The sequence below is a fragment of the Cellvibrio sp. OA-2007 genome (assembly GCF_000953825.1).
Taxonomy (GTDB): Bacteria; Pseudomonadota; Gammaproteobacteria; order Pseudomonadales; family Cellvibrionaceae; genus Cellvibrio.
Map to the genome: position 1 here is coordinate 230,686 of NZ_BBUL01000020.1, position 57,671 is coordinate 288,356.

The following is a 57,671-nucleotide window of genomic DNA, read 5'->3' on the forward strand; positions in this document are numbered from 1 at the left end:
CGTTTTTATCGCGCTATTGCGTGTGTGTTTGGTTATTTCTCTCGTCCAAGCCTTCTCCGATTACATCACTCAAATATGGCCTCGCCATATTTTGGCAATTCACATTAGCGCAACGCGCCGCCTAAATTTCTACTGTAGCTCAGCCGCAGTATCGAAACTATTCACAATAAATCTAAGTAGCAAAAGAGGGGAAATCCATGCATAAGAAACGTTTGTTATCGCTGTGTATTGCACTAGCGGCCGCGGGTCATTTACATGCACAAACTACGGCTTCATCCACACAAGAAATCATAGAGGAAGTTGAAGTCACCGGCGTGCGTAGTGCGGAACTCAATGCACGCGAAGAAGAGCGCTCCAAAAATATTTTCAGCTCGGTGATTTCGCAAGATGATGCGGGCAAATTTGCCGATCAAAACGTGGCGGAATCGCTGCAGCGTTTACCCGGTATTACCCTGCAAAAAACTGAGGGCGAAGGCCAGTTTGTGACTGTGCGCGGTCTCGGCCCGGGTTTTGTCAGCGTGAATATGAACGGCAATGAATTGGCCTCTTCGAGTTCTGATACACGTGCATTTGCATTGGATGCGGTTCCTGCGGATTTGCTCAGTTCAATTGAAGTATTTAAATCGCTTACGCCGGATATGGATTTAAATTCTATCGGCGGTACCGTCAACGTAAAAACCGTGAATGCGTTTGATCGCAAAAAAGATACGCTGCGTGTGAGCGGGCAAGTTGCGGAACAACTTTATAATGGTGATGCTTCACCCAAAGTGTCGGTTCAAGGGACTAATCTTTTTGCCGATAACACCATAGGTTTTGGTTACTCACTCTCTTATGAAAAGCGCGGCACCGATGGCTATTTGAATGTGCATCACGCAGAACAAGACCCAACTTATCGCCAACAAAATCATAAAGGTTTGAGTGGTCCTACCGGCGAGCGTCTATTAACACCTTGGCAATTTGAAGCGAAAGAAGAGCAGGCCGATAGAACCCGTATTGCTGGCTCGTTTGATTTAGGTTGGCGCCCGGATGACAACAGTGAATATTATTTGCGTTACAGCCGCACCTCGCTCGAGGATATGGATATAGCACTGCGCGAATATTATCGTTTTGATACAGCGCTGACCGCAGATCAAGAAGTGCCTTACATCGATGTTGCCTCATCGACCTTTGGTGTAACCGATGCTGAATTGCAGCAGCAATTTTTTATCCAAAAAGGTAAAGCCAGTACCGATGCGTTTGATCTCGGCGGAAAAAATACCTTTGCCGGTGAAGCCTGGGAACTTGATTACAGCTTGTCTCACTCTGTTGGCGAATACTCCAAACCGGATGGGCGCCGGGTGCAATTCCGCATTCAGGATTTGCCCATGCTTGGCCGTGCTGGAGAAGATTATATTGCCGCGCAAATTATTTCTCCGGCCGATATGGCACAGCTTGCTGGTACTACTACCGCCAACTTGGTAAATACCGGCGGTTACTTCTTGATGGATAAAACCCAGCGTAAACAAGGCGGCATGACCTACGATAATATTTTTATCGAAGACAGCTTCCGCACTGATACGCTCGATCAACTTAGCGCGAATTTAAAACGCAATTTTGACGGCGGAAAACTCAATTACATCAAAACCGGTTTTGTACTCAAAGAGCGTGAGCGCGACCGCAATAAAGACCGCTGGAGTATTGTGCCGGGCAATTACCCCAATGCTTGTGAAGGCGATGCAACCTGTGAAGATTTGCGCAATTCGTCGCTGGCGGATTTTGAAACTTTCACCCCGAACCACCCGGATATTCAGTACGATTTTATTACTCGCAGTGAAACCGAGCGTCTGCTTGCAGCGACTGCCCGTATTGCGAAATATACCGACCCAAATCTGACCGGGCAGGAGAGCCGCAAAGAAGATTATTTTCTGACGGAAGATTCGCAAGCGGTGTATTTAATGGCGGAATTCCAAACCAGCGAAAAATCGACCTTGATTGCCGGTGCACGCTATGAACAAACCGATTTTAGTTCCGATGGTTATCTCGCGATTCGCAATGACCGTTTTGTAGAGTTTGATAATGCGGCCAACTCCAATTTGGATATCGCAATTCCTTTGGCCGATACCAAAAACTCTTACGATGATTTATTTCCCAGCATTCACTATCGCTACGATTTGGCCGAAGACACCCTGGTGCGCGCTTCGTTGTGGACCAGTTTTACCCGTCCGTCGTTTGATCAGGCGCGCGCCTTTGGTGAAGTTGAAGGGCGTGTGGTGTTGTGTAATCCGGATACCAATGTGTGTAACGACAATCCACCGGCAAATGGCGGCGTGATTAACGGTCAGCAACAAATTACTACCTCTGGCGGCACGCTCTTCAATCTTGCCAGTGGTAATACATTGAGTATTGGCAATCCTAATTTGGAGCCTATGACGGCAACCAATTTTGATACGTCTATCTCCTGGTATGGCGATAACGGCGATTACTGGCAAGTCGCGGCTTTTTATAAAGACATAGATAATTTTATTGTCGATGTACGCGGTGCTTCGCTCAGTGCTGCGCAATTACCGCTTGAATTACCCTTTGATCAACTGACGCAGTTTAATGTGCCCAACAACTTGGTAATTGACCGGGTTAATTTTGCCACCAACGGTGAATCGGCACAGGTGTATGGTGTGGAGTTGTCTTACTCCAAATATTTTGACTCAGGTTTTTTTGTGCAAACAAATATGACCCTGATGAACAGCGATGCAAAAGTCGGCGATACATTGCGTGTGGGCAGCATCAATTTACCCGATCAAGCTGATGAAACTATCAACCTTACTTTCGGTTGGGAGCGAGACGGTTTAAGCGCGCGTTTGATTGGCAACTACCGTGGCGAAGTGTTGAAGCGTGTCGGTTCCTGTAATGCGGATGCCGCTGCTGCAGACGCCGCAGCCGGTTATGCCGAAAACTGCCGCACTTGGGGCGATGTATTTCAATCGGCCAGCCCGTCGCTGGACTTCAAAGCAACTTATCAAGTTAATAAAGCGCTGCAGTTCAGTTTGGATATGACCAACTTGACAGATGAAGTGGATAGCTTTTATTTCCGTGGCAATGAAAGTTCCGGCGGCAAGATGTTGTTTACCTCAGAAGATTATGGCCGCACCTATTTAGTCGGCGTCAGTTACAAATTTATGTAACGCAAAGGTAAATAACCAGGCTTTGTCTTCCAGAATTGATTGAGGATTTACACCATGAAAAAAATAACGTTATTAAGCGCAGTTTGTTTAAGCGCAGGTTTGGTTGCTTGCGGTGGCGGCGACCCGAAAAGTGCATCATCCAAGCCAGACAGTTTACTGCCCGAGGGCTATGTACCACCTTCATCGGCGAGCAGTTCATCGTCATCGACTTCAGCGATTGTGAATCAAACAATCCCGTATCATGAAAATTTTGATGCGGCGAATAATACCCGGCTGTTTTTTTCGGCCAATTACAAAGCCTTGAATAGCGATGCGACTCTGCCGTTTTATTTTGCGACGGGAGGATTTTTGGATGAGTTGGGTAACCCATCGCCTACGGCTACTTCCTGGATTACCGCTGATGCCAATCGCAAATTACGTATTGGTAACGGTCGTTTGAGTTTGGGTCAAACCAAGTTGGAGGTGAACACCACTACGGCGGATACCAGCATTCCTACCTGGGGTGAGTTTGATTTGAGTAAGGCTTACACCGTTTCGTTTTGTGTGGTGGAAGTGAGCTCGCCCAGTTCCAGTAATTTTGAAATCTACGTGGATAACAATACTACGGGCGGGAACAACTCCATCTATGGTGCGGGCAATGCCTCGCGCATTCTGCAGGTTGCAACCCATACATTGGTGCCGGGCGTACGCAAAAGTGTAACTGTGCCTGCGCCGGGAGCTGCTTTAATCGGTAGTAAAACGTCCTTCTTTCAATTCCGCGTCTCCAGCGGTGGCTATGCAGTCATTGATGATCTGGTGGTGGAATACGCCGATCAGCCACACAACTTCAACCTACCCGCCTGTATGGCAGAAACTTCCATTGCGCCCGCACCGGAAGTGGCACCAGCAACACCCGATGCACCTACTGTATTGGCTGGCGATGCACAAATTACCGTGACCTGGCCGAGTGTGGGCTTGGATGTAACCTATGAGCTGCTCTACAACACTATCGACTCCACCAATGGGGCCACCGCGTTTTCTGGTAATCCGCTCACCGGTACTAGCGCGACTATCGAGCAATTGACCAACGGCCAGCCGTATTACATTTTCTTGCGTGCTAAAAATGTGATTGGCACTAGCGAATACAGCGCCAGTGCCACTGCCACTCCGGCCGCGCCGACCGGCGTAGATGGCGATTACACCTGGGGTTTCAACCCGGAAGCCTACAAAGCTGTTGATGGCCTGTTCAGTTCGGCTTATTCCGATTCGGGCAACAACAATATTGCCACTTCTGAGCTGGAGCGCAGTGTGGATGGTGTGTTGGTCTTCCTCAACAACGGCACCGCCTTGCGCTTCCGTGGCAATGACAACAAGTGGAATTACAACGGCCACTCTTGGTCCGACGGCAGCAGCACCTTGACCCCTGAGGTGGGTGCACAAGCACCAGGTTTGCGCGCCTATGTTGGCTTCCCGGTTGACAGTGGTCGTGCGGTAACGCTGGAAGTGGATTTCACTCAAACTGGTAGTTCGGTTAATGGCAAAATTGTGTTGATCGGCAGTGACAACACCGTCTTGGCAAGCAAAGCCGCACCCGCTAGCAGCAGCGACACCATCAGCATCAGCTTGCCGGTCGGGCACAAGTTGAGCCATATCAAGGTGATCTATTCCCGTGAAGGCGATAGCTCCGGCGGGGTGAATATCGGCCCAGTGAGAAAAATCTACACCCCAGCGGTTGGGTTACTCAGTGAAACGTTTGATCTAGCCGATGCCGCCAACTTCTTCACTATTGCCTACAAAACCATGCCGGGCGATACAAGCTTGCCATTTTATGTTGCGACTTCAGGCGGCACTCGTATCACCTTTGCCGATGGCGCGTTGAGTATGACCAATGCGCGGTTTACGTTTGGTGATAAAGGCGGGGAAACTGCAGCAGAGGTTCAGCCAAATGGCGTGTTGGATTTATCCAAACCCTATCGCTTGAGCTTTACCGTCACAGCGGCGGCAGGAAGCGGTAATTTCCAGGTTTATGTGGATAACAATACCACCAGCGCGGGTAAATCTATCCACGCGGCGATCAGCAGCACCGCATCGCGTTTGCTGCAAACCGCGGCAGATTCGATCACTACTTTCCCCCATGAAGTGGTGATTGAGTCGGATGTGGGCACTGCTACCTCCTTCTTCCAGATCCGGGCGGATAGCAGTGTTACCAATCTGACTATCGATAACCTCAAACTCGAATATCAATAAACGGTTTGTGGCTTAGCAAGCTCGCCCGGCTAGCAATAGCCGGGCGAATTTGTTTTAAGGAGGTGAGAAGCACAGAAATTTTTAGGCGCATGAATGATTAATCATACTTGTGGCTAGCATTTGCTCAATCCTTGGGTATAGAATGCGAAAGCCTTCACAGAAAGGCGAAAAGAGGCGCCATTTACCTCTCTTGCATGCACTAATAAGTTTAAGCACCGCATGCTGATTGGTTGGCACACTCACAATAAGAGGCTCAGCCTCAATCCCTCGGCAACGTGTATTCCTCAAGATAGTTGACTCAATTCATCCTCTCGCGGGATGGGCTTCGACGTTTGTTATTGATTCATAAAGTTTTTTTACAGCCATGAGCTGTGGCCGGTAGCGGATAAATCCGCACTGGACCTAATAAGAAAGTAACGGTTGGCAGTGTGTTTTCACTAAATGGTTGATACCAGAGGCTATCGTCAGCCCTCTGGCGGTAGTTCTTTGTCTGAATTTGGCGCAGCCAAATCCAAGAATAACTACAAATAGTGAGAGCATCATGAAAAGCCATGTATTAATCGTTGTTTTACTTTCTGCTTTGCTCAGTGCGTGCGGCGGCGATTCCAAAAAAGGAAACTCGCCCGGTAGCTCAAGCCCGGTTGGCAATCAACAATCCAGCACTCCCATCGCTGCCAGCTCCGCCCCGGCGGCAAGCAGTTTGGCTGCCGCTTCATCCAAAGCCAGCATGCAGGTTGGGGTATTTGTGGATGCCTTTGTGGCAGGCATTGGCTATCGCACCCAAAGCCAAAGTGGCGTGACTAACGCGCGCGGCGAGTTTAATTATTTGCCCGGTGAAACAGTGACCTTTTTTATCGGCGATCTGGTCTTCCCGCCGATTCCGGCCAGAGGCTTGGTGACGCCGCTGGATATGGCGCAATCTTTGGATCCTTCGTCGCCGATGGTGTTGAACATCGCGCGTTTACTGCAGTCGCTGGACAGCGATGGCAACCCCAGCAACGGTATTACCATTAGCCCTGCCGCAGCCCAAGCCGCGGTGGCGGTAGATTTTAATCTGAGCCCGGTGCAGTTTGCGGCTTTACCTGCGGTGACTAATTTGGTCGCCAATTCCGGTTCAGTGACCAAATCCCTCGTGTCTGAACAGCAGGCGCTTGCGCATCTGCTGGATAGCTTTGAACTCGCCGGTGTGCCTGTGCAAGTTTCCAGCTCCAGCCAGAGCTCAGCCATTATCGTTCAGCCTGGTTCCAGCGCACCCGCGAGTGTTGGCGCGTCTAGTCAAAGCAGTTTGGTAGCGGTTTCGGTGGTTTCATCCTCTTCCAGCAGTGCTATCGGTCTGGCTTCGTCCGTGGAATCATCCATTCAGGCATCGGTGCAATCGAGTGCGATTGTGGTTCCTGCCTCGTCAGCTCCTGCCTCATCGGCGCCTGTGTCCAGTGCTGCGGCTTCCTCAGTTGCCAGTAGTCTGGTGGTGGCAACATCATCCAGTACACAATCCAGCGCCGCTTCAAGTGTGGCGCCAAGTGCGTTTGATGCCGCTAATGGTTGGGCTTCTGTGGGCACCAATAATCTGGGCGGGACGGGCACTACCGGCGGGGTATCGGCCGATGCTGCGCACACTTACACCGTCACCAATCGCAACGAACTGTTGGCGGCGCTCTACACCAATCTGGTCATCAATAACGATGGCAGCTTCACCGGTACGGTGGATAACACGCCCAAAATTATTTATATCGAGGGCACGGTTAACCTCAATATGAACAAGGCACTGGTGGAGCAGACCGAAGCAGATTATGTCTGCCCAATCGATGGTGCCAGTATCAAAGTGGCCTACAACTTTGAAGATTATAAAAATTTCTATGATCCCAACGGCAGCTGGGGCACGGCCGCACCTTCAGGCGATTGGGAAACCGCGCGCATTTGTGCTTCCAATAAGCAAAAGGCGGTAGTGCAGATCAAAGTTGGCTCTAACACCAGCATCATTGGCAAGGGCAACAATGCCAAAATTGTGCGCGGCCATGTGCGCCTGAGCCCGACTTACGACAACATCATCATCCGCAATGTGCATTTTGAAGATGCCTTCGATATGTTCCCGCAGTGGGATCCAACCGACAGCGGCGGCCGCTGGAATTCGCTGTACGACAATATCAGTGTGGATGGCGCCACCCATGTGTGGATTGATCACTGTACTTTCAGCGATGGCGACAATCACGACAAGCTTTATCCGCCGGTTTACGCTGCACCTTACAACCAGCCGGAAATGAAGGTTCAACATCATGATGGCGCGATTGACGTCACTAAAAACTCCAACTATGTGACCTTGTCGTACAACTATGTGCACGACCACGACAAGACCCATCTGATTGGTAGCTCTGACACTATCGCCGCCGATAATGGGCCTAAGTTCCTCAAAATCACCATGCATCACAACTATTTGAAAGATGTAACCCAGCGCTTGCCGCGGGTGCGCATGGGTATGGTGCATGTGTACAACAACCTGTATGACGGCCAGTTAAAGCCAACCAATGTGGACCGTCACTATGGCTTTAGTGTTGGTTTGGCCACTGGTCAATTCAGCAAAATGTACGCAGAAAACAACGTATTTGAGATAGGCGCCTCTACTGATGGTGTGCAAGCGACGGTGGATAACCTCTACAGTGTCAGCTTCAAGGCCACCACCAGTGTGATCAATGCCTGTAAAGCAGCGAGCTATACCGATGCCGATTGCTCCAGTCTGTTCTATGAAACTGGCAGCCTGTTAAATGGTGCGCCGGTGGATATGATGGCCGCCGCGGTCGCCAATGCCGCTAACCAGACAACACCGCTGGTGCTTAACTCCTCGCAGACTTACTGGTCGCCGGCCAGTTACTACAGCTATGAGTTGGATAACACCAGTGGCCTGCGCGATGCCATCATCGCCAAGGCGGGCGCAGGTCAGTGCAGTGATTGCAGCAATTTGACCAAACCAGTGCCGTCCTCCAGCAGTGCCTCATCGGTTGCCAGCGGTGCGGCTTCGTCAGGTTCAGTCGTGGTAGGTTCGTCAGCGGCGAGCAGCGGAACCTCTTCCAGCGCCTCATCGGAAGCACCTATTGCGATGAATTGCGGTGCAGATGTGTACTTCTGCGATGACTTCTCGGCAGCGACTGCCGCCTATTGGAACCTTCTGCCAGCAGCGGGTGCCAATGGTGTGTTTGACCTTTTCACGCAAAACAGCAACCAGATGCTGCGTTACACCGCAGCCAGCTCGGGTGGCGTTTTGGCGCTGGTAAAACCGGCGGCCTTTACCGGGGTAACCAGTGGCGATTACTACGTAGAAGCGCGTATTCGTCCGCGCAATAACTCCACCACAGGCAGCAAGCAGCTGTACATTATTGCCCGCGCGCAAGATGCCAATAACTGGTATGGCGCTGGTTTTAACGTGCAAAGTGCAACCACTAGCACGCGTGTGGCGATTGGCAAAATGGTGGGTGGCGTGCTCAGCGACAATATATTTGCGCGCTATAACACCGCCATTGAACAGGGCGCTACCGGCGGAACTGATGGCGTTTGGTATACCCTCCGGTTGGAAATGAAAGGCAGTGCGATAGTGGTTTACCTCAATGGTGAACCGGTGATTAGTGGCACGGATAGCAGCTTCAGCAGCGCAGGGTTGATCGGCCTTTACACCACCAACAAGTCGTTTGAAATTGACGATGTAAAAGTGGGCAATGCCGATGTGAAACCAGTGCAGTTTACGGTTGCGCCAGCGTTGACCAGTTACACTGCCGAAGCCGGTGATTTGCCGACATCCGTTACTGTGACCGCGAAAAACCCACTCGGCCAAACCGATACCTATACCGCCGTATCGAGCGACACCAATGTAGTGGCGGTCAGTATCAATGGCGCGCAAGTGAGCCTGAACCCGGTGGGTGCAGGGGTGGCAACTATCACCCTGACCAGCGCTTCAGACTCCAGTAAAACACACAGTATCAGCGCCACCATCGCGCCCCAGTTTGTGCAACCGAGCCAGACTTACAACTTGAGCGGACGTGTTGACCCGGCAGTGGCAGAAGCCAGCGCCCATGTGGATACCCGCCTGTCGATCACCTTTGACTCGGCGCCGGTATTGGGCAGCAGCGGCCGCATCCGTATCTTCAAAGTCAGCGATGACTCGATTGTAGATACCATCACCCTTAGCGATAACACCGATGCCATAGGTTACAGCGGTCAGGGCATCTACCGTATCGTCAAAACCAACCCGCTCAGTATCAGTGGCAATACGCTGACCATCGCTGTAGATAACGCCAAACTGGCCTATAACACCGCCTACTATGTGGCGATTGCCGATGGTGTGGTGACGGGCACTAGCCTCAACGGCACCAGCTTTGTAGGTCTGGGCAAAGCAGCGGGTTGGAGCTTCACCACCAAAACTGCTGCACCGGCAACGGGCGATGTGACCGTGGATGATAATGGCAGCGCGGACTTCCGCACGGTACAGGGTGCGATCAACCATGTGGTGCAAACGGTCGCCAAAGACACGGCGGCAACTATCACAGTGAAAAATGGCGATTACCGCGAACTGCTGTTCCTGCGCGGCAAAAACAACCTCACAATTCAGGGCGAAAGCCGCGCCGGCGTGGTGATTCACTACACCAATAACGAGGGTATTAACTCCGGAACTGGCGCTAGCCAAGCCGCTGGCTCACCGGCGGGTGGCCGCAGTGTGATGTTGGTAGAAACCTCAGACCTGCTGAAGTTGGATAACCTCACCTTGAAAAATGACACCTTGATTGGTTCGGGCGGCCAAGCAGAGGTTATCTACTTCAATAATGACACTGGCCGTTTAGTGGCAACAAACTCCGCCTTTATCTCGGAGCAGGACACCATTCAAGTCAAAGGCTATAGCTGGTTCTACCGCAGTTTGATCGCCGGTAACGTGGACTTTATCTGGGGTAACAACCGCGCCGCGCTATTTGAAGAGAGCGAGATTCGCACCCTGGGCGATTCGCGCGGCAATGGCAGTGGCGGCTACATCCTGCAGGCGCGCACTGTGGCGGCAGCCGACAAGGGCTTTGTGTTCCTCAACTCCAGCCTGACTCGCGGCCAGGGCCCACTTGGTCACACTGTGGCAGATGGCGTGACCTGGTTGGCGCGCTCAGGTGGCAGTGTCAGCTACTTCGATAACATTGTGTTCGTAAACACCAAAATGGACGCACATATCAACCCGGCTGGCTGGAACATCAGCCCCATGCCCAACCCTGCAACACCCACCGCTACCAGCGGCTGGCGTGAATACGGCAGCATGGATATGGGTGGCACCACGTTAAATGTGAGTCAACGTGTTAGCGCCAGTTACCAGTTGTCGTTTGGCGAGATGATCAACACTTACTGTAATCGCGCCCAGGTATTTGCGGCCTATAACTCCAGCGCTGGTTGGAACCCGCACCCGAGCGATAGCACCGACTGTTTGAACTATGGCGAGAGCAGCTCCGCAAGTCTGGCCAGTTCCAGCGCGCCCGCCTCAAGTGAATCCTCCAGTAGCAGCTCGGCCGGATCCAGCACAAGCGCTGCAGCATCAAGCGAGAGCAGTTCATCGGTAAGTTCTGCAGTGGTCAGCGAGGGCTCATCCAGTTCCTCGTCCAGTGTGGCGGCGGTCACTAAAACCTGGGGCTTTGATTCTTCTGCCTATGCAGTGGCTGGAACCAACTTGTTCGGAGCCGCTTATAACGCCACAGCGGACAACTCGATCAAGATTACTGGCGGTGATGTAGCGGTAGATGAACTGGTGTTCAATTCAACGGCCGCAGGTGTTTTACGCTACCGTCCGGCAGGCTCCACCAACAACGCAACCGCCAACGCCTTGTGGAATACCAACGGTTCGTTCTTCACCAGCAACAGCGTGATGATGCCAGCGGTTGGCGCCAGCGTTACCAATGTGCGTACCTTTGTTTCGATTCCGGTTGAAGCGGGTAAAGCCTTTACGGTAACCGCGACATTCAGACAGACAGGCTCAGGTGCAACAGCGGCCAAAGTCGCGTTTGTGGGCAGTAATGATGTAGTTCTGGCAGTTGCTGATGCGGCCTATGGGGTTGCCGGTGGCGCAGAAGGATCAAGTATTACCTTTACGGCAGATGCCAGCCATCAGTTGACTTCGGTGAAGTTTTTCTACGGGCGTGAAGGCCTGGCGACAGGTGGTGTAAACATTCTAGCAATGACTCGCCAGCAGTAATTCTGTTGATGAGTAAGTAGTTAGCACAGAGCCCCGACCTTTAGGGGCTTTGTTGCAACACAAAGGTTGTTTAATAAAAAGCCGGTCAACCGGCGCAAAAATCGTGCACTAGTAATCGGTCTTGATAAATAACCAGCGCTTTGTACCCGGTACAAAGCGCTGGCTATCCAATAACAAAAACGAAAACGGTTTATCAGGAATCAATCATGAAAATAACCCTAATTACCCCTGTATTACTCAGCCTGTTGATGGTTGGCTGTGGTGGTTCAGGCGGCAAATCATCCTCCAACAATTCTTCTACACCAATTGCCAATAACCCACCGCCAACCGCTAGTTCGGCGGCTGTGGTGGCCAGTGCGGCCGCCTCCAGCAATACCCCCGCGAGCCAGGCAACTTCAAGTGCAGCGCCGCTGTTGACCGGTGTGTTTATCGATGCCTCGGTAATGAACATTGGCTACCGCACCGCCAGCCAACGGGGTTTTACCAACGCCAACGGTGAATTCCATTATCGCCCGGGTGAGATGATCACCTTTTTCATCGGCAACCTCGAATTCCCGCCGGTGATGGCGGGCGACATTATCACCCCTCTGGATTTAGCCAATACCGATGATTTGGCGAACCACCAACTGATTAATATGTTGCGCCTGCTGCAAAGTTTGGACGCCGATGGCGACCTGACCAATGGCATAGGCATCACTGCCGCTGCGCTGGCCGCCGGTGTCACCTTGGACTTCAGCTTGCCGCCCGACGTATTTGCCCAACTGCCCGCCGTGCGGGAGTTGTTGCAGGCAGCGGGTGGGGTGAACAAACAATTAGTGTCAGCCGAGCAGGCGTTGGCGCACTTCCGCACCACACTGGAATTTATCAACGGCCCGGCGTCATCCAGCAGTTCCAGTCAGACCTCCAGCGCGCTGGTTAGCAGTTCGCTTGCGCCGAGTTCATCGGCGAGTAGCCTTGCACCTTCCAGTGCAGCGGCGAGCAGTATTACTACTGCGCCCACTCCTGTGCCACCGGCCAGTAGTGAACCCGCAGTAACGTCAAGTTCCAGCCCGAGCAGTGCGCCGGTTGTTGTGCCGCCGGTGTCGTCTGTTGCCAGTAGCTCAGCCGCAGACAGCAGTGCCACCAGTGAAGCCTCCAGTGTTGCGGCAGAATCCAGCGCGGCTACTGCTTCTAGTATCAGCAGCGTGGCAGATAGCAGTGTCTCCTCTGCGCAGGCCTCCAGCGACAGCAGCAGTGCCGCGCCCGTTGTACGCCCGGCCAAAATAGAAGGGTTTGCGGCCCATGCCGGTGTGACTGGTGGCGCAGGTGGTGCAGAAATCACCGTGACCACTGGCACCGAGTTGAACGCCGCCCTGTGCAGCCGCGCCTCTATGACCACGCCGATTGTGATCAAGGTGAACGGCACCATCAGCCACGCCAATACCACCGCGCAGGGCTGTAACACCCAGGCCGATGTGATCGAAATCAAGGCGATGAGCAACGTCTCCATCATCGGGGTGGGCAGCAATGCGCTGTTTGAGGAGATCGGCATTCATGTGCGCGATGCCTCCAACATCATCATCCAGAACGTACATGTGCGTAACGTGAAAAAGAGCGGTTCGCCCATTTCAAATGGTGGCGATGCAATCGGCATGGAAACCAATGTCAACCGCGTGTGGATCGACCACAACTGGTTGGAAGCTTCAGGCGGGGAAAAAGACGGTTACGATTCCCTGTTGGATATGAAAGCCGGTGTCACCAATGTGACGGTTTCCTACAACCTGTTTAACGATTCCAGCCGTACCGGTTTGATCGGCTCCAGCGATAGCGACAACAAAAACACCAACATCACCTTCCATCACAACTGGTACAAGAACATCGAACAGCGCACCCCGCTGATTCGCCATGCGCTGGTACATATGTACAACAACTACTGGTCAAACCCGCGTTTGGATTACATGTTCCACGGCATCAACTCGCGCTCCAGTGGCAAGGTATTGGTTGAAAGTAACTACATGTACAACGTCAACAACCCACTGCTTGCCTCGGACGATTCACCCACCGCTGGCTGCTGGCAAACCAACAACGACAACACTGTGCTGCCCGAGATTTACTACAGCCGCACAGTGGGTGCCGGTGCCTTGGTAGTGCCGGAAGTGATTGATGGCCAATTGCAATCCACCTGTGTGGTATCGGTTCCTTACGCAGTGGCTATGGATGCCGCTGCCGATGTTCCAGCCATCGTTATGGCCAACGTCGGTGTGGGCAAAATTGATGGCAGTTCAGGCACCGGTGGCAATTCCAGTGCGGGTGCTTCGTCTGTCGCTAACAGCAACAGCTCAGCTCTGAACAGCTCAGTGGCCAGCAGCGCACTAACCACCAGTTCGGCAGCGGCCAGCTCGGTCGCCGCAGGCGCAAATCTGGCGATCAACGAAGCCTTTAATGTGGATAAAACCACCCTGTTCAGCGCAGCCTATCAAGCCATTTCAACCGATAGCAGCGCTGCGCTTTACTACATTACCGGCGGCGGCACGGGTATCGCCATTGCCAATAATGAGCTGACTTTGGCGGGCGGCCGCTTGTCCATTGGTCATCGTCCACCGCGCGCCAACACCACCGCAGGTGATGTGAGCGCCAACGGTGATTTTGATCTGAGCCGCCCTTATCGCATCAGCTTCAACGTGATTGCCGGTTCGGGTTCAGGCAAGTTCCAGGTCTATGTGGATAACAACACCACCAGTTCCGGCAACTCGCTTCACGGCGCCAATTCCAAGGTGTTCGAAGCTGTTGCCAGCAGTTTTGGTGCTAATCAGCAGGTGGTGATTACGCCAGCGGTGGGCACCAGCACCTCGTTTATCGCCCTGCGCGCCGAAAGCTCGGCCACCGTGACTATCGATAATCTGGTAATTGAATATCTAGATGCAGTTGGTGCTTCATCTTCAAGTGCCGCTGCCAGCAGTGAAGCGGCTGTATCCAGTGCTCCAGCATCCAGCGCTGAAAGCAGCTCAAGCCTCGCGGCCAGCTCTGCCCCGGCGTCATCGGTTGAAGCATCAAGTTCTGTCGCTGCCAGTGTGGAAGCTTCCAGCTCGGTGCAATCCAGTTCAGTGCAATCCAGCTCAGTGCAATCCAGCTCAGTGCAATCAAGTGAAGCCCAGTCCAGTGCGCCTGCATCTAGCGCCATCAGTTCATCGGCATCATCGGTGAATGGTGTATTTATCAACGAGAGCTTTAGCGTAGATAAAGACACCTTGTTCAGCGCTTTCTATCACTCTATCTCCACCGATAGCAGCGCTGCGCTCTACTACATTACCGGCGGCGGTAGTGGCACCACCATTAGCAATAACCAGCTGACCCTGGCGGGCGCTCGTCTCACCATTGGTCATCGCCCACCGCGCACCAACACCACCTCTGGCGATGTCAGTGCCAATGGCGACTTTGACCTGAGCCGCCCTTACCGCATCAGCTTCAAAGTGGTGGCGGGATCAGGTTCAGGCAAGTTCCAGGTTTATGTGGATAACAACACCACCAGTACCGGCAACTCACTTCACGGCGCCAATTCCAAGGTGTTCGAAGCTGTTGCAAGCAGTTTTGGTGCAAATCAGCAGGTGGTGATTACCCCAAGTGTAGGCACCCGCACCTCGTTTATCGCCCTGCGTACCGAAAGTTCGGCCACCGTCACGATTGATGATCTGGTCATCGAATATACCGATGGTTTAGGTGTGGGTGTAGCGTCTTCCAGTGTGGCCAGTGGTGCTCAATCCAGTCAGGCCGCTACCAGCTCCTCGGTGGCTACCAGTGTGGTGAGCTCCAGTGCAATCAGTTCCAGCGCGAGCAGCAGATCAAGCGTTGCCTATATCCCGCCGGCAGTGAACCTGAGTGCAGACTGTATCCAGTTGGCGACCAATCCAGCGGTCAACTGGCGCGATACCGCGCTGCAAACCGATCAGGAAATCGTCGAGTGTCTGTCAAAATCACTGGGCAAGGCCGTGGGTTATGGTGAAAGTGCCAAGGGTGGTTTTGATCCTAATGGCAACAGCAAACTCACCATCATCACCAAAACCGGTGGCGTATCGGTCGAGCAGCAGCTGATTAATGCCCTGACCGACAACGCTCACAACTGGGTGGTATTCGACAAAGCAGAGTTCGCCCAGCCCCATGCCATTGGTATGTATCGCCAGTATTGTGCGGATCCGGCTACCCTGTCGATTCTGGATGCCAGCGAAGCTGAATGCCGCGACTATCACCAATGGTGTGCGCGCAAAGGCTTTAACGATGAAGCGACCTGTCAAACCGAGTTTTTCAACAAGGCGATGAACAAGAGCAATATCCCCATTCGCATTCCGGCGATTGGCTCTAACAAAACCCTTGATGGCCGTGGTTCTGAAGCCTATTTCATCTTCAGTGGCTTTGCGATCGGCAAAGACAGCGACGGCGTGCCCACTCAAACTTCGGAGAGCGTGATCCTGACTCACCTGAAATTCCAGGGCGCTGGCCATGCGGAAGACCACTATGTCGATCCGGATATGATTCGCTCTACCGGCGCGTCACACGATATCTGGATCCACAAAAACACCTTCAAAGAAACCGGCGATTCGGCGTTTGATGTGAAGATTGGCGCTTACAACATCACTATGTCTTACAACCGTTTGGAAGATGTACTGCGCTCATCGCTGCATGGCTCCAGCGATAGCCGCACCATCAATTCGCAAATTCGCACCAGCATGCACAACAACTTCTTTGTGACGAGCGATGCCTTCTACAGCGGCCCTCACGCTGCGAACAATACCGCCCGCCGTGTGCCGCTTTTGCGTCGCGGCAGTGCGCATTTGTTCAACAACGTGTTCTATAACTACCGCAAAAACTTCGCCTCGGTTCGTGTTGGCGGCACCTTGTTTATGGAGAGCAATGTGTTCCTCGGTGGATCGGTTATCCAAAACGAGAAAAGCAGTTTGGCGGCCAGTTTTAGTGAATGGCTGACTTACCTGACCAAAGACGATTTTGGTGGTGGCTACTTCGGCAGTACCGATGGTCTGGTAACTTTCTCCAACACCAGCTGCCGCATCGACAACAGCTATCAGGGCTACCTGCCAGCGGTCATTGGCGGCAGTCCACGGGATCTGAAAACCGAATACAGCCAAGCCTCGCGCGATCAAATTGATGGCCAGGGTTTTAGCGCCGGTCAGGACCTGGTGGATTACACCAACGCCACAGCCGGTAAATACGGTGAAGTGCCCTTCAACTCACCACTGGCCAAACCGCGCGCCGACATCATCAGCGCTGGCCAAGCCAGCTGTTTGTAACAGCGCGTTAATCAACTCAGGCACCCTTTATGCCTGAGTTAACTACCAAAAAAGCCTTTGTGTTGTAGCACAAAGGCTTTTTGCGTTTCTGATGTGTGTTAGCAAAGGTAATAATTGCGCATTGGCTGGAATCTGTCAGGCAAACTCGGTATAAGGGGAGCATGTTTATTACGAACCTCTCCTACCTATCAGGCCTTCTATGCCTGAACTGCAATGCGTTTTGGCTGCGCAGCTGGTTGCCGCTGTGGCAGCGCGATCCCTTTTTTACTGACCCGCCGTATTAATCTGAAACTCGTCTGCGTTTTTTGCTTATAGTCAGCCTGTTGCGCTGGCTGTGGCTATGCATTGTTACCAAGCATTCCGGGGATATTTGGCATGGAATTGTTACTGATTATTGTACTGCCCTTGTTGGGCGCGATTTTACCGCCACTGGCTGAGCGCTTGGGGCGCAACTACTGTGCGGCGGCAGCGGCCTTGGGGCCTTTGTTGGCCTTGGCGCTGCTGCTCAGTTATGTGCCCGCACTGTTTGCTGGGCAGGCCTTTTTTAGTGAGTGGGGCTGGCTGCCGCAGCTGGGGTTAAACCTGAGTTTGCGGCTGGATGGGCTGGGCTTGATGTTTGCCTTGTTGATTCTTGGCATCGGCCTGCTGGTAATTATTTACGCGCGTTATTACTTGGCCGATAAGGATTCCCTCGGCCGCCTCTATGCGCTATTGCAGCTATTTATGATGGCGATGCTGGGCATAGTGCTGGCCGATAACCTGCTGCTATTGATTGTATTTTGGGAGCTGACCAGCCTGAGTTCGTTCCTGCTGATTGGCTACTGGTCGCACCGCAGCGATGCCCGCAAAGGCGCGCGTATGGCGCTGGCGATCACCGGGGCAGGGGGTTTGTGTTTGCTTGCCGGCGCGCTGGTGCTCGGCCAAATCACTGGCTCTTACAGCTTGCAAGTAATCACTAACTCGGCGGAGTTGATTCAATCTCACGCGCTTTATCCGGTCGCACTTATTCTGATTTTGATTGGCGCGTTTACCAAATCGGCGCAGTTTCCCTTCCACTTTTGGCTGCCCCATGCGATGGCGGCACCCACACCGGTATCGGCCTATTTGCACTCGGCGACTATGGTGAAGGCGGGGGTATTTTTGCTCGCGCGTCTGTATCCGGCGCTATCGGGTTCAGATTTGTGGTTCTATCTAGTCACCTTTACCGGCCTTGCAACCCTCGTCTTTGGCGCCTATACCGCGCTGTTTAAACATGACCTTAAAGGGCTGTTGGCCTATTCGACGATTAGCCACCTCGGCCTGATTACCATGTTGTTTGGTTTTAGCAGCCAGCTGGCGACTATGGCGGCGCTGTTTCATATCATCAACCACGCGACGTTTAAGGCCTCGCTATTTATGGCGGCGGGCATCATCGACCACGAAACCGGCACCCGCGATATGCGTCAGATCAACGGTATGTGGAAGTACATGCCGATCACCGCTACGGTGGCCATGGTGTCGGCTTCGGCCATGGCGGGGGTGCCGCTGCTCAACGGCTTTTTGAGTAAGGAGATGTTTTTTGCCGAGACGCTGCAGGTGGAGTTAATGGGCGGCTTCGATTGGATTATTCCGTTTTTTGCCACCCTCGCCGGTATCTTTGCGGTGGCCTATTCCTATCGTTTTATTCACGATGTGTTTTTTAACGGCTACCCCATCGACCTGCCCATCTACCCGCCCCATGAGCCGCCGCGCTACATGATTATGCCCATGGCGCTGCTCTGTGCACTCTGTTTGCTGGTGGGGATTTTGCCCAACCTGACTGTTGCGCCTTTTTTGGATGCAGCCAGTTTGGCGGTGTTGGGCAATGGGGTGCCCGAGCACCATATCGCGCTTTGGCACGGGTTAAATCTGCCGTTGATGATGAGCCTGCTGGCGTTTTTGGGCGGTCTTTTGCTCTATAGCCAGCGCGGCGGCCTGTTTGCCTTTTATGAGCGCAAATACCGTTTGGATGAAAACGTCGAGTTTGAAAAGCGCATCCAAGTCATTGTGCGTTTTGCCCAGCGGGTGACGGACGCCTTGGAAATCGGTTCATTGCAGCGCTCGGTGGCACTGCTGCTCGGCATGGTATTGCTGGTGGGCACGGTAGAGTTCTGGCCACTGGTGCGGCTAATGGGCGATGTTGCGCTCACGCCAATCGATTGGGTCAGCCTGTTATTGGCGGTGGTATTGATGATCGCCGCGCTGGTCACGGTAATCATTCACCACAACCGTTTTGCTGCACTGTTGGTATTGGGCGTGGTGGGGTTGATGGTCTCGCTCGCCTTTGTGCGTTTCTCCGCGCCGGACTTGGCGCTCACCCAAATCTCGGTGGAAGTGGTCACCATCATCCTGCTGATGTTGGCGCTCTATTTCCTGCCGCAGCAGACGCCGTTTGAATCCTCGGCGGGCACCGTGGTGCGCGATATCGCCTTGGCTGCCGGTGCGGGCATAGGTGTTGGCCTGCTGACCTTGGCGATTTTGACTCGCCCTTACGACACCAGTCTCGCCGAATTTTTCCTCGCCAATAGCGTCAGCGGCGGCGGTGGTACCAATGTGGTGAATGTGATTCTGGTCGATTTCCGCGGCTTTGATACGCTCGGTGAAATCAGTGTATTGGCGATTGCTGGCTTGGGTGTGTACCTGATGCTGGATGGTTTGCAATTGCCGCTGCCGGGCACCGATGGCGAAGGCCGCAACTGGTCGCGCGACCCTTATCCGCCAATCCTCACCGTGCTTTCACGCATTCTGCTGCCGCTGGCGCTGATGGTATCGGCCTATATTTTCCTGCGCGGCCACAACCAACCGGGCGGGGGGTTTATCGCCGGTTTGATTACCAGTATCGCGCTGATTTTGCAGTATGTATGCAGCGGTTCTGCCTGGGTGCAACAGCGTTTGCCGGTGGATTATGGTCGCTTGAGTGTGTTTGGTGTGCTGGTCGCCGCACTCACCGGTATCGCCAGTTGGGCGTTTGGCCATCCCTTCCTCACCACTACTTTTACCCATGTGCACTGGCCGCTGGTGGGCGAGTTTGAACTCGCCTCGGCAATGATTTTTGATACGGGTGTATTTCTCACTGTAGTGGGCGCCACCCTGTTAATGCTGGCACAGCTGGGGCGTTTGGCGCAGACCACCCACGGTGCGATTGCCATCCACCCCGATCTTTCGCCCAATCCTGCTTTGAAGGAGCTAAATTAATGGAAGCCTTAATTGCCGCTGTGATTGCGGTTTTAGTGAGCTGCGGGATTTACCTGCTGCTGCGCGCGCGTACTTTTCCGGTCATTCTCGGCCTGACCCTGCTGTCTTACGCGGTCAATCTGTTTATTTTTGTGATGGGGCGTTTGGGCAGTGAATCCGCCGCCGTGATCGGCCAGGGCGATAACCTGAATCGCTACGCCGACCCTTTACCGCAAGCGCTGGTGCTAACCGCAATTGTGATTGGCTTTGCAATGACCGCCTTTCTGCTGGTGCTCGCCCTGCGCGCCCGCGCCGAACTGGGCAATGACCATGTGGACGGCAGCGCCGCCATCGGCGAGAAACCGGTCAAACCGGTGCGCCCGCTAGAGGAGGATGAAGTGTGAGCCACTGGATTATTGTTCCGGTTTTACTGCCGCTGTTTACCGCCGTACTGCTGATTCTGCTCTCTGGCCGCCGCACGCTAATCCGCAGCTTAAGTTTGCTCTCGGCCACCGCCTTATTGGCCACCAGTATGCTGCTGTTAGGGCAGGCGAATGACGGTGAAATCCGCCTCTATGCGCTGGGCAACTGGCTGCCGCCGTTCGGCATTTTGCTGGTGTTGGATCGCCTTAGCGCCTTGATGTTAATGGTCACTGCAGTGCTGGCATTTTTCAGCATCGCCTATGCGGTGCGCGGTAACGATGCCCCCGGCGACAAACTGCACGCCATGGTGCACTTCCTGCTCTTGGGGGTGAACGGCGCATTTCTCACCGGCGATTTGTTTAACCTGTTTGTGTTTTTTGAGGTGCTGTTAATTTCCTCTTATGGCTTGTTATTGCACGGGCGCGGCGCCGAGCGGGCGCGGGCAGGGCTGCATTATGTGGTGCTCAACCTGTGTGGTTCGGCGTTGTTTTTGATCGCCGTGGCCGCGCTCTATGGGGTGACTGGCTCACTCAATATGGCCGATATGGCCGACAAAGTACGCCAGATCAGCCCGGAAGATGCCCCTTTGGTCGCCACCGCTGGCGTGCTTCTGCTGATCGTGTTTGGCCTTAAAGCCGCCATAGCACCACTCTACTTTTGGCTGCCGCGCGCCTATGCCGCCGCGAGTGCACCAGTCGCGGCCATGTTTGCGATTATGACCAAGGTAGGTGTGTACACCATAGTGCGGGTTTATACGCAAATCTTCGGCAATGATGCGGGCAATGTCGCCGATCTTGCTTGGCCGTGGCTCTGGCCATTGGCGCTGATTACGCTGGTATTGGGTTTGTTGGGGGCGCTGGCGGCGCGTGAACTGCGCATTCAAATCGCCTACTTGGTGGTTGTCTCGGTCGGTACTTTACTGGCGGGCATCGCGCTTAATACACCAGCGGCACTGGCGGCGAGTTTCTATTATTTGGTCCACTCCACGCTGATCTGTGGCGTGTTGTTTTTGCTGGCCGATCTTATCCTGCGCCAGCGCGGTGAGCTGTTGGATCGCATTACCAAAGGCCCGCAACTGCGCCAATCTGCACTCTTGGGCGCGCTGTTTTTTATCGCCGCCATCGGTGTGATTGGCCTGCCGCCGCTGAGTGGATTTATCGGCAAGTTGCTGCTGCTGAGTGCTGCCGGTGTGCATCTGGAAACCGCGCTGCTTTGGTTGATTGTGCTGGCCGGTAGCCTGTTCACCCTGATGGCGCTGAGCCGCAGCGGTTCCACCTTTTTCTGGCGTACCGACAGCCGTATCGAACAGGCACCTGCCGCCGATAAGGGCGCATTGCTGGCGGTGATCGGCCTGCTGTTGTGCATCCTGGCAATCAGCATCCATGCCGCGCCGATACTGGCTTACACCCAAGCGTTGGCGCAGCAACTGTTGGAACCGCAAGCCTATAGCGAGGCTATGCAGGTCTTCCGTGTGATAGAGAGGAATTAACTATGGCGCTCAACCTTGGCAATCCGCAGGTGGCTAAACCGCCCAAAGCGCGCAGCTGGTTTCCGCACGCCGCGCTCAGTTGTTTTATGTTGGTGCTGTGGCTACTGCTCGCCAATAGCATCAGTGTTGGTCAGGTTTTACTTGGCAGTATTCTCGCCTGGTTTATCCCCTGGTTTAGTCAGGGTTTTTGGCCTGAGTCACTGCGCATGCGTAAACCCTGGGTACTGTGCAAATTCCTGCTGGTGGTGATGTGGGATATTGTGATCGCCAACCTGATTCTGGCGGCGCGTATTCTGGGTCCAGTCAAACGCCTGCAGCCGGGATTTATGCAGGTGCCGCTCGATATCGAACAAGAGTTCACCATCACCCTGCTGGCCAGCACCATCTCGCTTACCCCCGGCACAGTGTCGGCGGATTTGAATATGGAAGGCCGCTACTTGCTGGTGCACAGCCTGCATGTGACCGACATAGACGCCGCCATCGCCGCCATTAAACAGCGCTACGAAGCCCCGCTCAAAGAGGTGTTTGAATGCTCACCACAGCCATAAATATCGCCATGTTCCTGCTCGGCCTCGCCATCGCCCTAAACCTGTGGCGGCTGGTGATCGGCCCCTCGCTGCCCGACCGCATCCTCGCGCTGGACACCATGTACATCAACGCCATCGCCCTACTGGTGCTGTTCGGCATTCATCAGGGCAACAATTTGTATTTTGAAGCCGCACTGTTAATCGCAGTGATGGGTTTTGTCGGCACCGTTGCGCTCAGCAAATACCTGCTGCGCGGCGACATTATTGAATAATGAAAACCTGTCACCGCAAAATTTCATGTAATGCAAATTGGCGCAGGGTCGTGACGGTAAAGACGTGTCTTTCATTCGGATCTTCAATCACCACCCCCGATTTTGATAATTCATAAAAAGAATTAACACGATGAACCAAAACCAAATACAACTCTTTACTTCTACCGATGGCCAAACGGCTATTGAGGTTCGTTTACAAGGTGATACTGTCTGGCTTAACCGCCAGCAGTTGGCAGAATTGTTTGATCGGGATATTAAAACCATTGGTAAGCATGTAAATAACGTGTTCAGGGAGGGCGAGCTTAACCAGAATACAGTTGTCGCAAATTTTGCGACAACTGCGGCTGATGGTAAAACCTATCAGATGGAACATTACAATTTAGATGTGATTATCTCCGTCGGTTACCGCGTTAAATCGCAACGCGGTGTACAGTTCCGCCAATGGGCCACCCAAACGCTCAAGCAACACTTGGTTCAAGGCTACACGCTCAATCAAAAAAGATTGCAGGAGCGTGGTATAGAGTTTGAGCAGGTGGTTAGCCTGCTATCCCAAACCTTGGCTAATCAATCGCTAGTCAACCCGGAAGGTGCTGCCGTGGTGGGTGTGATTCAGGATTACGCCCGCAGTTGGAGCCTATTGCAAGGTTATGACGAGCAATCCCTCGGCAATAACACCACCACACAACGGGGCATGGCAGCACTGGATTTGGACATGGCATTACAGGCCATTGGCGAACTGAAACAAGAGCTTATCGCCAAAGGTGAAGCCACTGTGCTATTTGGCCAATTGCGCGGCAATGGCTTAGCCTCTGCCATCGCCACGATTGAGCAAGGTTTTGGCGATGAATTGTTTTACCCTAACGTCGCTAGCCGTGCCGCACACTTGCTGTATTTTGTGATCAAGAACCACCCACTGGCCGATGGTAATAAGCGCAGCGGTTCATTTTTGTTTTTGTGGTATCTGCGTTTAAACCAAGGCTTTTTAGCCAAGCCTGTCGAGCAGTTAATTAATGACAACACCTTGGTTGCTTTAGCGCTATTAGTTGCGGAAAGCAAACCCGAACAAAAAGAATTAATGGTTCGCTTGATTGAGCATTTTGTGGTGTTGAAGGCGTAAAAAAACAAGAGAAGCAATTTAATGCTAGAAATCGATTCGCTAGAAGATGTCGCCGCACTGCGTGAAAGCCTAGACATTGAACTGGAAGGCGGAGAAAGTGACTGCCAGAATCATGCACTACATGAAATGTTCTTGTTAATAGGCTTGGGCAAGCGTGCAGGCACCGTTGCGCTCAGCAAATACCTGCTGCGCGGCGACATTATTGAATAATAGAAAGTCGAATAATGAAAAGTTGAATAGGGGAATCCGATGTCAGTTTGGTTGGAATACATAATCAGTTTTTGCCTGCTTGCCGGCGCCGCGTTTGCGCTGATTGGCTCAATCGGCCTCATGCGCCTACCCGATTTCTACATGCGCCTGCACGGCCCCGCCAAAGCCACCACCTTGGGGGTGGGCGGCATCATCATCGGCTCAGTCATTTTCTTCTCCACCCGGGGCGATGGCCTGAGTCTGCATGAATTACTCATCGCACTCTTCCTCTTCCTCACCGCCCCCGTAAGCGCGCATATTGTTGCCAAAGCGGCACTGCATTTGAAGTTGGCAGCGGTGGAAAGGACGCGGGGGAAACCGTGGGAGTAGAAAAATGGAAGATTACATTTGTTGTTAATTTAGCGATGAAATAGGATTACCCTGTTATTTTCTTAAGGAGTGAGTAGTTATGCCGATAATCAGCCGGTTTTATGGAATCCTAATTGCCATGTATTTTAATGATCACAACCCGCCGCATTTTCATGCGAAATATTCTGGCTATGAAGCGATGTTTGCTTTCGATGGCACAGTTCTGGAGGGAGAAATGCCCAAGAGGGCGATGGTGTTTGTGCAAGAATGGATCGCACTTCACAAGGCTGAACTCGAAGATAATTGGAATAGAGCAAAAACAGGACAATCACTCAATTACATTGCACCCTTGGAGTAGATCATGTTGCATATTCGCTCAGCTAAATATCTATCAGGATTTAAACTCTGGCTTGTTTTTGACGATGGCACTGCGGGCGAAGTCGATTTGGATGGGGTACTTACAGGGCCAGTATTTGAGGTGTTAAAAAATGTGGATATTTTTAAAAAAGTCGCAGTAGATCCTGAGCTAGAAACAGTCGTTTGGCCTAATGGTGCAGATTTAGCACCGGAGTTTTTGAAAGAACTCCATCAAAAACAAATACAAGTATCTTAATAATCTACACCCGCAAAGGCTCGATTATGTTGAGTTCTGCGTGTGTGATTTATCTGCGATAAAAAATTTTATTGTTACAAATCTAGAAGGAATTAAAAAATGAAAATAGCTCCCATTTTATCTTTCTGTTTGTTGTTACTTGCCAATATTGTTTCCGCTGACGAGCCGCTACCGGAACTGGAAATCAAAAAAATCGAAGACGGTGTTTATTTGTATACCGCTTACGAAAATGTCAAAGGTTGGGGGCTTGTTGGCTCTAACGGTTTAGTCGTTGTTGATAATAAAGATGCTTACCTGATTGATACACCCATTTCAGCCACAGATACTGAAAAATTAGTGCAATGGATTGACGCGCAGGGTTTTACCGCCAAAGCAAGTATTTCCACACATTTCCACAGCGACAGCACACGCGGCATTGCATTTCTCAACTCAAAGTCTATTCCTACCTATGTTTCCAAGTTAACTAATAAATTGCTTAAGAATAAAGGCGAAGCACAAGCAACCCATTCATTTTCTGAAAATCCCTTTTGGTTGCTCAATAAAAAAATAGAAGTGTTTTATCCGGGTGCTGGTCATACGTCGGACAATGTTGTTGTGTGGTTAGCGGAGCAGAAAATTCTATTCGGTGGCTGTTTTGTGAAACCCGAAGGCCTTGGCTATCTTGGCGATGCAGTGATCGCCGACTGGCCAGCCTCCGCTGAAAAACTTATCGCGCGCTACGGCACGGCAAAAATCGTAGTACCGGGTCACGGAAAAATTGGCGATGCATCACTTTTGGAAAAAACCAAGCAGCGTGCGCTGGAAGCTGTTACCGCTAAAAAGTAAGCATCTAAAAATATTTAAAACTCGTACGGATGGCGAATTATGCTTAACATTTCTCGCGCTGAGCTTGTTGATACGGCGGCGATTATTCAATTACAACGCCTTGCTTACCAAACGGAAGCTGAGCGCTACAACGATTGGTCATTGCCAGCGCTCACACAAACAATTGAATCCCTGCAGGCCGAATTTACCCAGCAGATTATTTTAAAAGCCGTACAGGGCGAAGAGATTATCGGATCAGTCAGGGCAAGTATGCAGCAAGATGTTTGCAATATTGGCCGCTTAATAGTGCACCCGCAATATCAGCGTCAAGGTATTGGTTCGCAGTTGTTGCGTAAGGTTGAAACGCTACACCCGCAAGCGCGCATATTCGAACTTTTTACGGGCAGCAAAAGTTTTGAAAATATCCGCCTTTATCAAAAACATGGCTATGCGATTAGCCACAGTGAAAAGTTATCGCCAGAAGTGGAATTAGTTTTTCTACGTAAAACAAAAGATGAATAGTTGTGACTAACACCCAAAACGAAAAATTACGCCGAACTCGCCACGTCCGATTACGCCGGTGACTTCCAGTTTCATTTCACAGAGCCTAGTGGTAATGAGTTTGCGATGTGGTCGGAAGTGAGGGCAAGTGAAAAATATTTCGAGCGCGTTACCTGATCGTTAGCAGGTAATAGCAACTTGCGTGATATAAGTTCTAACAAAATTCTATAACTATTGTGTGTGTAAAAAATGTACGAATCATTAAAAAATGTGTTGAAGGATGAAACATGAAATCAATCTATATCGCGCTTGCAGTTATTATTTTTCTATCCAATATTGCTTTCGCACAGTCGAGGAGTCTGTATTGGATTTCAGCTGATTTACTTGAAATGCATGTTGATGCATCCTCTACAAGCGAAATTATGCATCAGTGGCCATTAAACACTCCGCTTATTAAATTAGAAGAACGGGGTGAGTGGTGTAAGGTTACTGATATCAATGAAAGGCTTGCGGGTTTTGTATTGTGTGACCAACTTATAACTGACAAACAAAAAAATATGAAAGTATTTTGGAATCATCCTTCTGTCGAAAGTTTAATTACAGTAGCTCGCTATATCGAGCGGCAGTTAACCGATGAACAAACCCAAGATGAATATCGTTTTGTAAGCGAGTCATATTCATTGTGGGTCGAGGAGCACGATTCCACGATAGAAACCTTTGAAATACCCATAAGTCGACAGGCTAATGAAGAATTTAATGCAATGAAGGCGTCTTTATTAAAGGGCGTAAAAGTGAATGAGGATCTGAGTAAATCACCGTATGAAAATGGTTATTACTTTCAAAAGCTCGAAAAATTCGATGCACAGGAAATTTATGAGGTGGGTGACTACCTTGATGAGCTATTGAAGAGAAAAATATTGCCACGGATAAAAACCTCATTTTTTTCATCTGCACAGGATGTACTATTTCCCGCAGCTACAAACTCGGTTGATGATCTATCAGTGGTAGCCAACTCCAAACTTAGTGCAAAGGTGATTAAGTCGGCCTACGGAGTAATAGCACGTGGTGAGCCTTACATATTTAGCTATTGGGATATTGGTAAGTTGGAAGTAACTCTAGTGGATCCGTTAGCAATCTATTCAGTAGCTAAAAATGGCTTGGTAGGAAAACAAACTGGAAAAAGGTTTGACACAGAATCTGGGTATGGAGACTGTGACTTTGGAATGCCACTCTATCTACCAAATGATCTTGTCGCGGTAGATAACTATCCTGCGATTAAATATCCACTGGTGCAATTTTATACACAAAAACATATTCCACCAAAAGTACATGTTCGCACCCATTCATACCAGTTGCGAGGAGATTCACCTGAAAAAGATAGCATTAAGGTTCATCTCAATACGGTAGATCTAAACGCAGACAATGTGGCTGATATTGCTGTAACTGAAAGCGCAATTCCCGCCTATGAGAGTGAGGCTAAAACTTGGGTGACTTATTTTATTAATCTCAACGGGGAATGGTATTTTGCATTTAATTTTGTCGTGCCGGAGTGCACTTAATGAAGAAATTAGTAGCGTTTTTAATTTTAGTGGCAGTGTTTAATGCAAAAGCAGAGAAGTTGGACGCGGCATGGCAATGGGATAGCGCTAGATATTACAATGGTATCGTTATTTTGCAGCGCAATAGCCCTGAATCTTTCTTTAAAATTTTTGATCCATCGACCCAGAAATACTATCGGATCGAGAATTTTGCAAACAGTAAAGCATCACGAATTAAAGATGTTGATTTCTTTCGTGATCAGCCCTACTTAAGGGTTGACATAGAATCTACTGACACCGAAAAATGGTCGAGTTCTGGTGTAGTGGATTCGCAAGGGAATTGGATAATAAAATCTGTCGATTTTTCAGTTACCGATGTTGCTCTAGGTTACGCCGTAGGTCATTCACCGAGTGGAGCACTTGAAATAAGAAACTTTGAAGATAATGTAATTCTTTCCTTCCCGCGCGAGTGGCGTTGTAAAATCGTAAAACTAGAAGGTAGCATTATTTTCCCGTGTGAAAACTCATCAAAGATCATTCGGTTGAACCTTAATGATAAATCCAATATTTTCACTGAGTTAGAATTCTCTGGTGAATACAGCGGAACTAATAAAAACGCTACCTTATTTGTTATGCACGAGCCAAACAAAACAATTTTATACTCTGAGACAAAAGGTAAACTTTACGAATTTCCAGCTAATAAGGGAATTACATTTTATACCGACAATCTGTTTGGCTTGCACTCCCTGCATACATCGTACACGGAGGGGTATTACCATCTTGAGCAAGGCCTCTTGAAACTAAAAACTGGAGAGGTTCACAGTATCGAAGGATTCGGAAATAGTTGCTTGAAATGGAGAGCGACGGTGGATGGCGTTGAGTCAACTCGTGTTTTGGATGATCATGCTAAATGGCACGATGCTGCGGAGGATGTGAAAAATATATGTGGTGTAAAATCAATAGTGAGTGCATCTGAGCAAATCCCTACACCTACATTGAAACCAGTAAAGACGGAAGCTGATCTGTGTGGTTATCAAAATGCCCAGGGAGAATGGCAAATTCCACCAGAGTTTTCTTGGTGTTCGGAGTTTGTGGAGCAAGCGGCGGTTATTCGTAAGGAGGGTATTTACGGTGTCATAAATCAAAAAGGGCAGTGGATTACAGAAAAGCCGGTAAATCGTAATCGCATTGTAAAAGAGTGGGATGCGCGCGATTCGAGTCGAATTAACACCGGAGTAATCAACAAGCAAGGTCAATGGGTGATTCCTCCTATGTTGAATGAAGATGAAAGTTATTTGACGGATCAAGGCGTCTACTCTTGCGCGTTTAAATCGGTATCTGGCTGTTATCGATTAAATTTTTCCGGCGAACTCGAACAAGTCAGCGTACAAAAAGTTGAGCATTTAAAAAAGGAAAAAATAAATGCAGACAGATTTAAAGTGGTTGAAGACAGATTAATGCCAAGTGCAATTGACGGCGTGTGGGGTTACCAGGGATTATCAGGCGAGTGGCTAATAGCGCCAAAATATGCTGAAGCTGAACATTTTAGTGGTGGCGTAGCAAGGGTCGCGCAACTAGATGAGCAGGAAAATTTAATATGGGGGCTGGTGGATGAAAAAGGTCGCGAACTCGTTAGGCCGCAATACCAGGAAATACAAAACTTCTATCAGAAGGTTACCTGGTTCAGACAAAACGATAGTTGGGGTTTGATTGATCAAAACGGCGCTGTGCTAATCGAGCCGCAATTTAGTAATGTAAAACCATTTAAATCTGACTTGGCTTCAGCTAGAACAGCTAGCTGGTTACCAACAATGGCAAATAGAGACCTGTTGGTGAATTTTAAAGGTGAAATTATTCAGCCTAATGACCCGATTCCTGAATACATAGATGCCTTTTCGGAAGATGCACGCTATGCGCGCGCTTACACTGGCAAAGATTGGGGATATATAGATCGCGAGGGAAAGTGGTTGGGGTACCCCAATTTTAGATCTGCAAGTCAATTTATTGGTGACCATGCGTTTGTGAGTGTTGGGGATTACGAATATCGGATTGAAGGCCGAAAAATTATCTGGCAACCGCCTGCAGAAGAACAAAGTAGTTACATTGTTAAACATGTTCAGCAGATTGGAGGCTATCCGGTATTGTTGGTTAAAATTCTGCAAGGTAGCAGAGAGTCAGTTGGTCTAATTAGTGGTATTAATGGTGAGTGGATTCGTGTTGAATAACTCCTCTATAATCGCCCTTGGCTGTTAATGCGAATAGGTATGACAGCCAAAAAGCTTCCGCCAAAACCTCAAAGCCTTCCTCAAAAATCCCGATAAAGTGGGGTACGGAGGCCAGATCAATAATAATTGCCGCCGCGCCAAAGACGATCGAAATGACAAGCAATAGTCTAGCGAAGTTGTTTCCGCAGTGGTGATATAACCAAAGCACACTCAAACTGCCCAGAACAGCAATACTAAGCATGGGCAGTTCTTTAGCCCATGCACTATCACACCAACTGACCCATTCATCGCATCCATATTTCCATTGTTCATGGAATTGAAATTGCTCATCCATCGCCATCAGCAACATAGCCAGAAAAAACCAGCCGCCCCAAAATGTGGGGAGCTTTTGTTCTTTAATTAATAAAAGCGAGACAAAGGCGATGGCCCAAAGCTGCGCGCTGGATAGCCACGAGATACTCGAGTGGTCAGAGCGAAATGCTTGTTGCCAAAAAGGCCAAGCTTGTGAAACAGCAAGAGCAATAAAGAGCACAGCGGTAAGCACAGGTGTCAGAGAAAAAGCCCCTGATAAAAAACGATGTGACATCATATAGAAAGTGCTTCGGATAAAAGATATTGAGCACATTGTGCCTGACGAGAGCGAATATTTTTACCATTAATGCCCAATTTGACAGGAAAAAACGGTTGTACTTCGTCATGCTATTGTAGACCCATTATTCGATTACCGTGGCACCAGTATCAAGCCGTGCCGCAATCAGCCCGAATTATTAATCTCACTCATCCTAAATAGAAATAAAACCATCAGGCCTCCGTCGCTATGCAATCCGACCCGAAAAAGCTTGTCGAGAAAAACCAGAATCTCAATCACTCGGAATTACTGAAAGTGGTATCGCACATACAGCGCGAGCAGGGTGATTGGATTCTGCATACACTTATGATCGAGGGCTGTGAGGTGCCGTTTAAATTCAAGCGCAAGGGTAAATATCTGAGTTTAAAAGGCGCGCGCGTCAATATCACCTATTACCCGGAACAGGAGACCGTAGCGGGGATGAATTTTGAGGTGATGAAAGTAGTGCGAATCAAACGAGGGTAATTACTGAGTGAACCAACAACAGCTGCTGATTAGCATCATCTTATGCGCCACCATGGGTTTGTTTTTGTGGGGTCGTTGGCGCCATGATCTGGTTGCCAGCGGCGCGCTTTTGTCTGCGGTGCTATTGGGTGTGGTGCCGGTTGAACAGGCCTTTCTTGGGTTTGCGCATCCGGCGGTGATAACCGTGGCCTGCATTTTAGTGCTCAGCCGCGGCTTGCAAATCTCAGGCGCGGTGGATGTGCTGGCGCATCGGTTACTGCCCAGCAATTCCGGTATCGGCCTGAGTCTATTAGCTCTGATTGGTTTGGGCGCGCTGCTTTCCAGCTTTATGAATAATGTGGGTGCTATGGCGCTGTTGATGCCGATTGCGCTAAAACTCGCCCAGCGCCTGGAGCTGCCGCCGGGGCAGGTACTTATGCCGCTGGCCTTTGGCACCATTTTGGGCGGTATGACTACCTTGATCGGCACACCACCTAACCTGATTGTGTCGGGTTTTCGCGCTACCCATAGCCAGGGCGAGGGATTTGGCCTGTTCGCTTTTGCCCCCGTTGGTGTCGCGGTCGCGCTGGTGGGCATTATTTTTATTGTGTTTATCGGTTGGCGCTTGGTGCCCAAACGCGAGCAACCGGGCATTGCAGGTTTTGAGTCGGGCGCTTATCTCACCGAGGTAAAAGTGCCGGAAAAAAGCGCCACCATTGGCAAATCACTCTATGAACTGGAGCAGTCGCTTGAAGATAGCGGTGCGCAGATTTTAGCGCTGATTCGCAATGACTTACGCCTGCTTGCGCCCAATGCGCATCGGCGTATTCAAGCCCTGGATACGCTGGTGATTGAAGTGGAGGCCAAATCGATTGCGAGTATTTTAACCCGCGCCGAATTAGTGCTGGCTGAAACCAAACCGACCACCAGTGATACCGCTAGCAGCGATACTCAACAAGAATCGAATCTAGCCAGTTCATCGCCAACCGCTGCAGATACAGAAAATGGCGATAAGAAGCCTGCAGACAGTGCAGATACTAAAGAAAATCATAGCGATCATGCCGCCCAATTGATTGAGCTGGTGGTATTGCCCAACTCGTCCCTCAGCGGCACCAGCGCTGCGATCAGCCGCCTGCGCTATCACTACGGCATTAATTTACTCGCCATTTCTCGCCAAGGGCGGCGCTCAACCGTGCGCCTGAAAGCCATGCGCATTAAACCGGGCGATTTGTTATTGCTGCAGGGCTCGGCTGAAGCGGTGGCCGAATTTGCCACAGACACAAGCTGCGTCCCTCTGGCTGAGCGCGAGCTGCATATTCCCAGCCCCCGCAAAGCCTGGCGCGCAACCGGGTTGATGCTCGTCACGCTGGGTTTAGTGTTGACGGGTTTGGTGCCTGCCGAAATCGCGTTTGCGCTGGGGGTATTAGTCGCGCTTATTACGGGTGTAGTGCCCAGTTCGGACTTGCCAAAATCAATCGATTCGTCGGTGATTGTGTTACTGGCGATGCTGATTCCCATCGCTGAAGCCATGTCCAGTACTGGCACCGCCGCGCTCATCGCCCAGATACTGCTCAACTATCTCGCACAGGATCACGCCGTGCTCGGCTTGATTGTGATTCTGGTCGTGACCATGTTTTTATCTGACCTGATGAACAACGCCGCCACCGCCGCCATGATGTGCCCCATCGCGGTCGGTCTGGCCAGCGCCCTCAACGCCAACCCGGATACCTTTTTAATGGCTGTTGCCATAGGTTCTTCTTGTGCTTTTTTAACTCCGGTAGGGCATCAAAACAACACCCTTATCCTCGGCCCGGGCGGTTTTAGCTTCGGCGATTATTGGCGCTTGGGGCTGCCGCTTGAACTGCTTGTATTAATCACTTCTGTGCCGGTACTGCTCTGGGTTTGGCCGCTGTGAAAAAATCATCCACTTAAATTTAATGAGGCGCGGCAGCTTCGCGCCATCATGTGTCTGGCAATTACTTTTACATCATGAACGATTTAATCCATGCAATTAAAACGACCGTCAACACCCACTCTTATTTGCCGTTTGCGGTGTATTCATCGCTAAAAGAGCAGCGTATTTTTAATGTGCCGATCATAAAACCGGTATTAATTGTGGTGTTGGATGGTGAAAAAAGATTGGGTAAAGACGCAGATGTGATCTGTTCTGCGGGCAGTTTTATTTTTCTCTCTAATAACCCCATGCTCGATATGCGTAACATCCCCAGCGAACGGGAATACTTTGCCTTATTGATTGAATTTGAACAGCAAGACTTTGCTGTATTTAACAGCAGACCTAAAACAACGCAGAAATATTTGGTGGGGACAATAGAAAAATCGCTGCAAACATTGTTGCAACAATTTATCGAATGGTCGGCTTTTGCCCCGCCAGCGCTGTGGCCGATACGCCGGGCAGAAATTTTGCAGTATTTGGATTTTTTGGGTTATCACCCAGTGCGCGGCATGGCGGGCGATACACGTTTGAGTCAAAAGCTGCATGACCTTGTACGCGCCAACTTGGCGGAAGATCTCAGCAGCGCCGAAATCTGCGCGCAACTGGCGATGAGTGAATCCACTCTGCGGCGCAAACTGCAAGCAGAAGGCACCAGTGTGCAAGACATTAAAGATCAAACCAAATTAGGTTATGGTTTGCATTTGCTGCAAACCAGCGCAGATTCAATTGGCACCATTGCTGAACTCTGCGGCTATCAATCGCAATCGCGGTTTAGCGAGCGCTTTAAACAGCGCTTTGGTTTAACCCCCAGTGAGTTGAGAAAAACAAAATTGCACGAATCGGGCGAACATTTGGCGGTTTTGGAGTGAGCGCAATAAGCGTCAGCGTCGTAAACTGTTCTTTCACAACATTACTGATAGGAGATGTGTTTATGAAAAACCTGACAAGCGGATTGGTACTTTTCGTGTCTTTGTTGGCGCCCTTGGGTGTATCGGCGGAACCAGCAAAATTCACCCTAACCAGCAGCGATATAGCCGCTGGCAAACAGATGAAAAAAGCGCAGGAATTTAACGGCTTTGGCTGCACGGGCGATGATCTCTCGCCGCAACTTTCATGGAGCGGTGCACCTGAAGGCACAGTGGCGTTTGCAATCACCGCCTATGACCCGGATGCACCCACCGGCAGCGGTTGGTGGCACTGGCAGGTGGTGAACATCCCCGCCGATGTCACTAGCATTGCCACCGGCGCCGGTAAAGCCGAGAGCAAAACATTACCTAAAGGCAGTGTGCAAATTGAAAATGATTACGGTGTAGCCGCATTTGGTGGCGCCTGCCCACCACAAGGCCACGGTGTACATCGCTATCAATTCACCGTACATGCCTTATCTAAAAAATTGGAACTGCCCGCCAATGCCTCAGGCGCGCTCACCGGTTATATGGTGAATGCAAATTCACTCGCATCGAGCACGATTGAAGCCTTGTATAAGCGCGACTAGTAATAACCTGCCGCTAAAAAATTAATATTGTAGGCGTACAAGCAAAGCAGTCCAAAACAGTGATTTGGTTTAGTGCAGCGTGATTATCGTATGTTTTGGACTGCTCTCTTGTGAATTCAATTGAATGATTGGCCATGTGATTGTTGCCTCTTAGCTGGCTGAGTGTGTTGAACTGAAAAACAGTTAATACAAGGCAAAACACCAGGCATCAAACCTGTTCGGCTTTTTCGACTAGTAGCGAAATTTCTTTATCGATAGCTTCGCCGCTTTCGAGGAGGAGGGACATGCGCATTTCGAATTCATTTACGGCATTGTCAAGTACGACGGCACCTGGGCCTTTCAGTTCCAATAACCCGTAGGCGCGGCGCAACTCGCTAATAAAGTGATCGAATGTTTTGCGGTTTTCATCTATTTGAAATGCATAGCGTATGTTCAGGTTATTGAGCATTTCTTTGATTTGAATATTAATTGCTGGTTCGTCTTGTTCTTTTTCTGAGATGTGTGAGTAGTGGGTTAAATCATTTAACCGCTCATTCGCTGCGGCAATGACCATTTGGAAATTGGTATCTAACATTTCCACTGCGGGTTCTTGAGTTGTGTTATTTCGCAGTGCGCGAATATTGGTGTAATTGAATAGAATGCCATTGTCGAGATGTACTAACGGCTCCTGAGTATCGGGGTTAATCAATTGATGTCGTTCTTGGGTGTTGACTAAATGCTCGGGAGCATATTCGGTTTTACCTGCGCTGCAATCGATATAAAAACCAGCAGTCAGATTGAAGCGATCAATAAAATCCTGTAACAGCTGGGTCAGTTTATCAAAATCCTGACATTGCAGAAAATCTAACAGAATCATGTTGATGGCATATACATGCTGGTAGTTCATGGCGGTTTTTTGCAGTTCCTGTACCAGCATTTCTGCTTCTTCAAAGTTGGTTGATTGGGCTGCTTCAGTGTCCGGTAGCGTTTCGGTGGCGGGTGTTTGATTTAACTGCGAAGCTTGTTCTTGCAGGCGCGAATATAAACTGTCTACTTCTTCCTCCAGAATTACTATGCAACCCTGGCACTCTTTAACAAGCCGCTCCAGCCGCTGTATTTCTTTTTCCTTTTCTTGATTGACTGTGTCAGAGTCTTCACTGTTGATAGAGTCTTTGATAATTGAAATCTCATTTTCAATTTTATTGACGGTGTTGTGTTGCAGTTTGTTGCTTTCTTGCAGATGTTTAATTTCCGCGATGATCGTATCTGGGTCATCCTGATTTTCAGGGGCGATTTTTTGCATTAAGTTGTCGTACAACGAATTTATGTCACCAGTGGGAGCATTGTCCCTGCGCATTAAGCCGTAGTTGGTAATTTGCAGTTTTGCTTCTTTAAGCTGTTGTTTTAAATCGCTGACATGGCGGTCAGATTTTAATAACTCAATTTCTAACAAGTTAACCTGACTTTCTATGCGTTTTTGTTGGGCATTGTTCAATGAGGAAGGGGTGTTTTTGATTTCGTGGAGCAGTGCACGCAAATTGTGATTTTCTATTGAGTGGGCTTCACCAAATTTTTCAATGTAATGCTCGTTGAGCGGCAGTGAAAATGAGGCCTTGTTTGGCTCGGCGCTGGTAGCAGGAGCACTTTTTAATTTTTCCAGCGCACCTTGTAGGTGTTCAATCAGGCTGCTGTTTTTGGCGTTGAGGTGCTCCAAACTGTGTTGTTCATTGCGCAGATTTTCCAAGCGTTTTAACAGATGGGCATTTTTGGCTTGGTGGCGTTTTATTTCATCGTCGCGGCCGCGCAACTGCCGCTGTAAATCACTAATCGCTTTTTCCAGTTGGCTGGCGCTTTGATCGGTCCACTGCACTATGGGGGCCAGTCTCCGCTCCAGAGTGCCCCAGCCGGCATGAGTAATGCCGCGCTCTGCAAATACTTCTTGTTCTGCACTTAAATACAGGTGGCGCAAGGCGGCGATTTTGCCGCTGAATGGATGTTCTTTATCAAGACTGAGCAGGCTGCTACTGGTAAATTTTGTAAAACGTTCCTGTGAGTCGTTGAGCGTGTATGCAAAATAATCGGCAATGCCCGGTTGACTAGTCGGTGCGCGATTCTTGTCATAAAACGTATCGCCAGCTTTAGCGCCAGCGCCTTTTGTTCTCTCTAATAGCTTCTCGATAATTTTTTTCTGGCGCAGCAGGCGCCTGACTACAAACGCCAATAACACTGATAGCGCCAGCGTCAGCTCGCCCAAAATGATAGTGGATAGCGGAATATTAAAATCCATATGTTGCACCCTAAGTGCCTTATCCCAATAGGTAGTTAATGGTGGTCATGACGCTAAATGGAAAACTCTTCTTTAGCATAGTTTCTACTGGTCGGAGATCAAATCCGGGTAGTTGAATGCAAAGTGAAGTGACGCTTTCCCTGACCGACTACTTGTGGCTGTTGCTGAACATTGCAAAAGAAAAATATAACGGTTACATGAATTTATACGAAATAATGTAATCGTAATCATTGGTTATTTTGGAATTTCCATCACAATAAATGGCGAAAAACCCCTATTTTATGGTTGACCTGATTTTTTTGAGGGCGCACTATGTAAGTCCCTTAAGTGTACAAAGACTGTACAAACCCTTTAAAAACACAGCCTTCGGGCTTAGCTATAGGTTACTCGGGAATCCAACAACAATAATCCCGGTCAGCCAAGGTGCTTTAAGCATCGCCAGAGTGTTACTTAATACCCACAATCATAAGTGCTGCGAATTTATTCAGCAGTCATTGCCTTTACCTTTTGCGGTAGGCCTATCGGTGTTTTCGGTCAAAGCCCCTTCAGCGGAGAACTGAAGGTAGTCGCGCCTGTGCGTGTGGCTTAAAAATCCGAATAACAACGATATAGCTACGATCAAGGTAAAAACTATGACATCTATGAAACTTTCCTGTCGTATTGGCCAGTATATGGCTTTTACAGCAGCGACCAGTGTGCTCGCCTGCGCGGTGCAGGCACAAACCCTCGGTTCCAACCTTGCCCTGACCGGCCCCAGTGCGGGCGCCGACGGCTCCGGTTTTAGCGATACCAAATTGGTGCGCGATGCCGATACCGCTACTTATACCGAAGCGAGCGGCACTTCCAACCAGCGTGTCTCAGTGAAATGGGGCAGTGAGGTGGCGTTTAATACGGTGGTGTTGCGCGAGTCTGGCAGCAAAGTCACCAGCTGGCAGCTAGTGAATAACGATACGGGCGATGTATTGGCCACCGGTACCGGCATAGGCGCCGCGCGCACGGTGAACCTGGGTTCAGTATCGATGAAAAAGCTGAACCTGATCGTCAGTGGCAGCTCGCCCTTGCGGATGGCGGAGATTGAAGTCTATAACGCGACTGGCGCCTCCAGCGTCGCTCCATCCAGTGCTCCCGCCTCAAGCAAACCGGCTTCTAGTATAGCTCCCATAGTGCAAACACAGGTGTACCAAGCAGAGAGCGGTAGTTTGTCGCAAGCGGCAGTGGAGTCCAATCACGCCGGTTACAACGGCAGTGGTTTTGTGAATTTCGATAATCTGGTCGGCAGTGCTATCCAGTGGACAGTAAATCAAGCCAGCGCAGGCAATGCGACCCTGAGCTTCCGTTTTGCCAATGGCTCTACTACAAATCGCCCTATGTCGATCAGCGTGAATGGCACGGTGGTGAATTCAGCCTTGGCGTTTAATGGCACTGGCGCCTGGGCGACTTGGGCGACTCAAACCATGACCGCCTACCTGAATGCAGGCAACAATGTGATTCGCGCGGTATCGACTGCGAGTGATGGCGGCCCGAATCTGGATGAGCTGTCGGTAACCAGCACGCTGGTTGTGGCTTCTTCCAGCGCGCCTGCCTCTTCGGTAGCGCCCAGCAGTAAACCAGCTTCTTCAGTGGCACCGAGCAGTACGCCTGCTTCAAGCACTCCGGCATCATCGCTGGCGACTTCTAGCGCGCCATCGTCATACAACGGCGCAATTCGTCCGGCCAAGATGGAAGGTTTTGCGGCCTACGCCAATGTGACTGGCGGTACCGGTGGCAGTGTAGTGACTGTATCAACCGGTACCCAGCTAAACGCTGCGCTCTGTGGCCGCAGCACCATGAGCGAACCTATAGTGATTCGTGTTAACGGCACGATTAACCACGGCAACACCACTTCGCAGGGCTGTAATACCCAGTCAGATGTGATTGAAATCAAGCAGATGAGCAACGTATCAATCATCGGTGTTGGTACTAACGCACTGTTTGATGAGATAGGCATTCATGTGCGCGATGCGTCCAATATCATCATTCAAAACGTGCACATCCGTAATGTTAAAAAGAGCGGTTCACCGACCTCTAACGGCGGCGATGCCATCGGCATGGAAACCAATGTGGATCGCGTTTGGATCGACCACAACTGGCTGGAAGCGTCGGGCGGTGAAAAAGACGGTTACGACTCGCTGCTGGATATGAAAGCCGGGGTGACCAACGTGACTGTGTCCTACAACTTGTATAACGATTCCAGCCGCGCCGGTTTGATCGGTTCCAGTGATAGCGACAACAAAAATACCAACATCACCTTCCATCACAATTGGTACAAAAACATTGAACAGCGCACGCCGTTAATTCGCCATGCTCTGGTACATATGTACAACAACTATTGGTCTAACGATTCCATCGATTACATGTTCCATGGGATCAACTCGCGCATGAACGCAAAGGCGTTGGTAGAGAGCAACTACTTCTACAACGCGAATAATCCGCTGATTGCCTCGGACGATTCATCAACCCCCGGCTGCTGGCAGACCAACAACGACAACACTGTGTTACCGGAAATCTATTACAGCCGCACCGTGGGCGATGGTGCCTTGGTAGTGCCTGCCGTGGTGAACGGTCAGTTGCAATCGACCTGTTCTGTCTCAGTGCCTTACAGCGTGCAAATGGATGCAGCCAACGATGTGCCAGCAATTGTGATGGCAAACGTGGGCGTGGGTAAAATCGGTGCCGTGAGCAACTCGTCTGCTCCCGCTTCCAGCAAGCCGGCATCCTCAGTACTAGCCAGCAGCAAGTCGTCTACTGCGCCTGGCAGTGTGCCAGCTTCCAGTACACCAGCGAGCCAAACACAGGTATACCAAGCGGAGAGCGCCAGCCTGTCGCAAGCGGCAGTAGAATCCAACCACACCGGTTTTAACGGCAGCGGTTTTGTGAACTTCGATAATCTGGTCGGCAGCTCTGCGCAATGGACCGTGAATCAGGCCAGCGCAGGTAATGTGACCCTGACATTCCGCTTTGCCAATGGCACCACCACTAATCGCCCTATGTCCATCAGCGTCAACGGCACGGTAGTGAATTCTGGCTTGGCCTTTAATGGCACAGGTGCCTGGGCAAGTTGGGCGGAGCAATCGTTCACCGCTTATCTGAATGCGGGCAGCAATGTAATTCGCGCTGTATCGACTAGCGGCGATGGCGGCCCCAATATCGACCAGCTGTCTGTCACCGGCGGCGCGGTTGTAGTGGGCTCCTCTAGCAGTCAGGCGTCAGTTGCACCGAGCAGTTCCAGTGTTGCATCCAGCCAATCAAGCAGCTCATCGTCAGTGATTGTGGATAACGGCACCATTAGCGCCGCCTGTATCCAATTGGCGACTAACCCCTCGGTTAACTGGCGCGATACTTCGCTCAAAACCGATCAAGAAATCGTGTCCTGTCTGTCCAAAACCCTCGGCAAACCAGTGGGTTATGGTGAAAAAGCGCTGGGTGGATTTGACCCTAATGGCAACAGCAAACTCACTATCATCACCAAAACCGGTGGCGTTTCGGTTGAACAACAATTGCTGAACGCACTGACCGACAATGCGCACAACTGGATTGTGTTCGACAAAATCCAATTCGCGCAGCCGTCTGAAATTGGCATGTATCGCACCTACTGTAACAACAGCACTGTGCAATCTTTGATGGGCATCACTGAAGCGCAATGCAACGATTACAGATCCTGGTGCAGCAGCAAAGGTATCAGTGGCGAAGCGGCGTGCCGCACCGAGTTCTTCAACAAAGCCATGAACCATAAAGATATTCCCATCCGTATCCCGGCGATTGGTTCTAACAAAACCCTCGACGGTCGCGGCAGCGAGGCTTACTTCCTGTTCAGCGGTTTTGCGATTGGTAAAGACAGCAGCGGCGCACCAACCCAAACCTCCGAGAGCGTGATCCTCACCCACTTGAAGTTCCAGGGCGCAGGCCACACCGAAGACCACTATGTTGACCCGGATATGATTCGCTCCACCGGCGCATCACACGATATCTGGATTCACAAAAACACCTTCGATACCACCGGCGATTCCGCCTTTGATGTAAAAGTGGGCGCCTATGACATCACCATGTCATTCAACCGTTTAGTGAATGTGAAGCGCGCGGTGCTGCACGGCTCCAGCGACAGCCGCACCATCAATTCACAAATCACCACCACTATGCACAACAACGCGTTTGTCACTACTGACGATAGCTACATGCTGTTGGGTAATACATTGCGTCGAGTACCTTTACTGCGCCGCGGTACCACTCATATGTTCAACAATGTGTTTGTGAATTATCGCAATCAAATTTTGAGTTTGCGTGTCGGCGCCAGTGCCTTGATGGAAGACAGCGTGTTTGTGGTCAATGCAGTGCATCAGGAAAAGAGTTCAGTGGAAGCATCGCTGGCTGAAATCAGCAGCAACCTGTTCAAGGATATTAGCGACGGCAACTTCCGCAATGATCGCAACCTGCTCTGGTTCGGCAGCGCAACTTGTAACCTGACCTCCAGCACTCAAACCGCGCTGACCGCCAGCAATGGTTCAGTCGCCAATCTGGCCAATAATTACAGCGCCGCCTCACGCGCTACTATCAACAGCTGGCGTTTTGCCGCCGGTCAGGAGTTAGTGGATTATGTGAGCGCAACCGCCGGTAAACACGGTCAGATCCCCTACAACTCACCACTCGCGGGTGACAAGTACTACGTGTTGGGTCTGGGCAAGGTGCCCTGCCAGACACGCTAAGTCTTAACCCAAGAGCAAACAAAAAGCCCCGGTGTTTTGCACTGGGGCTTTTTTATAAGTGCTTTGCCATTAATTCCCTCTATGCATAAAGAATCGATATAGATAACTGCGTCACATTAAGTAGCGATTTCGTGGTTGCTTGCTAGGCTGGTAACTAGCAATCGGGTTTATTAATCGGCTTGGTTATAACGATTTTTTCGTTTTTTGCGTATTTCAATGCCTGAACATCCAATCGCCGAACCCGACAGATTTCTTTAATTTATCGCAGGGTAATTTTTATGGCGTCATCCCCTTTGAAGCTTTTAGCTAAAGTGCCGGTGCTTGCAGGTTTGTTATTAACTGCACAGGCCGCTCTGGCGGGCACGTTAACGGGTGTATCCGTAACTCCGGCAGATAACACTGCTGGCGCGACTACTAGCTACACATTTACCTACACGACCGAATCGAATTTGAATGCAGATACTGCACTTTTTTACGTGACATTTCCGGCGGGCTTTTCGGTTGCCACCGGAGCATGTGATCGCATTACATCGTTTACATTGAACCCTGACCCGGGCGGGGCTATTTGCCGTGCATCCTACGGTAGTGGCGAAACGGTTGGTTTTGCGGTGAATACCGGGACTGGTGGTGGTGTCAGTGTGCCTGGTAGTACCCAAGTTACAGTAGTGGTTGGTGGAGTAACCAATCCAGCGACTCCAGGCGATTATGTATTTACTCCGGGCGGAGGAATAGGCTCAAGCACCGGGATTTATACTGCCGAGATGGCGGATCCCATGTTCCCTTTCGAATTGGACGTTGCAGCTCAACAGACAGTGACTATAGGAACATCCAGTGCAGTCAATGGCGCCTGTGGTTCGGCGGTCGGTGGCGTATTTTCCACTGCGCCTGCCGCTGATTTGTGCGCCGCAGGTGCAGCAACGGCAGTTACATCAAACCCTACCACCTACACATGGGGTTGTAATGGTACGGGCGGCGGCACCGACACAGCCGCTAATGCCTGTTCTGCCAATAAGGGCTACGACCTGATTTTAAGCATTAGCCCAAACAGTAGCGGTTCGGTGAGTTGCACCAATGATCCGGTGATTCACGGTGGCAATACTACCTGTACACCTACTGCCAGCCCCGGCTACAGTTTTAATAATTGGACGGGCGATTGTTCAGGTGCCACTTGTATTTTGAATAACGTCACTAGCAGTTTGAACCCGCAAGCTAATTTCACCCTTAACCAATATGCGATCACCACCGCGGTGAGCCCTGCACCTGCCGGTACCGCGACCTGCACTAGTAATCCGGTTGATCATGGTAGCGATACCAGCTGTACCTACACCACTAACCCCGGTTACACCTTTGCCAACTGGAGCGGCGACTGCACCGGTGCGACCTGTGATCTAAATGGTGTAACCGGCGCCAAGTCGGTAACGGCTAACTTTACTAGTCCAACGTTTAATATCACCGTTAACACCTCAGGCTCAGGTACTGCCTCCTGCTCCCCTAACCCGGTAAATGGCGGTAGCAACAGCACTTGTACCGCGAGTGCTAACACGGGTTACAGCTTTACCGGTTGGAGCGGTGACTGCAGTGGCGGCAGCTGTGTACTGACCAGTGTTGCATCCGCTAAAACCGTAACCGCTAATTTCAGCCTGAACAGCTACAGCATTAGCGGTAGCGCCTCACCCTCAGCAGGGGGTAGTGTCAGTTGCGATGGCAGTGTCAGCCACGGCAGCAATGGCAGCTGCATCGCCACTGCCAATACCGGCTACACCTTCAATGGTTGGACTGGCTGCCCCAGCGCCAGTGGCAATAATTGTAGTTTTACCAATGTCACTTCAAGTCAAAGTGTGACGGCGAATTTCACCATCAACAGCTACAGCCTCACTGCTGTCGCCAACCCAATTGATGCGGGTTCTGTCACCTGTACCAGCCCGGTCAATCACGGCAATAGCGCAAGTTGTACGGCCAACCCTGCCGCGGGTTATCGCTTGAAAGAGTGGGCTGGTGCTTGTACTGGGAGCAGCTGTGCTATTGCCAGCGTGACGGCGAATTCATCGGTGACTGCCACTTTTGAGTTGCTGCCTACCTATAGCGTCAGCACTAGCGTATCGCCAGCTGGTGCCGGTTTTGTCACCTGCTCCAAGGACGTAATGGAAGGCGGCACAGCGACCTGCACGGCCAAGGCAAATGATGGCTATCGCTTTGCATCCTGGGGTGGAGATTGTGCAGCCGCTACCACCAGCACTTGCACAATGCAAAAACTAACCAGTAACAAAACGGTCAGTGCAGCGTTTGATGTGGCATCTACCTTTACGATTACCGCATCCATGCAATCTATATTGGGCAACTCCACCAGCCTTCCGATCCTGGTGAATGGCGTGTCGATTGCCAGTCACCTTAGATGTTCGGCTAACCCGGTATCACTAGGGAAGACGGTAAGCTGTAGGTTTGAGGCAGACATACTCTCAAGGGATGTTACCTTCAAAGGTTGGGGTGGGGAGTGCACCAAGGTAGAGGGTCAGACTTGTATCATTGAAAACATGTCTACCGACAAACATCTCACCGTTTACACGGGTATTCTGTACAACAGCAGAATTGTGATTACACCGGCAGGAGCGGGTAGTGTTTGGTGCGATAAAGATCTGCTAGGGATCTTCAGCGGAATCGACCAAAGCTATGTGCCACTCGTACAAGAACACTGCAAAGTCGTGCCCAATGTCGGCTACGAATTGGAGTCCATCACCGATCCAGCGCGTTGTGCCGGCGCGAGTTGTCCGGTGGCTAATGCCAATTTCAAACAGAAAAGCAATACGCCAGTTGTGACTTGTGAGAGTTGTAATGCCAGTACCACTGTGACTAACACCACAACCACCGATACAGCGAGTAAAACCAGTGCACCTGATAATCAGGGCAATCGCACCCAGACCAATGTGGCCACCACCACCAACACACAGTCCGGAGTTGCGACTACCAGCGTTACCGTAGGAGCGCAGTCCTCGGACGGCACACTTCAGCCCGGTGGTTCAGTATCAACCAATGACCTTAAGGCGCTAGTCACTGTAGGTGAGGGCTCTACAACCCTGTTAACCAACAACCCGGTTACCGGTAATTCCTCAAAAGTTGTAATAACCACATCAGGAACCACAATCTCGGCTTCTACTCCAAATAGCGCTGATTTCAACCTGGGTACTATGCCAGGGTCGAATATGTCGATCAATCAAACGACCCAAGGCACCGTGATACAAGTGGCGGACAGCGCGACAGGAACTACGCTTGGCACCACCACTATTTTGGGAAATACCTCCACCACGTCGACTGCGGATGGCTCTACCTTGGTAAGTACGGCAGCGAGTGGCAACTCAGGTGTGACTAGCAGTTTCTATGGCGCGGGAACGGTACTTAGCAGTGGTTTGATGGGCGGTGCTTCCTATACCGCTACCCAATGCACGTCTATAGTTTGTTCGGGCGGCTCAACAGCTGGGCTTGGAATAAGTGGGCTTAGTGGAGCCGGAGCTGGCGGAACAGGTGGTTTTAGCATCGGTCTCGGTCAGGGAACCGGTGGGTTTAGTGGCGGAACTACCAGTGTTACCCTCGGTTCAGGGCAGACCGTCACGGGAACAGGAACCCTCGCCGGGACGGGAGCTTCGGTAAACCTGAAGCTTGCAGGCACCTGGAGTCCCGGCAATAAACCGGGAATGCGCAAAACCTCAGCGGCAGAAGATGAGCGCAAGGTATTTGTGGATATTACCGGCGATGCGCTGCAATCGGTGCAAATCTTTACTCAGGCATCCGGTCTTGTAGAAGTCTTCAAACCCGAAGCCAATGGCCCGGCGTTGACCAAGATGGTGGTGAATGGCAATTCATTGGATATGACTCTCACCTTTCCGGCAGCTAAGTAACAGGAGCAGATTATGAAAAAATTAATGGTTAAGTCATTACTCCTGTTATCGGTAGTTGGCTTGGTGGCCTGCGGCGGCAGCGATAAAAAGAAGAGCAACAGTTCCAGCAGCGCTCCAGCCAGTAGTGCTGCTGCGAGCAGCTCTTCAGTGAGCAATGTCATGGAAGCGGGTAAGGAATATCCCTATAGCGCCAACACGAAAATTACCAACACCGGAAAAACGGATCTGGTAGTCACCAAAAAATATTATTGGGAGAGCCAAAAAACCGTGGTGGTGTTAAAAGAAGGTAGTGCAACAATTGATTGACCAACAATGCATTGGTTAAATAAACCCGGTGTGCACCGGGTTTTATATTCGCATAGGTTTGGCAAGCATATCCGTCCGTGTCCTATTCTGCTTCTCCGACAGATTGAGCAACTACGCGAACACCATCTTTGCGCGCCGGTGGCATTTTCGCAATTTCACCTTCAATCCAGTTTTTAATTTCTTCGGTTAATTCCTTGCGGTCTTTACCTTCGGTGTTAAAGGGTTCGCTAATCACTACGCGAATGGTGCCGGGATATTTAAGAAATTGTCTGTGCGGCCAACATTCGCCGGCATTGTGGGCGACGGCGATAACCGGAACACCGGCGCTGATGGCGATGTCGGCACCGCTGCGGGCGTAGTTGCCAACCTGGCCAACCGGTGTGCGGGTGCCTTCGGGAAAGATCATCAAATTATTGCCCTGCTGCAAACGGCGCAGGCCAATTTTTTTAATTTCTTTTAACGCTTGCATGGGGCTGCTGCGATCTATTGCGATTGGGCGCAAACTTGCCAAACCCCAACCGAAAAATGGGATGCGAAATAATTCCTTTTTAAGGATGGTGCTGACCGGGCCAAAATAATATTGCAGAAACATAGTTTCCCAGGTGCTTTGGTGTTTGGCCATAATCACACAGGGAAATTTGTCTGCGTGTTTGTTGCCGATAATTTCAAAGCGTACGCCGCAGCAGAGCCAAATCCAGAACATCACAAAACGGTTCCAGCAAGTCACTATACGCCAGCGCCAGCTGTAGGGAAAAATAGGCCAGATAATCACCGCAACCAAACCGGCGATGGCGCTGGTAATGTTGTAACCAATACTGAAAACAAGACTGCGAAGTTTGAGCACGTTAATTCCTGTTAGCTGGAGTAATCAGTGAGTGGTGGCGAGAATAAAATCGGCGGCGGCAGCAAGGTTATCAAATACCTGTACTTGATCGGCATCGATAATGGGTGGTGTGGTTTGAAAACTGGGAACTGTTAATTGCGCCAGAGTGCGCACGCCATTGCCAGTTTTTACCAGCACAGGTTTACAGCCTTTTTGTACGGCGGCTTGCAAATCACGCAGGCTGTCGCCAATAAAATAACAGCTTTCTACTGAGGTATTAAATTCTGCTTCAATAGCATCCAGCAACCCGGGTTTGGGTTTGCGGCATTTGCAATTGTCGTCGGGGTGATGTGGGCAATAAAAAATACCACCGAGCTCACCGCCAGTTTCTTCCACGCGCTGGGTAATTTTTTCGTGCATGGCTTCCAGGTCTTCCAACTCAAATTTACCTTTGGCTAGCCCCGCTTGGTTGGTGGCGATTACCACCGTAAACCCGGCTTTGTTCAAGCGCACAATCGCATCGATGCTACCGGCAATTGGAATGCATTCGTCAGCGCTTTTTACATAGTCATCGCGGTCGTGATTAATCACACCATCGCGGTCGAGAATAATTAGTTTCATGGGTTACTCGGTGGGTATTTAGAGCGTCATCGTCATCCCCGCTGCGCGAGGATGACGACTCCCTTTAAAAATCAATTCGCGGTCAATGGTGGGTATCGCAACGCTCCACCCACCCTACGAATTAGTTTTTCGCTGGCACCAGATAAGAAATATCTGCTACTTCCAAAAACAACCCGCGCAGTTGTTGCAATAACGCCAAGCGGTTTTGTTGCAGCGCTGGGTCTTCACACATCACCATCACGCCGTCAAAAAACGCATCGACCGGTTGTTGTAAGTCGGCGAGTGCAGCAAGTGCCTTGGTGTATTCACGTGCGGCAAACAGCGGCGCCACTACAGCTGCTTTTGCGCTGACCGCTTGCGCCAAGGTTTTTTCTGCATCTTCTTGCAACAATGCAGTATTGACCTCGGTGCTCGGCGCGGCATTTTGTTTGGCGAGAATATTGGATACACGTTTGTTCGCCGCAGCTAATGCCTGTGCTTGCGGCAACTTGCTGAATTCGTTTACCGCAAGTACACGCTGATTGATATCCAAAGGTTGTGACAATTGTTTTGCCGTTACCGATTGGAAAACTTCAGCGGGGATATTTGCATCTTCAAAAAATGCGCGGAAACGTTCAAGCATATAAGCCAAAACCTGCTCGACTAATTCATCACCAACGGTGAGATTGGTGTGTTGGCTTTTTGCAAAAGTTAATAAGTCGCGCAAATCGAGGGCAAGATTTTTTTCCACCAACAAACGCAGAACCGCGATGCTGGCGCGGCGCAGTGCAAACGGATCTTTTGAGCCAGTTGGCTGTTGGCCGATGCCAAAAATACCGGTGATGGTATCGAGGCGGTCAGCGAGTGCGATAATAGTGCCGGTCATGGTCTGCGGTAATTGGTCACCGGCAAAGCGCGGCATATATTGCTCGTTCATCGCCGCCGCCACTTCGGCGTTTTCGCCATCGTTAATTGCATAATAATAACCAGCGATACCTTGCATATCGTCAAACTCGCCCACCATGTTGGTCACTAAGTCTGATTTACAAAGCTGCGCAGCGCGCTCAGCGGATGCAGCATCGGCATTTAATTTGCCAGCGATAAGTTTTGCAAGGCCAGCAACACGTTCGGTTTTGTCAAAGATAGTGCCGAGTTGCGCTTGGAATACGATGGTTTTTAACCGCTCGCGCAATGATGCAAGCGTGGTTTTTTTATCGGTTTCAAAAAAGAACGCGGCGTCCGACAAACGTGGGCGAATTACCCGCTCGTTGCCGTCGATAATTTGCGCTGCATCTTTGCTTTGAATATTGGCCACGGTGATAAAGTTGTTTTTCAACTTGCCGTTGGCATCCACCACATGGAAATATTTTTGGTGTTCTTTCATCGACGCAATCAGTGCCTCAGAAGGAACAGCGAGGAAACGCTCTTCAAATTTTCCAGTCAGCGCCACTGGCCATTCAACAAGGGCGGTAACTTCGTCGAGTAAGTCGGCATCAATCACTGCCACACCGCCCACTTTTTTCGCTTCGGCTTCTACTTGTTGTTTGATGGTTGCACCGCGCGCGGCAAAATCCGCCACCACAAAACCAGTGTCTTTTAATACGCTGGCGTAGTCGCTCGCTTTCGCTAGGTCGATCGCGTTGTTGTAATGAAAACGGTGACCACGGGTGGTGCGGCCAGCGCTTAAACCTAAAATGTTTGCTGCAATCACATCGCTGCCAAACAGCATCACCAACCAATGCACCGGGCGCACAAACTCTTCGCGTTTTGCGCCCCACTTCATGCGCTTGGCAATCGGCAACTTGGCGAGTGCGTCAGTCACTATCGCTTCCAACAAGGAAACCGTTTTTTTACCTTCGTTGGTAATACGCGCGACTAACTTGTCGGCTTTACCGTCGTTTTCAGCTTTTAATTCGCTTGCGGCGATGCCATTTTTTTCGGCGAATGCGAGCGCTGCTTTAGTCGGCTGGCCATCTTTATCAAACGCGATAGCTGCTGGTGGGCCCCACACAACCAATTCTTTGGCGGGTGTTTCGCTGGCGAGATTTTCTACCAGTACGGCTAAACGGCGCGGCGCAGCAAAAGGTTTAATCGCAGTGAAAGATAATTCCGCTGCTTTCAAACTTGCTTCGATGGTCTCGGCAAACGAGGCCATTAAATTCTTCAACGCTTTGGGTGGTAACTCTTCGGTTCCCAATTCAACTAAAAAATCAGCAGACATTATTTTTCCTCCGCAATTGCGGCGAGCAATTCGTTGCGTAGTGCTTCAGGTGCAAGGGGGAAGCCGAGGTTTTTGCGGCTATCGTAATAGGCTTGAGCAACGGCGCGGGACAAGGTGCGCACGCGCAAAATAAAACGCTGGCGCTCGGTAACGGAAATTGCGTGGCGTGCATCGAGCAAGTTAAACGCGTGGGAGGCTTTCATCACCATTTCGTAGGCGGGCAGCGGCAGATTTTTTTCCATCAACCGCTGACTCTCTTGTTCGTAGAAATCGAAATTGCTGAACAAAAATGCGGTGTCGGCTTCTTCGAAATTGTAGGTGGATTGCTCCACTTCGTTTTGATGAAACACATCGCCGTAGGTGACCTTGTCGCCGTTGGGATTAATCGTCCAGACCAAGTCGAAAATCGAATCCACACCCTGCAGGTACATAGCAATACGCTCGATACCATAGGTAATTTCGCCGGTTACAGGGAAACACTCCAACCCGCCGACTTGTTGGAAATAAGTAAATTGCGTTACTTCCATACCGTTGAGCCAAACTTCCCAACCCAGACCCCAAGCGCCCAAGGTTGGCGATTCCCAGTTGTCTTCAACGAAACGGATGTCGTGCACCAGCGTATCTATACCCATCTCGCGCAGTGAACCCAAATAGAGTTCCTGAATATTGGCGGGCGATGGTTTAAGCGCTACCTGAAATTGATAGTAGTGTTGCAAGCGGTTGGGGTTTTCACCGTAACGACCGTCTTTGGGGCGACGACAGGGCTGAACGTAGGCGGTATTCCAGGTTTCCGGGCCGATAGCGCGCAGGAAAGTGGCCGGGTGAAAAGTACCGGCGCCGACTTCGAGGTCGAGTGGTTGCAGAATCACGCAGCCTTGGCGCGCCCAATAATCTTGCAGGGCGAGAATCAAACCCTGAAAAGTGCTTACGTCATAACGTTTTTCAGACATGGTAGACCTAATCGGTTAAAGGTGGTCAGTAGGAATTGACGATAGAAAAATGCGGCGATTATAGCTGCCAACGCCCGCTAATGGCAGGGCTGGGTCAAGATCCGTAAAAAATCCTCTGGACGGGGAACAATTCCTGCCACGATTAGACCAATACCCACTCGCTATCAACTCTGTTTAATTAAGCCGATAACAACTACATCTTTCATAAAACAAGGAAACCCTATGGATACCCCACAAAAATTCAGTCCTCTCACCATCGCCCTGCACTGGGTGATAGCGCTCAGCATTATCGCCATGTTGGGTGTAGGTTTTTATATGTCAATTAACGAGTACTACCCGCTGTACGACTGGCATAAATCCTTTGGTGTGCTGATTTTTTTTGTGGTGCTGGTGCGAGTTTGGTGGCGGGTGAAAAACGGTTGGCCGGTGCCAGTGCGTGCTTATCCAGCATTGGAGCATCGGGTGGCGCAGGTTACTCATTGGGTATTGATTGTCGGCACGGTGTTGATGCCAATCTCGGGCATGCTGTATTCCGGTTTGGGTGGTTGGGGCATTAAGGTATTTGGCTGGGCGATGGTGGCGGGCAATAAGAATCCGGCGACCGGTCAGACTGAACCTATCCATGCCGGCTTGGCAGAGCTGGGTGAGTTTACCCATGAGTGGTTGGGATATGTGTTGGTAGTCGCAATTACCCTTCACCTTGCTGGTGCACTTAAGCATCACTGGCTCGATAAAGACCGCACCCTTTTGCGCATGTTGGGGCGCTAACCACCTGCGCCGAGCGCCGAATTAGTGCGTTGTTACGGTCGTTTTACGTGCCGAGTAAAGCCCACGTAAACACTGAGTAAATCCAGCGTAAAAGCCGGTTTGGGTGGGTTTTAATCTACCGGGCACAGGCCTATGTTGTAATTACAGCGCGAGTGAAGCGGCCAATATTCCGGTCGCCACCCCCCTGGATCACAACTATCGTCATGGGGTTTGTTATGAAAAATTTAAGTGTGTTTGCGTTAGCGGCGAATGACCATTTGGTACAGCCAGAAGAGTTTAGCGATGTGCAGGCCAATACCCCCGCACTGGCGATTCTCACCGATTTCCGCAGCCACAAGCCGCATATGATCGATAGCCACTTGGAAGCGACCGAAGCGCTGGAGATGATGTTGGCGGAAGATGTTACTACCAAGCTGGTGGTTGATGACCGCAAAGAATTTATCGGCGTGATCGGTGCCAATGATTTGGCTGATCACAATATGTTGCTCAAACAAATGGCGCTGCACATCAAACGCGATGAGCTGTTAGTGCGCGATTTAATGCATGCCCGCGCCAGTATCCGCGCAATTGAATACGACCAACTTAAATCAGCAACGGTAGCGGATTTGGTCTCTACCATGAAAAAGTCCCATCAGGAGTATTTGCTGGTAGTCGATAAGGATGCCCATCATATTCGCGGTATTGTTTCTGCGCGTGAAATTGCCAGCCGGTTGCATACGCCAGTAGAGATCGAAAAAGAGCTGACTTTTGTGGATATTTTTACTGCTGTGACAGCGCACTAAACTGCTGAAAATATTATTCACTGCTCCGTATTTGTTACTACCGAGTTTTCGGCTATGTATGTACCTCATCCCCAGAGGCGGGATTCAGTTGAAATGGGAATGGTCATACCCGCTTGCGGGTATCCATTCATAGGTTTAACTACCATCAAAAGCTGGACTCCCGCGCGCGGGAGTGGCGATGATAGTTAATAGGAATCTGCGCTAACAGCGCCGCTCACCGCAGTAGCATTTTGCTCTCTTGCCAAAACTGAGTGTGAATTGCAACACACTCATTCAGTTAGTAACCGATTTCCGGTAAGCTGCGCGCACTTTTTGTTGTACTGGCGCAGGTTTCATGAAAGACCACTTGGCACCGCTTATTTTTAAACTACTGGCGCTCTTGCCGCTGGGGTTGTTGCGCGCGTTGGGGAACCTGATTGGTTCACTGATGTGGCTGCTCAATGGCCGCGCCGCCAAGGTCACGCGCGAAAATATCGCGCTCTGTTTTCCTGAACTCTCCGCCGCAGATCAAACCCGTCTCGCCCGTCAAAGCCTGCGTGAAACTGGCAAAACGGCGATGGAAGCCGGTGCTATTTGGCGTAACTCCTGGCCTTGGCTGCAAGGAAAAATTGTCGCGCTGGAAGGCGATGAAATCCTGCGCGCAAAATTGGCCGAGGGGAAAGGGGTGTTGGTGCTGGCGCCGCATCATGGCAATTGGGAAGTAGTGGCGCCTTATCTGGCGAGCATCGCCAATCTGACCGCTATGTATCAACCCCTCGATAACCCCAAGATGGATGAACTGGTGCTGGCCGGGCGCAGTAAACTAAATATCACTATGGCGCCCACCAATCGCAAAGGGGTGATGATGCTGTTCAAGGCGCTGCAGGGCGGCACGATTGTAGGCATACTGCCCGACCAGGTTCCGGGGCGCGATGCAGGTATTGAAATCGCACCTTTTATGGGGCAGCCAGCCTTGACCATGACGCTGGTGCATGGGTTGGCGCAGCGCACCGGGTGCGCGGTTTGCTCCTGTTATGCCGAGCGGGTCAGCGGCGGTTTTAAAATGGTAGTGTTAGAGGCCGATGCGGCGATTTACAGCGAAGATCAGGCAACTGCAGTTGCCGGTTTGAACGAGAGTGTTGCCGCCTGTGTGCGACGCGCGCCCGCCCAGTATCAATGGGAGTACAAGCGCTTTCGGCGCCTGCCGCCGGAATATCCCAAACGCTATCAATTTAAATAATGGTTTGAATCAGGACGCCAGTTAAATCTGTGTGCAAGGATGTGTTAACAAACTTCAGCGGCTACAATTAGACCACTGTTTTTTTATAACCCTTTCTCCCATATTTTCGGTTGTTGTGATGAATAAGAAATCTGTTTTGATGACCAGCCGCGCTCTGCGTACTTTGGTTTTGACAAGTATGGCGCTGGCATCACTAAGCGCCTGTACGCAACAAAAGGCCCTGCTGCAAACCCAGTCTGAATTGAGCGATGCCAATGCCTGTATCGCCAAGCATCAAGAGCAAGGTCAGCAGCTCAGTCAGCAGCAAGCCGATATTCTGCAACAGCTGCAACAAGTGCAGCAGCAGTTAGCCGCGCAGCAACAGGCGATTGAAGCTAAGCCACAGGTAATAGAACGTGTTGTTACCCAGGCGAAATGCCCGCCAACGCCCTCAACCAAGAGCAAAAAAAATCAATTTAAAACTCAGCCGATGACCGACAAACAAGTCGTCGGTCTGCGCGAGCAAGCCTTGATCGCCGGTTTAAATGTGGTGATGCAAGCGCGGATTAGTACCGGTGTGGCCAATTCAGTAATCGATGCGCGCAATATCCAGATGTTTGAGCGCAATGGTGAAGAGTGGGTGCGCTTTACGATTTACAACCCGGATACCAAAGAGCCGCACGTATTGGAGCGCAAACGCCTGCGCTTCCAAACCGTACAGACGTCCAACCCAACCCCCGATCGCCGTCCGGTAGTGGAAATTCGTTTTACGATTGGCAAGCTGTCGCAGCGCGGTGAGTTTGTATTAAAAGATCGCAGCACCTCCGAGTTCCCCATCCTGATTGGCCGCAATTTGCTGCGCGACGTGATGTTGGTGGATGTCAGTGAAAATTACCTTGCGCCTTTACAGCGGGTTGAAGAAGCTGCCAGCAGTTCCAGCTCCGCCGCCACTAAAAAATAATATCGTTCAACATTAACACCAGCCGTAGCGGCTGGTGTTAGCTGTCCTGCCTTCAAGGAACACCTTCATGAAAAAACCTTCACGCGCTCCTTTTTACGTCGTCATCGGCCTGCTGATGGTGGTCGGGTTGACCACTGCCTGGATGCGCCATCACCAAATGGAAATTCCCTTCACCCCCGGTGTGCAAAAACCCGTGTGGCTGATTGAGGCGCGCATCGATTTTGATGCCACCGGTGAACCGGTCACCGCGCGTTTGGGTTTGCCTGATGACCCACCGGGTTATCGCAGTTTTATCGAACAGGCTGCTGCGCCCGGTTATGGCTATTCGGTAGTGAGTGAGAATGGTGTGCGCCGCGGTGAATGGTCCAAACGTGAAGCGGTGGGCGCCCAGACGATTTACTACAAAACCCAATTTATTGAGGTGGATTCCACCGGCGCTGCACCCGCACCCTTTGATGTACCCAAACCTGTGCATGTCGATTGGGATGGCCCCTCGCAAGAAACCGCCGCCCAGCAGGTATTGGATACGGCTTATGCCAAATCCAGTACTCCGCAAAGTTTGGCGCGCGAGTTGATCAAACTGTTTAATTCGGAAACGCTGGATCAAAACTCAGCGCTGTTGCTCTCGGCACAAACTGAAAAATCCATCCTGCTGGAAAAACTCATCAATCAAGCCGGTATACCTGCGCGCCCGGCGCTGGGTTTGTATTTGGAAGATGCCCGTCGCCACCAGAGCCTGACCCGTTTGGTGCAGGTATTTAATGGCGAACAATGGGTGTTGTTTAACCCCTATACCGGCGAGCAGGGCGTACCGGAAAACCTGTTGCTCTGGCATACCGGCGGTGAATCGATACTGGATGTGGCGGGCGGCAATCGCTCGCGGGTGAGCTTTTCGATGATCCACCAAACCGTACCGGCGCTGGATTTGATCAAAGCCCAGTATAAAGAGAGTGTATTCAGTGTATTGAGTATCCAGCATCTGCCGATTGAAGAGCAGAGCATGTTTAAGCTGCTGTTACTTTTGCCAATCGGCGCGTTGGTGGTGGTGTTTATGCGCATAATTATCGGCCTCAAAACCTCGGGCACCTTTATGCCCATTTTGATTGCCATGGCATTTTTGCAAACCTCGCTGGTATTGGGGGTGGTGAGTTTTGTCTCGGTGGTTGCCATAGGGTTGGTATTGCGCACCTATCTCTCGCGGCTCAATTTGCTGCTGATCTCGCGGATTGCAACGTTAGTGGTATTGGTGATTTTTATTATCTCGGTACTCAGTCTGGTCGGTTATCAAATGGGCCTTAATACCGGTATGACCATTACCTTTTTCCCGATGATTATCATCGCCTGGACGATTGAGCGTATGTCCATCCTCTGGGAGGAAGAGGGTCCCAAAGAAGTCATGGTGCAGGGCGGCGGCAGCTTACTGGTAGCGATACTCGCTTATACCCTGATGCAGTTCTCGCTGGTCGGTCACCTGACGTTTAACTTCCCCGAGCTCAACCTGGTTGCGCTGGCGTTGATTATGTTGATGGGTCAATACACCGGCTACAAACTTTCCGAGTTGCGTCGTTTCCGCGCCATGGTGGATAACGCCAATGTGGGCAAGTTGAACGACACCAGCAAGGGAGCCGATTAATGAGTGCGCCCTCGACTGCTGCAGCAACTTCGGCTCCCACTGGCATTAAACGCTGGTGGAATTCCTGGGTTAGCCCTTGGCGTTTGAAAAGTATGGGCATTCTCGGCATGAACTGCCGCAACCATGACTTTATCGCCACTTACAATCCGCGCAGTTTGTTTCCTCTGGTGGATAACAAACTCAAAACCAAACTGTTGGCGGAAGAATATGAAGTCGCCACCCCAAAGTTATTTTTTGTGGTGCATGTGCAACATGAAATTGCGACCATCGAAAACAAGCTAATGGAGCTGGATGCCTTTGCCGTGAAGCCCGCCAAGGGTTCTGGCGGTAAAGGAATTTTGGTGATTATCGGGCGCAAGGGCGATAAATTTATCAAATCTTCGGGTGCGGAAATCACCATCGAAGATATCAAACGCCATATGACCAACGCCCTCGCGGGGCTCTATTCGTTGGGCGGCAAACCCGATGTGGTAATCGTGGAAGACCTGATCCAGTTCGATGATTACTTCAAGGACTACTCCTACGAAGGTGTGCCCGATATCCGCATCATCATCTTCAAAGGCTACCCGGTGATGGCTATGCTGCGCCTCGCGACCCACAAGTCCGACGGCAAGGCCAACCTGCACCAGGGCGCCGTTGGTGTGGGTTTGGATATAGCCACCGGCCGCGCACTCAAAGCGGTGCAGCACTCCAAGCCAGTCACCCATCACCCGGATACCAAACGCGCGCTCAATGAAATCCAGATCGCCGACTGGCGCAACTGGCTGCTACTTGCATCCAAATGCTACGAAATGACGGGATTGGGCTATATCGGAACCGATCTGGTATTGGACAAAGTGCGTGGTGCGCAGCTGCTTGAACTCAACGCGCGCCCCGGTCTGGCGATTCAAGTCGCCAATGGCCGTGGCCTGCTGCCGCGTCTGCGCCATGTGGAATCGCTCAAAGCGCGTATGCACCGTACCGCGGAGCAGCGCGTGGACTACGCGATGAAAACCTTCACCGCCGAGGGGCTATAGCCCCTCTTTATCCCTTCCTTATTTACGGATAACGATCCTTCGTTTGTGCATCAGGTCACATTTTTTGCGTTGAAATACCTGCCAAAAGTCTCGATCATGCCGCCGTGTAAGCCGAACCTTCTGCTTAGCAATTTTTTTTGTTGGTCAAATAATTAATGAATTAGGAGTATTCATGAAAAAGTTATCCCTTATCGCGGCACTGCTTATGGTTGTGGGTTGTTCTGAAACCCTCGAAAGTGTTACTAAAACTGTAGTTAGAGACACAGTGAACCAAACATTGGGCACCGCAAATACAGCAGATACCTCAGCTTCAACGGCAGACAATGGCAGTTACAGTCAAAGTAATACGGGCAATCAGGCGGCGGGCACTGTTAAAAACGAAAAAATCAGAGTCTCACAACAAACTAGAACCAGTCGCCCTTACGGCAAGATTATCGTGGCTAAAACCGAAGAAAATGCCAATGGCCATACCCGTGTAGTGTTTCGCGGCTGTAGTCATCCCAGAATAGGAGCCAACTTGGCATGTGACCTGAGCTTGCGTGAAGTGACCGAGAAAAACTTCCTCGCTCAGGATTACATTCCCTTCTGGAATACTGGAGATTGGAAATCCATAGCTGCCGGGCGTTATTACGCTCTTGCCTCCTACGATGGGTCTGGCGATTATTACGCTTCTGCTGATCTATCGATTAAAGTGGGCGTGACCAATTATTTGGATGTAGCGCTCGAATAAACTCTTGGCAGGGCGGGTCTCCCGATGTGAGGCTCGCTCAATCATCTCCTATTTGCGCTACATCAAACCCCGCAAAAAATCCTTTGATCGAGATCAAACACCATTCCCTTTTAAACGCGCAATCTACTCCTGACCGCACT

General features: G+C 50.7%; 38 protein-coding genes. 32 read left to right on the top strand and 6 right to left on the bottom strand.

Annotated features, from left to right (window positions below; genetic code table 11):
• Positions 1–197: 197 nt before the first annotated feature.
• The 18 genes from AWU77_RS01275 to AWU77_RS01360 all read left to right on the top strand — a co-directional run bounded on the left by AWU77_RS01275 (position 198) and on the right by AWU77_RS01360 (position 30,127).
• Entirely contained in the window at positions 198–3,158 is a 2,961-nt protein-coding gene (locus AWU77_RS01275; protein ID WP_062058034.1) for a TonB-dependent receptor, read from the top strand.
• A gap of 54 nt (positions 3,159–3,212) precedes the next feature.
• Entirely contained in the window at positions 3,213–5,384 is a 2,172-nt protein-coding gene (locus AWU77_RS01280; RefSeq protein ID WP_062058037.1) for a fibronectin type III domain-containing protein, read from the top strand.
• 541 nt (positions 5,385–5,925) lie between these two features.
• Entirely contained in the window at positions 5,926–11,589 is a 5,664-nt protein-coding gene (locus AWU77_RS01285) for a hypothetical protein (RefSeq protein ID WP_062058040.1), read from the top strand.
• A gap of 206 nt (positions 11,590–11,795) precedes the next feature.
• Entirely contained in the window at positions 11,796–16,868 is a 5,073-nt protein-coding gene (locus AWU77_RS01290) for a hypothetical protein (protein WP_062058043.1), read from the top strand.
• A gap of 375 nt (positions 16,869–17,243) precedes the next feature.
• Positions 17,244–20,081: a monovalent cation/H+ antiporter subunit A gene (locus AWU77_RS01295; protein ID WP_062058046.1), complete on the top strand. Its 2,838-nt coding sequence runs from the start codon at positions 17,244–17,246 to the stop codon at positions 20,079–20,081.
• Positions 20,081–20,464 carry a Na+/H+ antiporter subunit C gene (locus tag AWU77_RS01300; RefSeq protein WP_062058049.1) on the top strand — a complete coding sequence of 128 codons (384 nt, stop codon included), beginning with the start codon at positions 20,081–20,083 and terminating at the stop codon, positions 20,462–20,464. Before AWU77_RS01295 ends, AWU77_RS01300 begins: the two co-directional genes overlap by 1 nt.
• Positions 20,461–21,972 (top strand): monovalent cation/H+ antiporter subunit D, encoded by a 1,512-nt coding sequence (locus tag AWU77_RS01305; protein WP_062058052.1) that lies wholly within the window; start codon positions 20,461–20,463, stop codon positions 21,970–21,972. The genes AWU77_RS01300 and AWU77_RS01305 overlap by 4 nt, the downstream gene beginning before the upstream one ends.
• 2 nt (positions 21,973–21,974) lie before the next feature.
• Positions 21,975–22,520 carry a Na+/H+ antiporter subunit E gene (locus AWU77_RS01310; protein WP_062058055.1) on the top strand — a complete coding sequence of 182 codons (546 nt, stop codon included), beginning with the start codon at positions 21,975–21,977 and terminating at the stop codon, positions 22,518–22,520.
• Positions 22,502–22,771: a K+/H+ antiporter subunit F gene (locus AWU77_RS01315; RefSeq protein WP_062058058.1), complete on the top strand. Its 270-nt coding sequence runs from the start codon at positions 22,502–22,504 to the stop codon at positions 22,769–22,771. The genes AWU77_RS01310 and AWU77_RS01315 overlap by 19 nt, the downstream gene beginning before the upstream one ends.
• A 130-nt stretch (positions 22,772–22,901) precedes the next feature.
• A complete protein-coding gene (gene rhuM / locus AWU77_RS01320; RefSeq protein ID WP_062058061.1) occupies positions 22,902–23,888 on the top strand; it encodes a Fic family protein in 987 nt (328 codons plus the stop codon).
• 21 nt (positions 23,889–23,909) lie between these two features.
• A complete protein-coding gene (locus AWU77_RS01325; protein WP_062058064.1) occupies positions 23,910–24,098 on the top strand; it encodes a hypothetical protein in 189 nt (62 codons plus the stop codon).
• Positions 24,099–24,137: 39 nt separating this feature from the next.
• Positions 24,138–24,467: a Na+/H+ antiporter subunit G gene (locus tag AWU77_RS01330; RefSeq protein WP_062058067.1), complete on the top strand. Its 330-nt coding sequence runs from the start codon at positions 24,138–24,140 to the stop codon at positions 24,465–24,467.
• A 79-nt stretch (positions 24,468–24,546) separates the two neighbouring features.
• Positions 24,547–24,804: a DUF4160 domain-containing protein gene (locus AWU77_RS01335; protein WP_062058070.1), complete on the top strand. Its 258-nt coding sequence runs from the start codon at positions 24,547–24,549 to the stop codon at positions 24,802–24,804.
• 3 nt (positions 24,805–24,807) lie between these two features.
• A complete protein-coding gene (locus tag AWU77_RS01340; protein ID WP_062058073.1) occupies positions 24,808–25,059 on the top strand; it encodes a DUF2442 domain-containing protein in 252 nt (83 codons plus the stop codon).
• Between the two features lie 99 nt (positions 25,060–25,158).
• Positions 25,159–25,884, top strand: coding sequence for a KHM family subclass B1 metallo-beta-lactamase (gene blaKHM, locus AWU77_RS01345; protein WP_062058075.1), 726 nt, complete (start codon positions 25,159–25,161; stop codon positions 25,882–25,884).
• Between the two features lie 39 nt (positions 25,885–25,923).
• Positions 25,924–26,385 (top strand): GNAT family N-acetyltransferase, encoded by a 462-nt coding sequence (locus AWU77_RS01350; RefSeq protein WP_062058077.1) that lies wholly within the window; start codon positions 25,924–25,926, stop codon positions 26,383–26,385.
• Positions 26,386–26,651: 266 nt separating this feature from the next.
• On the top strand, positions 26,652–27,923 hold the full coding sequence (locus tag AWU77_RS01355; protein ID WP_062058080.1) for a hypothetical protein: 1,272 nt from the start codon (positions 26,652–26,654) through the stop codon (positions 27,921–27,923).
• Positions 27,923–30,127, top strand: a complete 2,205-nt coding sequence (locus AWU77_RS01360; protein ID WP_062058083.1) for a WG repeat-containing protein — start codon at positions 27,923–27,925, stop codon at positions 30,125–30,127. Before AWU77_RS01355 ends, AWU77_RS01360 begins: the two co-directional genes overlap by 1 nt.
• Here AWU77_RS01360 and AWU77_RS01365 read toward each other — a convergent pair.
• The gene (locus AWU77_RS01365) at positions 30,099–30,716 is read right to left on the bottom strand and encodes a hypothetical protein (protein WP_062058086.1); all 618 of its coding nucleotides are present in this window, start codon (positions 30,714–30,716) and stop codon (positions 30,099–30,101) included. The genes AWU77_RS01360 and AWU77_RS01365 overlap by 29 nt on opposite strands.
• A 228-nt stretch (positions 30,717–30,944) precedes the next feature.
• On the opposite strand from AWU77_RS01365, the gene AWU77_RS01370 reads away from it, so the two are divergent.
• The 4 genes from AWU77_RS01370 (at position 30,945) to AWU77_RS01385 (ending at position 34,648) form a co-directional block, all read left to right on the top strand.
• On the top strand, positions 30,945–31,220 hold the full coding sequence (locus tag AWU77_RS01370; RefSeq protein ID WP_062058089.1) for a hypothetical protein: 276 nt from the start codon (positions 30,945–30,947) through the stop codon (positions 31,218–31,220).
• 7 nt (positions 31,221–31,227) lie between these two features.
• On the top strand, positions 31,228–33,114 hold the full coding sequence (locus AWU77_RS01375) for an SLC13 family permease (protein ID WP_152625217.1): 1,887 nt from the start codon (positions 31,228–31,230) through the stop codon (positions 33,112–33,114).
• Positions 33,115–33,188: 74 nt separating this feature from the next.
• The gene (locus AWU77_RS01380; protein ID WP_062058092.1) at positions 33,189–34,022 is read left to right on the top strand and encodes a helix-turn-helix domain-containing protein; all 834 of its coding nucleotides are present in this window, start codon (positions 33,189–33,191) and stop codon (positions 34,020–34,022) included.
• A 62-nt stretch (positions 34,023–34,084) separates the two neighbouring features.
• Positions 34,085–34,648, top strand: a complete 564-nt coding sequence (locus tag AWU77_RS01385; protein WP_062058095.1) for a YbhB/YbcL family Raf kinase inhibitor-like protein — start codon at positions 34,085–34,087, stop codon at positions 34,646–34,648.
• Between the two features lie 208 nt (positions 34,649–34,856).
• Here the strand turns inward: AWU77_RS01385 and AWU77_RS01390 are convergent, their stop codons facing one another.
• Positions 34,857–36,914, bottom strand: a complete 2,058-nt coding sequence (locus AWU77_RS01390; protein WP_062058098.1) for a hypothetical protein — start codon at positions 36,912–36,914, stop codon at positions 34,857–34,859.
• A gap of 632 nt (positions 36,915–37,546) precedes the next feature.
• On the opposite strand from AWU77_RS01390, the gene AWU77_RS20630 reads away from it, so the two are divergent.
• The 3 genes from AWU77_RS20630 (at position 37,547) to AWU77_RS01405 (ending at position 45,849) form a co-directional block, all read left to right on the top strand.
• Positions 37,547–41,653: a CBM35 domain-containing protein gene (locus AWU77_RS20630; RefSeq protein WP_084617892.1), complete on the top strand. Its 4,107-nt coding sequence runs from the start codon at positions 37,547–37,549 to the stop codon at positions 41,651–41,653.
• 278 nt (positions 41,654–41,931) lie between these two features.
• Positions 41,932–45,543, top strand: coding sequence for a hypothetical protein (locus AWU77_RS01400; RefSeq protein ID WP_062058101.1), 3,612 nt, complete (start codon positions 41,932–41,934; stop codon positions 45,541–45,543).
• Positions 45,544–45,555: 12 nt separating this feature from the next.
• Positions 45,556–45,849, top strand: a complete 294-nt coding sequence (locus tag AWU77_RS01405) for a hypothetical protein (protein WP_062058104.1) — start codon at positions 45,556–45,558, stop codon at positions 45,847–45,849.
• A gap of 82 nt (positions 45,850–45,931) precedes the next feature.
• On the opposite strand, the gene AWU77_RS01410 is transcribed toward AWU77_RS01405, so the two are convergent.
• The 4 genes from AWU77_RS01410 to glyQ all read right to left on the bottom strand — a co-directional run bounded on the left by AWU77_RS01410 (position 45,932) and on the right by glyQ (position 50,443).
• A complete protein-coding gene (locus AWU77_RS01410; protein WP_062058107.1) occupies positions 45,932–46,693 on the bottom strand; it encodes a 1-acyl-sn-glycerol-3-phosphate acyltransferase in 762 nt (253 codons plus the stop codon).
• A gap of 24 nt (positions 46,694–46,717) precedes the next feature.
• The gene (gene gmhB, locus AWU77_RS01415) at positions 46,718–47,293 is read right to left on the bottom strand and encodes a D-glycero-beta-D-manno-heptose 1,7-bisphosphate 7-phosphatase (protein WP_062058110.1); all 576 of its coding nucleotides are present in this window, start codon (positions 47,291–47,293) and stop codon (positions 46,718–46,720) included.
• A 121-nt stretch (positions 47,294–47,414) separates the two neighbouring features.
• On the bottom strand, positions 47,415–49,493 hold the full coding sequence (gene glyS / locus AWU77_RS01420) for a glycine--tRNA ligase subunit beta (RefSeq protein ID WP_062058113.1): 2,079 nt from the start codon (positions 49,491–49,493) through the stop codon (positions 47,415–47,417).
• Positions 49,493–50,443: a glycine--tRNA ligase subunit alpha gene (glyQ, locus tag AWU77_RS01425; RefSeq protein WP_062058116.1), complete on the bottom strand. Its 951-nt coding sequence runs from the start codon at positions 50,441–50,443 to the stop codon at positions 49,493–49,495. The genes glyS and glyQ overlap by 1 nt, the downstream gene beginning before the upstream one ends.
• A 222-nt stretch (positions 50,444–50,665) precedes the next feature.
• Here glyQ and AWU77_RS01430 point away from each other — a divergent pair, with 222 nt between their 5' ends.
• From AWU77_RS01430 to AWU77_RS01460, 7 genes are all read left to right on the top strand, one after another.
• Complete coding sequence (locus AWU77_RS01430) at positions 50,666–51,211, top strand: cytochrome b (RefSeq protein WP_062058119.1); 546 nt, start codon at positions 50,666–50,668, stop codon at positions 51,209–51,211.
• A 215-nt stretch (positions 51,212–51,426) separates the two neighbouring features.
• Positions 51,427–51,993, top strand: coding sequence for a CBS domain-containing protein (locus AWU77_RS01435; RefSeq protein WP_062058122.1), 567 nt, complete (start codon positions 51,427–51,429; stop codon positions 51,991–51,993).
• 334 nt (positions 51,994–52,327) lie between these two features.
• Positions 52,328–53,212: a lysophospholipid acyltransferase family protein gene (locus AWU77_RS01440; protein WP_062058125.1), complete on the top strand. Its 885-nt coding sequence runs from the start codon at positions 52,328–52,330 to the stop codon at positions 53,210–53,212.
• 118 nt (positions 53,213–53,330) lie between these two features.
• Positions 53,331–54,152, top strand: coding sequence for an ATP-dependent zinc protease (locus AWU77_RS01445; protein ID WP_062058128.1), 822 nt, complete (start codon positions 53,331–53,333; stop codon positions 54,150–54,152).
• 67 nt (positions 54,153–54,219) lie between these two features.
• Positions 54,220–55,785, top strand: a complete 1,566-nt coding sequence (locus AWU77_RS01450; RefSeq protein WP_062058131.1) for an inactive transglutaminase family protein — start codon at positions 54,220–54,222, stop codon at positions 55,783–55,785.
• The gene (locus tag AWU77_RS01455; protein WP_084617893.1) at positions 55,785–56,801 is read left to right on the top strand and encodes an alpha-L-glutamate ligase-like protein; all 1,017 of its coding nucleotides are present in this window, start codon (positions 55,785–55,787) and stop codon (positions 56,799–56,801) included. Before AWU77_RS01450 ends, AWU77_RS01455 begins: the two co-directional genes overlap by 1 nt.
• Positions 56,802–56,973: 172 nt before the next feature.
• On the top strand, positions 56,974–57,531 hold the full coding sequence (locus tag AWU77_RS01460) for a hypothetical protein (protein WP_062058134.1): 558 nt from the start codon (positions 56,974–56,976) through the stop codon (positions 57,529–57,531).
• The last annotated feature ends 140 nt before the right edge of the window (positions 57,532–57,671 follow it).

Bases quoted from the DNA above. Each gene is read 5' to 3' on its own strand.
- AWU77_RS01275 (WP_062058034.1), top strand. From the start codon at position 198: ATGCATAAGAAACGTTTGTTATCGCTGTGTATTGCACTAGCGGCCGCG.
- AWU77_RS01280 (WP_062058037.1), top strand. From the start codon at position 3,213: ATGAAAAAAATAACGTTATTAAGCGCAGTTTGTTTAAGCGCAGGTTTG.
- AWU77_RS01285 (WP_062058040.1), top strand. From the start codon at position 5,926: ATGAAAAGCCATGTATTAATCGTTGTTTTACTTTCTGCTTTGCTCAGT.
- AWU77_RS01290 (WP_062058043.1), top strand. From the start codon at position 11,796: ATGAAAATAACCCTAATTACCCCTGTATTACTCAGCCTGTTGATGGTT.
- AWU77_RS01295 (WP_062058046.1), top strand. From the start codon at position 17,244: ATGGAATTGTTACTGATTATTGTACTGCCCTTGTTGGGCGCGATTTTA.
- AWU77_RS01300 (WP_062058049.1), top strand. From the start codon at position 20,081: ATGGAAGCCTTAATTGCCGCTGTGATTGCGGTTTTAGTGAGCTGCGGG.
- AWU77_RS01310 (WP_062058055.1), top strand. From the start codon at position 21,975: ATGGCGCTCAACCTTGGCAATCCGCAGGTGGCTAAACCGCCCAAAGCG.
- AWU77_RS01315 (WP_062058058.1), top strand. From the start codon at position 22,502: ATGCTCACCACAGCCATAAATATCGCCATGTTCCTGCTCGGCCTCGCC.
- rhuM (WP_062058061.1), top strand. From the start codon at position 22,902: ATGAACCAAAACCAAATACAACTCTTTACTTCTACCGATGGCCAAACG.
- AWU77_RS01325 (WP_062058064.1), top strand. From the start codon at position 23,910: ATGCTAGAAATCGATTCGCTAGAAGATGTCGCCGCACTGCGTGAAAGC.
- AWU77_RS01330 (WP_062058067.1), top strand. From the start codon at position 24,138: ATGTCAGTTTGGTTGGAATACATAATCAGTTTTTGCCTGCTTGCCGGC.
- AWU77_RS01335 (WP_062058070.1), top strand. From the start codon at position 24,547: ATGCCGATAATCAGCCGGTTTTATGGAATCCTAATTGCCATGTATTTT.
- AWU77_RS01340 (WP_062058073.1), top strand. From the start codon at position 24,808: ATGTTGCATATTCGCTCAGCTAAATATCTATCAGGATTTAAACTCTGG.
- blaKHM (WP_062058075.1), top strand. From the start codon at position 25,159: ATGAAAATAGCTCCCATTTTATCTTTCTGTTTGTTGTTACTTGCCAAT.
- AWU77_RS01350 (WP_062058077.1), top strand. From the start codon at position 25,924: ATGCTTAACATTTCTCGCGCTGAGCTTGTTGATACGGCGGCGATTATT.
- AWU77_RS01355 (WP_062058080.1), top strand. From the start codon at position 26,652: ATGAAATCAATCTATATCGCGCTTGCAGTTATTATTTTTCTATCCAAT.
- AWU77_RS01360 (WP_062058083.1), top strand. From the start codon at position 27,923: ATGAAGAAATTAGTAGCGTTTTTAATTTTAGTGGCAGTGTTTAATGCA.
- AWU77_RS01365 (WP_062058086.1), bottom strand. From the start codon at position 30,716: ATGATGTCACATCGTTTTTTATCAGGGGCTTTTTCTCTGACACCTGTG.
- AWU77_RS01370 (WP_062058089.1), top strand. From the start codon at position 30,945: ATGCAATCCGACCCGAAAAAGCTTGTCGAGAAAAACCAGAATCTCAAT.
- AWU77_RS01380 (WP_062058092.1), top strand. From the start codon at position 33,189: ATGAACGATTTAATCCATGCAATTAAAACGACCGTCAACACCCACTCT.
- AWU77_RS01385 (WP_062058095.1), top strand. From the start codon at position 34,085: ATGAAAAACCTGACAAGCGGATTGGTACTTTTCGTGTCTTTGTTGGCG.
- AWU77_RS01390 (WP_062058098.1), bottom strand. From the start codon at position 36,914: ATGGATTTTAATATTCCGCTATCCACTATCATTTTGGGCGAGCTGACG.
- AWU77_RS20630 (WP_084617892.1), top strand. From the start codon at position 37,547: ATGACATCTATGAAACTTTCCTGTCGTATTGGCCAGTATATGGCTTTT.
- AWU77_RS01400 (WP_062058101.1), top strand. From the start codon at position 41,932: ATGGCGTCATCCCCTTTGAAGCTTTTAGCTAAAGTGCCGGTGCTTGCA.
- AWU77_RS01405 (WP_062058104.1), top strand. From the start codon at position 45,556: ATGAAAAAATTAATGGTTAAGTCATTACTCCTGTTATCGGTAGTTGGC.
- gmhB (WP_062058110.1), bottom strand. From the start codon at position 47,293: ATGAAACTAATTATTCTCGACCGCGATGGTGTGATTAATCACGACCGC.
- glyS (WP_062058113.1), bottom strand. From the start codon at position 49,493: ATGTCTGCTGATTTTTTAGTTGAATTGGGAACCGAAGAGTTACCACCC.
- glyQ (WP_062058116.1), bottom strand. From the start codon at position 50,443: ATGTCTGAAAAACGTTATGACGTAAGCACTTTTCAGGGTTTGATTCTC.
- AWU77_RS01430 (WP_062058119.1), top strand. From the start codon at position 50,666: ATGGATACCCCACAAAAATTCAGTCCTCTCACCATCGCCCTGCACTGG.
- AWU77_RS01435 (WP_062058122.1), top strand. From the start codon at position 51,427: ATGAAAAATTTAAGTGTGTTTGCGTTAGCGGCGAATGACCATTTGGTA.
- AWU77_RS01440 (WP_062058125.1), top strand. From the start codon at position 52,328: ATGAAAGACCACTTGGCACCGCTTATTTTTAAACTACTGGCGCTCTTG.
- AWU77_RS01445 (WP_062058128.1), top strand. From the start codon at position 53,331: ATGAATAAGAAATCTGTTTTGATGACCAGCCGCGCTCTGCGTACTTTG.
- AWU77_RS01450 (WP_062058131.1), top strand. From the start codon at position 54,220: ATGAAAAAACCTTCACGCGCTCCTTTTTACGTCGTCATCGGCCTGCTG.
- AWU77_RS01455 (WP_084617893.1), top strand. From the start codon at position 55,785: ATGAGTGCGCCCTCGACTGCTGCAGCAACTTCGGCTCCCACTGGCATT.
- AWU77_RS01460 (WP_062058134.1), top strand. From the start codon at position 56,974: ATGAAAAAGTTATCCCTTATCGCGGCACTGCTTATGGTTGTGGGTTGT.